Below are 57671 nucleotides of genomic sequence, written 5' to 3' on the forward strand. Positions count from 1 at the left end.
TCGCGTCGACCGCCGCGGTCGCGGCGTGGGGATCACTATTTGATTCGAACATACTTGCGACGTTACCCCTGCCCACCACGAGAAATCCATCGCAGCAAGAGCCCGGCATCGGCGACGATTAGGGTGCCTAAATATAAGGGCCGCAGCAGGATTCGCGCGGCGCGGGCGCTGCGAGACGGGGATCGTCGACGCTTAGCCCGACTAGCCGAAAGTGGCAGATGAGTAATTAGAAGAACTAACCGCCGAGGCTCCCCGGGCCGGACACAGATGTCAGGCCCGGGGAGCCACTGGCTAGGTCACCTAAGCGTCGACGGTTACGGGGCCGTGCTCCAAGTCTGTCGTTGCGGAGTGCCCATCGGCCGCTGTGGGCTTGCTCGGCCACCAGATGCGGTTGCCGATCATCGCCATAGCCGCCGGCACCAGCACGGTACGTACCAGGGTGACATCGATGAGCAGGCCGATGCCGACGGTGAAACCGATCTGCAGCAGGTTGATCACACGTCCGCTCATCAGCGCGAACATGGTGAGCGCGAACACAATTCCGGCGGTGGTGATGACACTTCCGGTGCTGCCGAAGCTGCGGAGGATACCGCGGATCATGCCGTCGGCGGACTCGTCGCGGATACGTGCGGCGAACAGCATGCTGTAGTCCGCGCCGACGGCGATGAGCGCCATGAAGGACACCGGGAACACCGACCAGTCCACGTCGACGCCGATGAGGTGCTGCCACACCAGCACACTGACTCCGGCGGCGGCGGCGAATGACAGGGTCACCACTGCGACCATGAACACCGGCGCGAGAATGCTGCGCAACAGCACGATCAACACCAGCAGCACACCCAGGATCGCGACGATGCCGTACAAGGCGAAGTCGTGCCACACCTGGTCTCGCATGTCGGCCGACAACGTAGCCAGACCGGTGCTGGCGAAACGCGCTGTCTGCAAAGAGGTTCCGGAGGCGGCCTGGGTCGCGGCCGGGGCCAGTGACCGCGATACGTCCAGCGCCTGGGCGCTGTACGGGTTGATCTTCCAGACCACCAGCATGCGCGCCGTCTTGCCGTCGGGCGAGAACAACAGCTCCTGCGCGGCGCGGAAAGCTGGGTCGGAAAAGCCTTGGGGCGGCAGGTAGAAACCGGACGCCGGGCCGTCGGCGGTGTGGGTGCTCAAGGTCGACAGATAGTCCGTCGCCTGGCCGAGGCCGTCGGTGAGCCTGCCGGACATGTCGACAACCCGGTCCACGCCGCCCTTGACCTGATCGAGCCCGACGGCCAGACGGGTCATCCCGGCGCTGAGTTGATCGGCGCCGCGCACCAGCTCGGTCAGCTGGGTACGGGCCTGCGCCGGCGAACCGCCGGGCAGGTTCGCGACCATTTTTTGCAACGTGGCCAACGCATCTCGGATCGCCGGCTCCGCGGCACGAACCTTGTCGGCCGTGACTTGCGGGATCGCGGTGAGGCGCTGGGCCTGCAACAGTGCTCGGCTGACTGCGCCGCCCGAGATCGAGTCGAGGTCCGCGATGTCCGCGCGGGCTCGGCTGCACACCGGGTTCAGCAGACAGTCCGGACCGGGCTGCGGCGAAAGTGCCGAGCCGAGTGCCGAACTCACCAGCCGGCCGGCTTCGGCGACCTGAACGTTGCCGTCGATGGCCTGCAACGCCGCATCGAGCAATCCGGTGGAGGAACTCAGATCGGCCAGGGCCGACCGGACGTCCACGGTGCCGTCGGTCAGGGTGGAGAGCCCCGCGCCGGCGGCCTGATACCCGTCGAGCACCTGGTGGGCCAGACCCGTCACTTGCCTGATGCCCGAAACCAATTGGGGAATCTGGGTCACCGCGGAGGCGGCACCGTCGCGCAGCTGGGCCGCGCCGGAGTCCAGCCGGTGCATGTCGGGGACAGCCTTGGTGACCTGGTCCTTGGCGTCACCGAGGCGGTTGGCGATGATCCCGGCCTGGTAGCCGATGGTGGTCTGCGACAACTGTTTTCCGGCCGGACGCGTCATCGAGCGGACGTACGCGATCTCGGGCATCGCGGCGAGGCGTCCCGCGACCCGGTCGAGCACGGCCAGATCGTCGGTGTTGCGCATGTCGTGGTCGGCCGAGACGATCAGGTATTCCGGCGCCGCTTCATTGACACCCCAGTGCGCATAGGTCTTCTGGTAGCCGATGGCGCTCTCGGTGTCGTCGAGCTGCATGGCGTTCTCGTTGAAGTTCACCCGGAATGTGGTCAGAACCGTTGCGGCACCGAGCAACAGCACCAGCGATGCGGCCACCAGCACTCCGGACCGGCGGATCATGGTCGATCCGATGCGGCGCCACCGCCGGTCGTTGAGCGGCCGGGGTTCGGCCAGGCCACGCCTGCCGAGGATCGACAGCAGGGCGTAGGGCAGTGACATCGAGACGGCCAGGCCGACGACGATCGCGATGGCGATCGGTGGACCGGCGGCCTTGAACATGCCCAGCTCGGTGAACCCCATCGCGGTGGCGGCCGCTGCGATGGTCAACATCGACGCAATCAGGATGCCCGAAACCCGCTGTCCGGCTTGAGCTATCGCATCGCCGACGGGCACCTGGCTGCGCCGCGCTTCGTGATAGCCGGCCAGGATGAAGATGGCGTAGTCGGTGGCCGCGCCGAGCAGCATCGCGGTCATCAGCGAGATGGTGAAGTTCGAAACTGTGAGGATTCCGCTCATGCCGAGCAACGACACGATGGGGCGGGCCACGCCGAGCGCGATGCCGATGGTCAACAACGGGACCATTGCCGTGGCCAGCGACCGATAGACCATCAGCAGCACCAGCGTGATCAGCAGGACGGATACCACGGTGATGATCAGCAGCGAAAAGTCCATGGCGCTGAACAGATCCGCCAGCGTGGGCGACGGCCCGGTGAGATACACCCCGACCCCGGGCGGTTTGGGCAGCGCCTGGAGATGATCGCGGATCTCGATGGTGTTCTTGTGCGCCTTCGTCGACCCCACATCACCGGTGCCGGCGAGCACCAGGTTGATCGCCTTGTGATCAGGGCTGAGCGCGATATCGCGCAACTGTGGATTGTCGTAGGTGTCGAGCACGTAGGCGACGTTGGTCTTGTCCCGCTGCAGGGTGGTGACGATATCCCGGTACAGGGCCTCGTCGGCGGCGTTGATGCCGCGCTCGTCGACCAGCACCACGCTGCCCACCGCGGACGAGCGGGGGACGCCGAAGGCGTCGGACATCTCACGCAACGTCTGGGCTGCCTTGATATTTGCCGGCATGAACGGCGCAGAGCGCGCTGCGACGGTCTGCTCGAGCTGCGGGATGGCGACGTTCAGGATTCCGGCCAGCGCTACCCAGAAGCCGATGACGATCCATGCCCATTTGGCGCAGAAACGGCTGGTGGCGGCGAAAAACCTGCTGTTGTGTCCCACCCGGACCCCCTCGATTCCAGACCAAAACTAAACCGTTCGGTCTACTATTGGAGGCAGACGCTAGTAGACCGACTGGTGTACCGACAATGCTGAAGGACAGGGAGTTACGTCACATGAGTGCCCGCGATCGGCTCGTCGTCACAGCCATCGATCTGATTCGGCGCCAAGGCGTCGCGGCAACGGGGCTCAGCCAGCTGCTCGAACGCAGTGGCGCCGCGCGGCGGTCGCTCTACTTGAATTTCCCCGGTGGCAAGGCTGAACTCGTGGCCGACGCGACCGTGACGGCGGGGAAGACGCTGGCGGACGGCATCGACCGACTGATCGGAGAACGAGGTCCGGTAGGGGCGGTCCGGGCCTTCGTCGAGATGTGGATTGCGAACCTGGCCAGTGGCGACTTCGAGGTCGGCTGTCCGATCGTCGCTGCGGCACTCGGCCGCAGCGAAGCGCCGGCGGCCGCCGACGCCGCTGGCGAGGTCTTCCTGGACTGGGAGCGTCGAATTGCCGCGGGGCTCGAAGCCGCAGGGTTGTCAGCCGACGACGCTGCGCGCCAGGCGACGCTGACGGTCGCCGCGGTGGAAGGGGCCATTGTCATGGCGCAGGCGACCCGCTCCGATCTGCCGCTGCGCCGCGTCGAGCAAGCACTCGTCGAGTCGGTTACGCAGCACCTGAGTTAGGCGGACTGCGCGGGTGGCACGTCGGTGGCGGTGCCGGAAAGGCATTTGGCGATGAAACGGGCCATGCATGCGTACGCCCGGCGACTCTCCGGCAGCCCGGGAAATATCGCAGGGAACGCGTGGACCTGACTGGGCCACGCCATGACTTCACAAGCCCGCCCGGCTTGGTGCAGTTTGTCCTGCATCCGCTCGGCGTCGCACAGCAATGACTCGGTCTCGGAGACGACGATCAGCGACGGCGGCATCGAATCCATCGGGCCGGAAATCGGCTCCAACTGGTCGAGATTGCCGGTGGGGCAGATGCGCTCGGTGATAACCGGCAGTCCGGCGGCGATCCCGAAGACGTCGGTCTCTGCGGTCGAATGCGCAGCGCGCGCAACGTTGTCCAGTTCCAGCAAAGGGGAAATGCCGACCACCCCTGCGGGACTCGGGAGCCCGTGCTTCGGGGCCTGCTGGGCGGTGGCGAACGCCAGGAATCCGCCGGCCGAGTCGCCGGCGACGATGACCTTGGCCGGGTCGACGCCCTGGCTCAGCAAGTGGCGGTAAGCGCTCACGCAGTCCTCGATGGTCGTCTCGAGATCGACCTCGGGGTACTGCCGATACTCGATGTGTACCAACGGCAATCGCGTGACGCGAGAGAGGGCGGCGACGGCGCGGAGGTGAGTATTCAGGTCTCCGAGGACGAATCCGCCGCCGTGGAAGTACAGGATGACCCCGTCTTCGATCGGTGCCCCGAGGCCGGACGGCGAAACCCACTCGACAGGCAGGCCATTCCAGGTTTCGGTCACCATTCGGAAGCCGCGCGGCGGTCGCCGCCGCTGCAGGCTGGCGAGCCGGTTGACGTTGTGTCCCACTCGTACGATCCGGCGAGACGTGGCCTCGAACTCCGCCGTGGTGAGGGCGCGAATCAGGATGCGCGCCAACAGCAATGATGCGAAGAAGTGAATGATGCGCGCGCGCAGGCTGGCAGGCTCGGCGGCATAGACAATCGGGAGCGACGGCATCTACTTCTTCAATTCCACCAGCACGGGCGCATGATCGCTGGGCTGCTTACCTTTTCGCTCCTCGCGGACGATTTCACCGTGGGTGACCCGGGTCGCGAATTCCGGTGACCCCAGGACGAAGTCGATGCGCATGCCCTGCTTCTTGGGGAACCGCAGCTGCGTGTAGTCCCAGTAGGTGTAGACGCCCGGGCCCGGGGTGAACGGCCGCACCACGTCGACGAATCCGGCGTCGTTCATGGCGCGGAACGCCGCGCGCTCCGGCTCGGAGACGTGCGTGGAATTCTCGAACACCGCCATGTCCCACACGTCCTCGTCGGTGGGCGCGATATTCCAGTCGCCCATCAGGGCCAGGGGCAGCGCCGGGTCGTCGGCCAGCCAGCCGGTGGCGGTATCCCGCAACGCGGCAAGCCATTTCAGCTTGTAGGGCATGTGCGGATCAGCCAGCGTCCGGCCGTTCGGGATGTACAGGCTCCACACCCGGACCCCACCGCAGGTGGCTCCGATGGCGCGGGCCTCATCGGCGTCCTGCCATTGCGGTTGGCCGGCGAAACCGATCTGGACGTCCTCGAGCCCCACGCGGGACGCGATCGCGACGCCATTCCATTGGCTGTGCCCGACGTGCGCGACGTCGTATCCCAGCGCCGCGAACGGCATGGTCGGGAACTGATCGTCCTTGCACTTGGTTTCCTGCATGGCGAGCACGTCGACGTCCGCGCGGGACAGCCAGTCCGTGACCCGGTCGACCCGGGTGCGGATGGAGTTGACGTTCCAGGTGGCGATACGCATGACGCTCCGATCAGACAGGTTCGGGGACTTTCAGTTCCCGGCGCAGGGCGGTGAAGTCGGTGATGGTCTTGGTGGCGACATTGGCGACCGGACGGGCGTTGCGGCCGGTGGCCTCGGACTTGGACACCATCACCACGCCGTCGATGTACGGCTGAATGGTGGTGGCGTTCTGCACCGTTGCGACGATCACCAGCTGGAAGCCGAATTTGCGGAACGCCTGCAGTGCCTGTGAGGCGAACTGCGGGTCGGACTTTGAGAACGCCTCGTCGAGCATCAGTTGCGCGAAAACCGGCTTGTTGTCCCCGCTTTCGGGATTGGCCAGGTTGAAGCTGAGCGCACCGGCCAGACAGAAGGCCATCAGCTTCTCCTGCTCGCCACCGGAGTTGTCGCCCGCGTTGCTGTGGGTGCGGATCAGTTCGTCGTTCGCGACGTCCCATTCGGCGCAGTCGAACGTGAACCGGTTGCGCACGTCGAGTGCGTCCCGGGTCCAGGCCCGGTCCTCCGGACTGTTGCCGGCCAACCGGTTTCGCAGTCGCAGGATGTCGGCGTACTGATCCAGGATGGCCTTTTTGTCGCCCAGTCCCACCTCGGCGATGCGTCGCGAGATGGCCTTGACGATGTCGGTCAGCTCGGACACGGCGACCATGCTGCGTGGGTTGGCGCGCAGCGTCAGCCGGGTGCCGCGGTTGAATTCCACCGCGCCCAGGCCGGTGTTGACCCGATCGATCTGCTCGCTGATCCGCCGGGTTTCCTGTTCGGCGACGCGGTGCAGGGTCAGGATCGCGTCGGGCGCCTGTTCGGTGATGAGCCGCATCATGCGGTCGTAGGCGTCGGGCAGCTCGCGCTCGTCGATGTGACGGCAGACCGCGACATAGTCGTAGATTCGCTCATCGAAGTCGTCCGAGTCGTTCGGGATGGCGTCCGGGAACGACGTGTCGAACGTCGCGACGATGCGGGACAGCTCCTCGTAGGAGCGCCGCCGGCTCTCGGTGAGCTGGTCGCGTTCGCGGCGGATGGCCGCGAACAGGGCTTCGCGGTGGGGCTCGGGGTTGAGCAGCTCCAGCGGCACCGGAACGTCAGCGGCGTAGCGGCGCAACAGATCTGTGGCCTGCTCCGACACGTTGGCGGGCGACAGCCGGTCCTGCAGGTCCATGAGCTTGGTCCGACGGGCGTCCAGGTCGTCGCGCCGGGTCTGGATGGCGCCGCGCCGCGTCATGAGGGTCTGGATGTCGACCCAGCACTCCTCGGCGCGAGCCGACAACGCCTCGATGTCGGGGTGTTCGGCCAGCAGCAGCTCGTACTGCTCGCGGAGCCGGTCGGCGTGGCCCTCGGCGGTGTCGGTGTCGATCTGGCTCCACTGCGGGAACTGCTCGTAGACGGCCTTGCATGCTGCCGCCCGGTCGCGCCACCGTTGCCGCTGCGCCGCGATCTCATCCGCGGCGCGCCGGGCCGTGTTGAAGGCCTCCTCGGCCTCGGTGAGCTCGGCGTGCAGCGCCTCCAGCTTGGCGCCGATGTCGCCCTGATAGATGTATTCGGACGGCTTGATCGGGCGCCTGTCGTCCTTGATGGCCAACCGGTCGGAGTCCTTGTACAGACCCGTATCGGTGACGGCGCGGCGGAACCGCACGAACACATCAGGGGTGTCCACGCAGATGTGGTCGCCGGCCGCGGCGATCACGTCGGCGGCCTCGGCAGCACAGGGATGCTTGGGCTTGACCAGGAACAGCTTGCCTGCCAACGTGTTCGGCTCGGCCTCGCGGCCGGACGAACCGGCCCGGACGTGGTGCAGCGCCAGCCGGCCGCGCATGTTGGTCTCGTTGACGAACCGCAGCACCTTGGCGTAGTGCTGATCGGGCACCAGCAACCGCAGGCCCACCGAGCGCAGCACCTTCTCCACCGCGAGGCGCCACCGGGTGTGCTCGGGCTGCAGGTCGAAAAGCTCAGCGACATAGGGCAGTTCGGCGGGATCGATACCGACGCCCGCGCAGATGTGGTCACGCATCGTCACCGCGGATTCGGGCAGTGCCGATCCGACGTGCTCGACGCGCTTGAGCTCCTTGGCCGCGTTGTCGCGCAGGATCCGCGCGGACTTCTGCGCGTACTCCGCGTCGGTGGAGGCGTCACGACCCCACTCCAGCTTGCCCAGCATCTCGGTGGCCTGCCGGGTGAGCTCCTCCCGCAGGTTCCAGAATTCGTCGGCGGTGTCGGGTACTTCCACGCCCAGCGCCGTGACCATCTCCTCGTATCCCGCGCGCCGGCGGGCCACCTCGTCGGCCTGCGCCTCGGCGGAGTTGACCTGTGCCTGCAACGGGCCGACATTCGCCGACGCACCGCTGATCTGGGCGTTGAGCGAATCACCCTCGGCCTTGGCCAGATTCAGCTGCCGGGTCAGGTCGGCATTCTCGTTCTCCAGCTGATCGATGGTCGCATCGAGCGTCTCGATCTCGGCAGGGCAGTGCCGCAGCCGGACGTGATCGGTGTAGGCCCGCACCATCGGAAGGTCGACCAGATCGATGATCCCGAGGTCGGTCGACTCGGAGGCGTACCGCACCTGGATGGCCTCGATGTCACCGAGGATCTTGCGCTTGCGCTGGGCCACCGCGAGCAGTTCGCGGGCCTCGACCAGAGGATCGATCTGCTTGAGCGCCTCGGGCAGCCGGGCCAGGCTGTCCGGCTCGTCGAGCATGAATTCGCGAACGAACTGCTCCAGTCCACCAACACTTTTCAGTGACTTGGCCTTGCCCAGTAGCTGCTGCGCGGCGTCCGACGCGCGAATACCGATCGAGGCATACAGCTGCGCCAGGTACTGCGACTCGACCTTGGTCGTGAAGCGCCACCCGTTGTCCTTGAAGACGCCGGTATCGAACCGGCCGGCGGCCCAGCGGTTGCAGACGTCCTCGATGTCCAGATCGCCGTCGCCGATGACGAACCGGCTCGACGAATCCGAACGTGATTCTCCGGTCAGCCATTTGAGCACCAGGCCCGTGATGGTGCGTCCGGTGTTGCTGGTGTAGGTGACGGCGACGGCGGACCAGGTGGTGCCGTCGCCGCGCAGGTACATGACCTGACTGGTACCGGCGTCGCTGCGCTGGCCCCACGCGCCCCGGACGTACTTGTCGACGGTGCGGCGGCCGGCACTCGAGCCCGCTGCGGTGTTGTCGCCGGAGGCATTGAAGTTGCGCCGGTTGAACGGCAGGAAGCCCAGCGAAATCGCATCCAGCAGTGACGATTTGCCACTGCCGGACGCGCCGGCGATCAACGATCCACCGGCGCTGAACGGAACGGAATGGTAACCGTCGAAGACACCCCAGTTGATGATCTGGAGGCGGGAGAGGTGGAACTGTTCAGCCATCAGTGTCGGCCCCTCCGTTGGTGAGTTGTTCGAACTGTTGCTGCAACTCGGTGATCACAGAGGCCGTCATCACGGCGGTGATGACCGGGCTCACGGTGTAGCTGTCCTCGTCGTCGCGGCTGCGGCGCAGGATGTCGAGACCGGTCAGGCGGGCGATGGCCGCGTCGACGCGGGCGGTGAAAGTCACCGCGTCGCGGTCGGTTTCGTTGAGTACGCCGGTGAACATGCCGTGCATCTCGTCGCGCGTGATCAGGAAACTCTGGTCGCCGCCGGCGCGCATCATCTGCGCCAGGTGCAGCGCCAGAATCGAGTCGTAGGTGCCCAGCGGTTCACGGCGGAGCAACTTGATGCCCTTGGCCGACTCATAGCGGGCCTGCTCGATGAAGGCGATGTCGACGCTTTCGGAGATGCGCAGCTGCAGATCGAGTTCGGACAGTCGCACTGATAGTTCGTTGCGGTACTCCAGGATCCAGCTGTAGATATCGCGGTCGGATTCGCTGCTGATATAGCGGCGGGTCAGCAGGTGCTGCAGTGCCCAGCAGGCGCGGTCCGGCATGGCGCTGACGTCGCCGTCGAACCGCGGACGACGCTGTCCAGCCACCCGGCTGGCGCCGTCGACCTCAGGGAGCGAGGCGAAATCGATAGGTGAGTCAGTCATGAAGGGCTCCTGCCACAGCAACAGGCTCGGTGAACATCAGATACGGCACCTCGATTTCGCGGTCCCGACCGTCGAGCGACCGGAACCGCACCGACATTGTGTTGCCACTCGTATGGCCTCCGGGCGTCGCGGGTTGTTTGAGCGCCCAGGACCACAACACGATGACGTGGCCCAGATACGCCGAATCGAGCAGCTCCACGGCCTCGGCCAGGGACACCGGGCGGCGCGCGACCGCGGCGTTGAGCATCTCGGACATCGCCGGTGCATCGACCTGGGTGGTCAGCGCGGCGAAGCTGGAGAGGTCGATGTCGCCCTGTGCAGCGGCGGCCGGCTTGGGTGCCGACAGGTCGCCGATCTTGAAGCTCAGCGCGCCGATCGAGCTGATCGCGTGCCGGGCCAAGGGGACTTCGATGTCCAGCCGGGAGTCGGTCAGGGACGACTTCAGCAGCGTGCGGGCCGCGCCGATGGCCTCGTTGAGCTGGCGGGCGACGCCACGGCTGGACTCCATGGTGCCGAACGCGGTGAACCGCTTCACCCGTTGCGCGCACCGCTGCTGGATGCGTTCGACCTCGTCGATCTGGTGGCCGATCAACTCGAAGAACCCGGCCATCACCTTGCGCAGCGCCGGGTCCAGCTCGGGGAGCGCCGACGCGACGGTGGCGATATCGGTCTCGAATTCGGCGCGCTGGTCGGGGTCGTTGATCATCCGCAGGAACGCCCGGTGCGAATCGCGGCCAGCCGAGTCCCACGCGGCCTGGTAGTCGGCGTACATCTGGCGCTGTCGGTCGCGGTACTCGATGTTGGTGTCGATCGGATCGTCCAGCGCCTGCGTGGCCTGCTCGATCATGGTGCCGTAGAGGCCGATGTCGGTGATCAACCGTTCCATCTGCAGCGCGATGGCGCGGGCCTCGTCGTACATGTCGGTGACGTCGGGCTCGGGGCGCAGTCCGGCTTCCAACTCGTCGAGCTCGCGGTGCAGCGCGGCGATCTCGGCTTCGATGCCGGCGCGGATACGGTCGGGGTCGTTTCCGGCGCGGGTGGCGATCTGGCGCATACGGGATGCGATACCGGCGATCGAGCCGCCGGTGGCGATGCTGTCGCCGCGGCGCATACCGCGGACGAAGTCGAGTGCGCGTCGAGCGTCCTGTGTCAGGTAGCAGACGTTGCGTTCGGCGCCGGCCCGCGTCTCCGCCACTCGATGCACCCAGCCCTGGCTGGCCCACGACTTGATCAGCGCGAGGCCGGACTGACCGAGCTGGTCGTCGGCCTCGCCGAGGGCTGCCAGATCGCGTTCCAGCCGCACCACCAGATCGGTCTCGGCGACCATTCCGTCACTGAGGTGACGCTCCATCAGCGTGGCGTACATCCCGAGGTTGTTGGTGGCCAGCAGCCGGACTGCGCGCGAGCCCTGAACGTCACGGTTGAGTTCGAGCAACTCGGCGGCCGACAGCGCCGCATTCTCTTGCACCCGCAACCCCTGACCAGCCTGACTCTTCGGTGCATTCCACCGCCGGTCCAAGATACTTGGCGAAGTGTCGGTCGGCGTCGGCGGTCGTACCCCGCGCAGACCCGAAAGGTGATTGCGGTTATTGCCGGGGACGTCCCGACCAAGACATCGTCTCAGTATGTGGACGCTGGTTGGCGGCCGTACCGCCCGCTGTGACGCGCGAGGGCAGCAACCGCTCCCAGGTCCCGATCGCGCCGATTGCTGATTTGCTCCGATAGGGAATTGGGGTGTCCCGATGGAGTTCACCAGGCGCGGCCGATGCGTGTGAGACCTCAGTCACGATCCTTGTGAATTGTGTGCTGAGTCACGGCGTGAAAACGCGCCTGAGCATTACTAATCGCCATATATCAAGTTGGCTGGCACCCGTCCCTGGGGGCTTGCTGAGCGGTTGCCCGGCCGCGCCAAATGGGTTTGCCGACTGGCCATTTGCCCGGAAGGTTAGCGGACCTATGAACGTAGGTTTACCGGCTAATACGCAAACCAGCTTTGCGTGGGCTGTGGGGCTCGTGCCGTCGCTATCGATTCGTGACGAGTTCGTCAAAAGCTCTGGATTAACTGAGTTACTCGTCGGTAAATTACCGGCCAGTAAGCACACACATTGAGGAGTCTGTTCATGCACGATGCGGTTCGTCGCCATACCAAGGCGGGTATCTGTGCAGCGACAGCGGCGGCCATTGTGGCCAGCCCGCTGTTGCCGTCAGTGCCCGCCGCCGCACATCTTCCGGCGTTGCCATCGGTCAGTAGCGCCGCTGTGCGGCTGACTGCGGCGTATAACCCGCTGCAGCCCTGGTTGGACGTGTTCAACACGGCCTCGGCGAATGTGCAGAAGATCGGCGGCAGCTTCGGCGCGGCGCCGGCCGTCCTGCTCCAACAAATCCTGGCCAACCAGGTAAGCCATCTTGGTGCGATCCTGCAGAACCCGGGCAGCATCGGGACGGTGCTCGGTCAGGTGGTGAACAACGTGCAGTCCGTAGTCCAAGCCGCCACGCTGCTGAACACTGATTACAACACCGGTCAGGCCTTCGGATCGCTCGATGGCTGGCACTACATGGCGCTCAATATCATGCCGAAGTTGCTCCCGACGGAGAACGACCCGCGTGCGACGCAGGTGATCACCCAGGTCCTCAACGTTCTGGCCTCGCCGCTCAGTGGTGTCCTGATCGGGTTGGCGGGTCCGGCGATCAGTCCGGTAGTGGCGCTGGTCAACAGTCTCACCGCGGCCGGAGCGGCGCTGTCCACCGGTGACGCAATGGCCGCACTGCAGCACCTGATCAACATCCCGGCGAATGTGGTCGGCGGTTTCCTCAACGGCGCCAACCTCAACCTCGGCGCGCTGGTGCCACTGATCAACGGCTCCGGACTCCTGACCCACGAGACGACCCTGCACGATCTGAGCATTCAGTTCGGCGGGCTGCTGACTGCCGGCGTCACCGGGGTGGACCCCGTCACCGGTGCCGCCAACAACATCGGCGGTTCGATCCTCAACTCGCTCGGTCAGGTCGTCACCACCGGCGTCATGGGTTTCCCTCTCGACCTGCCGATCGACGGCCAAGGTGTCGGGCCGATCGGTGCGCTGGTGAACCTGGGTCAATTGCTGGCGAAGGCCATCGGCTGGAGCGGTACCGGTAATCCGCTGAACCCGCCTGCTGCGACGCCGGCTGCCGCGACCCAGGTGTCGGTGACCAAGGCTGCCGCAGACAATTCGATCACCTCGATCCCGCAGCCGGCACTGGCGGTGACGCCGGTGAAGGCCACTGCTCCGGCCACCCCGGCGACGCCGGCGACCCCTGCCAGCTCGGAGACACCGGCTACTCCCGCGACGCCTGCCGCGCCGGCCTCCCCGGCAACCCCGACGAAGGCCGACAACCAGAAATCGGACACCACAACGTCGGACGCCACCAAGTCGGACACCACGAAGTCGGACGCCACCAAGTCGGAGACGACGAAGTCCGACACGACCAAGTCCGACACGACCAAGTCCGACACGACCAAGCCTGACACCACCAAGTCGGGCGCCACCAAGTCGGACATGAAGACGTCCGAGACCAAGTCCGAGTCGACGAAGCCGAGCAAGCAGAAGTCGGAGAAGCCCAAGCCCGCTGCTCCGGCGAAATCCGCTGCAAGCCAGGGTGGTTCGGCCCATGGTGCCGACTCGAGCACCTCGGGTGGTTCGAGCAAGTAGTCAGCCGTCGGTGGGTCGCCTCCTCGGGGCGGCCCACCGACTTCCGGCGGCAACACGCGCCGTTGATCACCGAGGACCTTGTCCCACCCAGAAAGGGAGTCTCTTCATGCATGTTGCGGTCCGTCGCCACACCAAGGCGGGTATCTGCGCAGCGGCCACGGCGGCCGTCGTCGCCGCCCCGCTGCTGCAGTCAGCGCCTGTTGCCGCGCATCTTCCCGCGTTGCCGTCGGTCAGCAGCGCCGCTGTGCAGCTGACTGCGGCGTACAACCCGCTGCAGCCCTGGCTCGACGCGTTCAACACCGCGTCGCAGAATGCGCAGCAAATCGGTGCGGCCGTCTCCGCGGCGCCGGCAGTGCTGCTGCAGCAGTTCCTGGCGAATCAGATCAGCCACGTTGGTGCCATCCTGCAGAACCCCGGCAACATCGGCGAGGTGCTCGGCCAGATCGGGCACAACGTGCAGTCGGCGATCACTGCTGCCACGTTGCTGGGCATCGATCCCGGGAACAGCTCACAGCCCGTCGATTCGAACGACGGTTTCCACTTCATCCTCCTGCAGATGATTCCGAAGATGCTTCCGACTGCCTCGGACCCAACCGCCAACCGCGTGGTGCAGGAAGTGTTCAACTTCCTGGCGTCGCCGCTCAGTGGAGTTCTGATCGGGCTGGCAGGACCCGCGATCAGCCCGGTGGTGGCACTGGCAAACAGCCTCACCAGCATCGGCGCTTCGTTGTCGCACGGCGACGCGGCGAAAGCTCTGCAGACCGCCATCAACATCCCGGCGGCCATGGTCAACGGCTTCCTCAATGGCGCCAATCTCAACCTCGACGTGGTGGGGCAGCTGATCGATAAGACGATCCCGCTCAACGACAATGCCGTCATCAAGGCGCTCAACATCCAGTTCGGGGGCTTGCTCACCGCCGGTTCGACCGGGTGGGACCAGAAGGGCCTCGGCGGTTCGATTTTGAACTCGCTCGGGCAGACCGTCTATGCCGACATCATCGGGACGGACCTGCAGGTCGACGGTCTGGGCATTGGGCCCATCGGCGCCATGGTGTCGCTGGGCCGCATCCTGGCCAAGGCCATCGGCTGGAGTGGCACCGGTAATCCGCTGAACCCGCCCGCTGCGACTCCGGCTGCTGCCGCCCAGGTGTCGGTGACCAAGGCGGCCACGGACAACTCGATCACCTCGATCCCGCAGTCGGCACTGGCTGTGACGCCGGTGAAGGCCACTGCTCCGGCCACCCCGGCGACGCCGGCCACCCCGGCGACCCCCGCCACGCCGGCCAGCTCGGAGACGCCGGCCACCCCGGCTACTCCCGCAACGCCTGCCACGCCGGAGACCCCGACGAAGGCCGACAACCAGAAGCCGGACACCACGAAGCCGGACACCACGAAGGCCGACACGACCAAGTCGGACACGACCAAGTCGGACACGACCAAGTCGGACGCCACCAAGTCGGACACGAAGACGTCCGAGACCAAGGCTGACACGACCAAGTCCGAGTCGACGAAGCCGAGCAAGCAGAAGTCGGAGAAGCCCAAGCCCGTGAAGCCCGCTGCTGCGGCGAAATCCACTGCAAGCCAAGGTGGTTCGGACCACAGCAGCGCTGACTAGCGCTAGCCACCAGCTCGCCGAGGCTACGGTTTCTCGCGCGCCGACGATGTCGCGCGAGAAACCGTAGCCTCGGCGTTACAGCAGTACGTACCTGGCCCGGTGGTGCAGCCGGAACCCCATCGACTCGGCCAGTGCCAGGGCCGCCGCATTGTCGTCGGGCACCCGAACGTAGGCATGCGTCGCACCGCGGGACGACGCCCATGCCAGCATCTGCCCGCACACCTTCCGGCCCAGCCCGCGTCGACGTTCCGACTCGAGGACTGCGACGTCCGACAATCCGGCCCACACCCTGCCGTCGGGCGCCGTGGTCACGGCGACGCGCGCTACGGCCGCATCGGCCACCGTGGCGAATGCCACTTCTCCGTCTACGACGGCGCTGAGCGCCCCGACGTGCGCGTCCTGGCCATAGATCGCCAGCCACCGCTCATCGGGGCGTGGTGGCATCGCGACATCCGAACCACCCGACAATTCGACGGTCAGCACCCGGTTCGGCTCGACACCTTCTGCCCGGACGGGCAGCAGCCGCTCCGGTAGTGCCACCCACGGCTGCAGCCCGCGGGCGCCATACCAGTTGGCGATCGCCGGCAGGGCTGTCAGGTCCGATGAAAAGAGCAGCGGTACAGCCGAATTGGTTCGTTTGGTCGAACCTCCGGCGCGCAGCAGCCAGCCGTCGACCCACCGGTGCTCGGTGCCCGGCCAGGCCAGCGCGGCGGCGTGCTCGACCGCGCGAATCTCCGAATTGCGCACCGGGGCGTGCGACAGCTCGCGCACCGACATCACGTCGGCGGGCCGGACCTCGACGCGCTCACCGGATTTGGTGCGCACCACCACGAGTGGGGTGAGCGCCTCGATGTGACCGACGACGTCGGTGAAGGCCTCTGTTTCGGAGTCCGCAAGCTGGTAACGGAGCGAGACGCGGCTACCGACGCGCCCGCCGGCGGGCATCAGTGCCCGAACGGGTCGTCGACCTCACCCGGCATCCAGCTCAGCCCGGGCACCCCCCACTTGTTCGACTTGACCATCCGCTTGGCGGCCCGTGCGTTGCGGCCGATCAGGCAGTCGAGGTACAGGAAGCCGTCGAGGTGTCCGGTCTCGTGCTGCAGCATGCGGGCGAACAGGCCGGTGCCCTCCAACTCGACGGGTTTGCCGTCGGCATCCAGGCCGGTGACCTTGGCCCACGTGGCGCGCCCCGTCGGGAACGACTCGCCGGGGACCGACAGGCAGCCCTCGTCGTCATAGTCGGGGTCGGGCATGGTCTCGGGGATTTCCGAGGTCTCCAGTACCGGATTGATCACGACGCCGCGGCGGCGCGCGGTCTGGCCGCGGTCGTCGGCACAGTCGTAGACGAACAGCCGCAGCCCGACACCGATCTGGTTGGCGGCCAGGCCCACGCCGTTGGCCTTGTCCATCGTCTCGTACATGTCATCGATGAGCTCGGCGAGATCGGAAGGGAGGGATCCGTCGGTGCCGACGGCCACCGGAGTGGTCGCGGTGTGCAGAACAGGGTCACCGACGATGCAGATTGGACGTACAGCCATGACGAGCAATCTTAGTGATCCGACTCGCGGGTAACGATCACGGCTCAATACCGTTCGCCGTGGTTGAATGTTGCCGAATCACTTGGTGTGTCCCAGATCCGTTGTGACGCACGAAACACAGCGGGCATGTACCGAGATCAGAGAAAGGGTCCAGGGGCGAAATGGACGGCGCTATTGCGCGTACTGAGCGATCCGGGGACGACTCTGAGCTCGCCGACGGGTTGACCCGCCGCGAACACGACATTCTTGGTTTCGAACGTCAGTGGTGGAAGTTCGCGGGTTCCAAAGAGGACGCCATCAAGGAACTGTTCTCGATGTCGGCCACCAGGTACTACCAGGTGCTCAATGCGCTGGTCGACCGACCTGAGGCGCTCGCGGCAGACCCCATGCTGGTCAAGCGGCTGCGTAGGCAGCGGGCCAGCCGGCAGAAGGCCAAGGCCGCGCGTCGTCTCGGTTTCGAAATCACCTAGCTTTTCTGCCCTGAGGGTTCGCCTCGATAAGGTGGGGAGCAATGAATCAGCGAGAGTCTTCCGGACTACCCCTGCGCGCCATGGTCATGGTGCTGCTGTTCCTCGGTGTCGTGTTCCTGCTCGTGGCGTTCCAGTCGCTGAGTTCGGACAGCAGCTCCGAGTCGAGCTCGTCGAGCAGCTCCACCAGCGCCACGTCCGCCACGGCCAGCACGACGTCGACGGCGCCGGCGCCCGCCAAGGCCGACGTCAAGGTCTTCAATATCTCCGAGGTTGCCGGCGCGGCGAAGACCGTTGCTGACAAGCTGCACGACCAGCAGTGGAACGTGACCGAGACCGACAACCTCACCGTGGACGCGCCGCCGCCGGCTACGACCGTGTATTTCGGTGATGCGGCAGGGGAGAAGGAAGCCGCCGAAGCGGTCGGCAAAATCCTCGATGCGCCGGTCGAACCGCGCATCCCCGCGCTGAATGACAAGGGACCGGGCGTGATCGTTCTGGTGACCGGGTAGCCGGACGACGATCAAGCGGCGAGGTACGAGCCGCGTTGAGGAGTTCGGCAAGAGGGCGGTAGCCTCTCGAACATGCCGATCTCAGCCCCGATTCGCTTCCTCGCCGCCGCTGCGGTCATCGCCCCCGTCGTGGCCGCATGTGCTCCTCCCGGACAGGTTGCCACCTCCCAGCCCGGCACCACGCCGGCCATCTGGACCGGTGTCGAGCACGCGCCGCAGGGGCACGGTGAAAAGGCCGCCCCGCAGGCCGCTCCGATCGGCGAGAAGCTGGTCGCCGAGCTGAAGACCCCTGAGGGCGCGACGGTCGCGACCGCCGAGTTCCTGTTCAACGGCGGCTTTGCCACCCTGACGGTGAAGACGACCGAGGGCGGCGTGCTGGCTCCCGGCTTCCACGGCCTGCACATCCACTCGACCGGCAAGTGCGAGGGCGACTTCCAGTCCGCCGGTGGCCACTTCCAGGTGCCCGGCCACACCGCGCACCCGATGAGCGGTGACCTGGCTTCGCTGCAGGTACGGGGCGACGGCCAAGGGCAGCTGGTGACCACCACCGACGCCTTCACTGCCGAGCAGCTGCTCGCGGGCAACAAGACCGCGCTGATCATCCACGAGAAGGCCGACAACTTCGGCAACATCCCGGCCGACCGGTACCAGCAGATCCAGGGCGCCGCCCCGGGTGCGGACGAGGCCTCGTTGAACACCGGTGACTCCGGTAAGCGCGTGGCCTGCGGTGTCATCTCTGCCGGGTAGGGCGGACAGCCACACCCCACCGCGGATCGACTTCGCGGGGTCGCCACGACCGACCCTCGGCGTCGAATGGGAATTCGCCCTCGTCGATGCCCGCACGCGCGACCTCAGCAATGAGGCCGCCGCGGTCATCGCCGAGATCGGCGAAACACCGCACGTACACAAGGAGTTGCTGCGAAACACCGTTGAGGTGGTCAGCGGCGTGTGCGACAACGTCGGTGAGGCCATGGACGACCTGCGGGCCACACTCAGTCCGGTACGCCGGATCGTGCGGGAGCGCGGCATGGAACTGTTCTGCGCCGGGACACACCCGTTTGCGGAATGGGAGAGTCAGCAGCTCACCGAGGGCCAGCGCTACGCCGAGCTGATCAAGCGCACGCAGTGGTGGGGACGGCAGATGCTGATCTGGGGCGTGCACGTGCACGTCGGGATCTCGTCGGCGCACAAGGTGATGCCGATCATCACGTCGCTGCTCAACCACTACCCGCATCTGCTGGCGCTGTCGGCGTCGTCGCCCTACTGGGACGGCGAGGACACCGGTTACGCCAGCAACCGGGCCATGATGTTCCAGCAGCTGCCGACGGCGGGCCTGCCGTTCCACTTCCAGAAGTGGTCGCACTTCGAGCGCTTCGTCTACGACCAGCGCAAGACCGGCATCATCGACCACATGAACGAAATCCGTTGGGATATCCGGCCGTCGCCGCATCTTGGCACGATCGAGGTCCGGATTTTCGACGGCGTGTCCAACATCGCAGAGCTCGGTGCGCTGGTCGCGCTGACGCACTGCCTGATCGTCGATCTGGACCGCAGGCTGGACGCCGGCGAGCAGCTGCCGACCATGCCGCCCTGGCATGTGCAGGAAAACAAGTGGCGCGCAGCGCGTTACGGGCTGGACGCCGAGATCATCCTGGATGCCGACAGCAACGAGCGACTGGTCACCGATGATCTGGAAGAACTGCTGAATCGGTTGGAACCCGTTGCGGCATCGCTGAATTGCGCTGACGAGCTGGCGCGCGTCGAGGACATCTACACGCTGGGCGGGTCGTATCAGCGTCAGCGCCGGGTTGCCGAGGAGACCGACGGAGACCTGCTGGAAGTCGTCGATGCGTTGGTGGCGGAGCTGGAGTTGTAGCCGTGACCATCACCCCGATGTTCCCGCTGGAATCCACGCTGCTGCCCGGTGACCAATTACCGCTGCGCATCTTCGAGCCGCGGTACGGCGAACTGGTGCGGGACTGTATGGCCGCCGGGGACCAGGTGTTCGGCGTGGTGCTGATCTCGGCCGGCCGCGAGGTCGGCGGGGGTGAGGCCCGGTGCTCGGTCGGGGCGCTGGCGCGCATCGACCGGTGCCAGCCACAGGGGGCCGGGCAGTACATGCTGAACTGCAGCGTGACGGACCGCATCCGAATCGTGCAGTGGCACAACGATGATCCGTATCCGCGGGCCGAGATCGAGGCGTGGCCCGACGAGCCCGGGCCGGTGGTACCCGAATCGTCGATCGTGGCGGTCGAGGACCGGATCATCGCGCTGTTCCAGCGCATCGCGTCGGTACAGGGCGCGCGCCTGCGCGATCGCGACTCGATCCTGGCCAGGACCGTCAAACCTGCTGTGGGACAACGGCTGTACGCGCTGGCTTCACTGCTGCCGATCGGCCAGGCCGACAAGTATTCGGTGCTGGCCGCCCCGAATGCCGCGGCCCGGCTGGAGGCGCTGGACGAAGCGGTCGAGAGCATCACGGCCATGGTGGAGTTCCAGCTGTCGGAGGACTAGCGGTTCGGCCATTCCGCGCAGCGAGGGGAGCGCGGCACCGCTTATCCTGGACACAGTTTCTTGTGTTAGGGGGAGGGCTGATGACGGGTTGGCAGGGGAGCGGTTATAACGGTCCCAATCCAGGCGGGGGCGCCGGTAGGTCGTCCGACGAAGAAGAGACGGCGATTCACCAGACCAGGCCTCCGGCTGCGCCGGGCTGGCCGCAGCAGTCGCCGCAGACGCCGCCGCCTTTGAGTCAGCCGCCGGCGGGCCAGACCCAGACACCTGCATGGGGCCAACCGGCCACCCCGCAGACCGGGGGCTGGGGCCAGCCGCCGAGCGCTCCGGGCACGGCCCCGATGGGTTGGCCGGGGGCACCGGGCGGCTACGGCGCGCAGCCGTTCGTCACGCCGCCGAAAAAGAGCAAGGTGCCGCTGATCATCGCGGCCGTCGTGGTGGTGCTCGTCGTCCTGGGCGGCGGCATCTACTACGTGTACGACTCGTTCGGCTCGGGCGACAGCAGCGGCTCGAGTTCGGCCAGCGAGGTCGTCAAGGGTTACCTGGAAGCGCTGTCGAATGGCGACGCCGACACGGCACTGTCGTTCAGCGGTGACCAGCCGGCCTCGAAGGAGTTCCTCTCCAGCGACGTGCTGAAGAAGCAGATCGCCGAATGGCCGATCAGCGACATCCGCATCCTGAACGAAGACAAGACCATGGCGTCGATCGGGCGCGCCGACGTGCATGTGGCGGCCAAGTTCGGCGACAAGAACTCCGATGCCACGATCAATGTGAAGAAGGACGGCGACAAGTGGCAGCTGGCCCACGCCGCCATCAAGCTCGATCTGTCGTCGCTCAGCAGCTCCGACAACGCCGCGCGTAAGACAATGACGGTGTTCGGCAAGGAGATCAGCGAGGAGTCAGCGATCTACGTCTTCCCGGGCTTCCTGGAACTCGGCAGCACCAGTCCTTACGTGTCGGTCACCAACAGCAAGCCGTTGCTGCTCGACGCCATCGAAGGATATTCGGCCAGCTCTTACCTGCAGCCGAAGTTCGCGCTCAATGACGACGGCACCAAGACCATCGCCAAGCTGCTCAGCGCGGCGTACGGCAGCTGCTCGGCGTCGCGCTCTCTGGTGCCGCCGTCACCCTGCCCGGTGAAGATCAGCGACGGAGAACTGGTCGACGGCACCGTCACGTGGGGTCAGCCCGACATGAGCGCCGTCAAGATCGGCGATCTGGACGAATACCGCATGGAAGTACGCATTTCCGGCGAGGTGCACTACGACGTGAGCGGACAGGGGCGCAGCGGTGGGACCAAGCGGGGTACGTTGACCTCCTACGTCACCGGGACCACCGCCGACGTCAGCGGCCAACAGGTGAAGATCAAGTTCAGCTGAGCTCGGCGTCGACGAACACGCTGCCGATGTCCGGCGGTTCGCCCGAGAACTCGGGCCGGTAACGCGCAGTGATTTGGGCGGGCGTCTCAATCCTGGCGTGCCAACCGTGGCGGGTCAGGCACTCGGCGACATCCTCTCGTGGTTCTATGTAGAACAGCTCGGAGACATCGGTCATCGGCTGACCGGCCTTGGCGGCTTCCTCGCGGATCGCATCCATCCGGGCTTTGCGGATGCGCTGGTTCTCGTCGCTGAAATAGTCCGCGCCGAAACCTTCCACCGCGACCCGACTGCCCGGCGCGCTGAGCTCGTGCAGTCGCTCGAACAACAGGTCCTGTGCTTCCGCCGGTAGATACGGCAGCAGACCTTCGGCCAGCCACGCGGTCGGCTGGGTGGCGTCAAAGCCCGCCTGTCGCAAGACTTCCGGCCAGTTCCGGCGGAGGTCGATCGGGACGGCGACGTGCCGGGCGACCGGCTGGGCGCCGTGGGCGGCCAGCGTCTCCTCCTTGAACGCCAACACCTTCGGCTGATCGATCTCGAAAACCACGGTGCCGGCGGGCCAGGCCAGGCGCCAGGCGCGCGCATCCAGCCCCGCGGCCAGGATCACCACCTGACGAATGCCCGCGGCGCCGGCCGATGCGAAGAACTCGTCGAACCACTTGGTGCGGGCTGCGGCATACGCCCACACCATGCGAATCCGCTCGGCCTGCGCCGAACCGGCATCACCGCCGGAAAACGGTGACGACCAGCCGGACGCGGTGGCGGCGTCGATGAACAGCTGCGCGTAGGGGTCGTCGAATAGGGGGTGCTCCGAAGCGGATTCGGCGGCCCGGGCCATGGCCACGCCAAGGGCGGTGGCGCCCACACTCTCCGTGATGTCCCAGGAGTCGTCGTCAGTTCGCGCCATGGTCGTCCAATTCGTCGCGGATCAAGAGGTCGTCGCGGAAACTCTGCTCACGATAGGCCAGCTGGCCCACCCGATTCGCCACAACCGGAGCCGTGATCAGAGTGAACATTCCGGCCAGGATCAGCATGCCGACGTCGGCGTGGCCGCGCAGCCGCAGCCCGGCGCCGGTAAGCACCAACAGCAGCCCCAGCACCTGCGGCTTGCTGGCGGCTTGCAGCCGCGACAACGTGTCGGGGAAACGCACCACACCGATGGCTGCAGTCAGTGCGAGCGCCGAACCACCGAGCACCAAAGCGCCTGAGACAGCGTCGAAGAAATTCATCGTGGCGGCTCTGTTCCGGTTTCGGTATCGGTGTCGCGGACGCGGAACCGGGCCACACTGACGGAGCCGACGAAGGTGATCAGCGCCAGCGCCGTCAAGCTGTAGGTCGCCGTGGTGTCGAGGCTGTAGGCCGCCCAGGTACCGATGCCGCACATGGTGACGGCGACGAAGGTGTCCAGTGCGACCAGGCGGTCCAGGGTGCCGGGACCGGCCAGCAGCCGGAACACCGTGATGGCCGCGGCCGCGACGAGCATCACGGCAGCGATGGTCCAGAGGGTGTTCATGCGGGGTCCGCTTCCAAAGGCTGCCAATGGGATTCACGTTCGAACGAGGCGATCATCAAGCGCTCCACTTCGGCGATCTGCCGGTGGAACTGCTGTACCGCGCGCTCGGATCCGACGTCCAGGACGTGGACGTAGATCATCCGGCGCGCCTGGTCGATCTCGAGCACGATCGAACCGGGGATGAGGTTGATGACGTTGACCGCCACGGCCAGCACCAGATCCGACTTGAGGGCGAGCCGGGCCCGCAACACCGCGGTCAGCGGTGGGGGTCCCGGTCTGATCGCCAGCCAGGCCAGCTGCACCGAGGACAGCACCAGGTAATAGGTGACCTTGAGCGTCAGATGCGCGAGCGAGAGCGGGTGCAGCCGGCCCGCGACGGGCACCTGCGGCAGCGGCAACAGCACAGTGATCAGCAGAGCCACGGCGAGACCGCCGACGATGTTGGGGGCGGAGATGTTGCCCCACAACAGGACCCACACGGCCGTCAGCCAGACCAGGATGCCGATACGCGGTAACCACTGCCTCATGGCGTCAACACCGCCGAGATGTACTGGCCGCGGTCTGTCACCTGGTCGGCGGCCCGCTCCGCGAACCCGAAGATGGGTCCGGCGAACACCGTGAGGGCGAGGCCAACCCCGATGAGAACCGCGGTCGGGGCCAGCATGCTGACGGGCATCCGGCCGACGTCCGGCCGGTCGTCGACGGCCACGTCTGCGACCGGTGCCAAGAGGCCGGCTGGGGCCGCCGCGGAGAGCATGCCCTCGGGGGCGTCGGCGCGGGCCCGCCAGAACGCGAGCGTCCACACCCGCGCCATCACATACAGCGTCAGCAGGCTGGTGATCACCGAGCCGGCGACCAGCGCCCAAGCCAGGACCGATGCGCTCGTCGCGCCCGCCTGTAGCAACGCCACCTTGCCGATGAAGCCCGAGAACGGCGGAATGCCACCGAGATTCAGTGCCGGGATGATGAATACGAACGCCAGCAGCGGGCTGGCCGCGGCGAGCCCGCCGAGGCGTTGCAGCGTCGATGCGCCGGCCTGCCGCTCGATCAGCCCGACCACCAGGAACAGCGTGGTCTGCACGACGATGTGGTGGGCGACGTAGTAGATGGCGCCGGCCATGCCGATGCGGTTGGACACCGCGATGCCGAACACCAGGTAACCGATATGGCTGACCAGTGTGAACGACAACAGCCGCTTGATGTCACTCTGGGCCATGGCGCCGAAGATGCCGATCAACATGGTCAACAACGCCGCGACCATGAGTACGCCGTCCAGCGAGCCGCCGGGAAACAGCAGGGTGTGGGCCCGGATGATCGCGTACACGCCGACTTTGGTGAGCAGGCCGGCGAACACCGCGGTGACCGGTGCGGGGGCCGTGGGGTAGGAGTCGGGCAGCCATGCCGAGAGCGGGAACACCGCCGCCTTGATGCCGAATGCCACCAGCAGCACCGCGAACAGCGCCGCACGTGTGCCGGGCGTGATGCCGTCGAGCCGGTTCGCCAGCTCGGCCAGGTTCAGGGTGCCGGTGGCCGCGTAGATCAGCGCGATGCCGATCAGGAAGATCACCGACGACACCATGGAGACCATGACGTAGCCGATGCCGGCCCGCACCCTTTCCTCGCTGGCGCCGACAGTCAGCAGCACGAAGCTGGCGGCCAATAGCACTTCGAAGCCGACGAACAGGTTGAACAGATCGCCGGCGAGGAACGCGATACAGACGCCCGCCGACAGCACCAGATAGGTCGGCAGGAAGATCGACACCGGCTGCTCGTCACCGCCGTCGCGGATACCCTGCCCGATGGCGTACCAGACCACCGCCAGCAGCACGATCGCGGACACCACCAGCATGAGGGCCGAAAGCCGGTCCACGACAAGGACGATTCCGAGGGGTCCCATACCGGGCTCGGTCTGGCCCCAGCCGCCGACGTGGACCGCGACGGTGCCGCTGTGGTCCACGACGTAGACCAGCGCCGCGCAGACCGCCGTCGTCGCGGCGAGCGCCACGAGTGCCACGAGCTGCTGCAGCCGCGGCCGACGCCCCGCGAACAACGTCGCGGCGGCGCCGAGAATCGGGATGAGGACGGGCAGCGGTGCCAGCACCGCGCCGGTCGTCACGTCTGGTCCGTTTCGGTTGGCAGCGCGTCGAGTTCGGCGGGTGCGTCGGCATCGGCGACGACGGACGGTGCGGCGCGGTCCTCCTCGACCGCGGGGGCGTCGGTGGTCGACAATTGCGCCACGCGGCTGTCCTCGGGATCGTTGGCCACCTCTTCGACCGTGGTCAGGCGGTAGGCCCGATAGTTCAGCGCCAGCACGAACGCGGCGACGCCCATGGTGATGACGATGGAGGTCAGGACCATGCCCTGGGCCAGCGGATCGGCGGTCCCGGTCTGGCCGTGACTGGTGCGGCCACGTACCGGCGGATTGCCGGAGTCGCCGCCCATGACCAGGATCAGCAGGTTCACCGCGTTGCCGATCAGCAACAGGCCCAGCAGCATTCGGGTCAGGTTGCGCTCCAGCAGCAGGTACACGCCGGTGCCCGTGAGGCCGCCGATGAGCACGAGGGGTACGAGATAGGTCGTCATCGGGTGGCCGCCTCACGGGGTGCGTACAACTCTTCGTCGACCTTGGCGCCCAGGCTGCGCAGGATGTCCAGCACCAGGCCCACGACGATGAGGTACACGCCGAGGTCGAAGAACAGCGCCGTCACCACCTTCACCGAACCCAGCAGGGGCAGCGTGAATTTCACGACTGCGCTGGACAGCACCGGAGCGCCCAGCAGCAGCGAGGCCATAGCCGTCCCGGCGGACAGGGTGAGCCCGGCGCCCAGAATCTTCCCGGCGTCCAGCGGCAGCGTCTCGCCCAGTTCGTAGCGGCCGCCGGCCAGATACCGCAGCACCAACGCCAGGCCGGCGGTCAGGCCGCCGGCGAAACCGCCGCCCGGAGTGTTGTGCCCGGCGAAGAAGAAGTACACCGACAGCACCATGATGAGCGGGAAGATCATGCGCGTCGCGACCTCGAGCACCAGCGAGCGGTGCCGTGGATCGCGCAGGTCGCTGCCCCGTAGCCAGGTGATGTCGGGCGTCGGCCGGTGGTCCTTGGGCACCCGGGGCGCCGAGCCGAAACGCCTGTGCCGGAACACCATTGACGCCACGCCGGTCGCGGCGACCAATAGCACCGAGATTTCGCCGAGGGTGTCCCAGGCCCGGATGTCCACCAGCAACACGTTGACGGTATTGGCGCCGTGCCCGCGGTAGTAGGCCGCGTCGGGCAGTAGTTCGGCCAGCGGCCGGGTGCGCCGGGCCGCCATCGCATAGACGGCCAGAGCGGTGACCGACGAGCCGACGGCGATGGCCAGCAGGGCGCGAGGGAGCCGGTGCCGCTTCATGTAGGTCGCGTCGGATTCGGCGGGCAGGGTGCGCAGCACCAGCAGGAAGACCACCAAAGTCAGCGTCTCGACCAGGAATTGGGTGAGGGCCAGGTCCGGCGCCCCGTAGAAAACGTAGAGCGTGCCGCAGCCGTAGCCGGTGACACCGACGACCAGCACCGCGGCCAGCCGGTTGCGCATCACCGTCGCGCTGATGGCCGCCGCCAGCACGACCAGGCCCACGACCACCTGGAGCGGCGAATTCCACCACCGCAGTTCGGGCTGGTCGCGCTCGCCCAGCAGCAGCACCGCGATGGGCAGCACGGCGAGGGTGGACAAGATCATGGACTGCGTCGTCGGAATCGATCCGCGCTGGGTGAATGCCGTCAGCCGCACGGCGAACCGGTCCGCGCCGCGGATCGCCGCGTCGTACATTCGGTCGGCGTTGCCGAGCGGCAGATAGGGCAGCCGGAAACGTTCGAGCCGGTGCCGCAGGCCGAATGCCGCCGCGCCGGAAGCGAGGACCACGGCCGACAACACCAGTGGCAGGTTGACGCCGTGCCACAGGGCCAGGTGGTAGCCGGTGCTGCCCGGCATGGTCACGGTGTAGTCCGCGATGGCATGGTCCAGCGCGTTCGGCAGCAGCCCGAACCCGAGACCCGCGGCGGCCAGGACGCCCGGCGGGAGCAGGAAACCGAGGCTGGGACGGTGCATCTCGGCGACGCGAACGGTCGGCTCTTCCTTGCCCTTTCGCGCGAATGCTCCGTACAGGAACCGCAGGCTGTAGATCGTCGTGAAAACCGAACCGAAAGCCACGGTCGCCAGCACAAAGGGGGCGGATGCGCCCAACGTCGGGCTGTGCCACAAGGTTTCGAAGTCCGCTTCCTTCGCGACGAAGCCGAAGAACGGTGGCAGACCGGCCATGCTGGCCGCAGCAGCGACGGCGATGCTCAACAGCACGGGGCTGCGGTGGCCGAGCCAGGCCAGTTTCCGGATGTCGCGGGTGCCGGTCGCGTGGTCGATGATCCCGACCACCATGAACAGCGCGGCCTTGAACATGGCATGCGCGCACAGCATGGCCAGGCCGGCCAGCATCAGGTCGCCGCCGCCGGCGCCGACCAGCACGGTGATCAGCCCGAGCTGGCTCACCGTGCCGAAGGCCAGGATCAGCTTGAGGTCGTACTCGCGGACGGCGCGCCAACCGGCCAGCACCAGCGTCGCCAGCCCCAGCGCCACGACCGTCGGCCGCCACGGCTGGTGATCGGCGAAGCCGGGTGTCATGCGGGCGATCAGATACACCCCGGCTTTCACCATGGCCGCGGCGTGGAGGTAGGCGCTGACCGGTGTCGGCGCCGCCATGGCGCCCGGCAACCAGAAGTGCATGGGCACGATGGCCGATTTGGACAGTGCGCCGATCAGCACCAGTACCACCGCCACCGATGAGGTGGTGCCGGTCGGCGCATCGGCGACGAGGTCGGACAGCCGATAGGTGCCGGCGAGCGTGCCCAGCATGATGATGCCGGTCAGCATGGCCAGCCCGCCGAAAGTGGTGACCAGCAGCGCCTGGGTCGCGGCGCGCCGGCTGGCGGCGCGCTCGGCGTAGTGGCCGACCAGCAGGAACGACAGGACGGTCGTCAGCTCCCAGAACAGGTACAGCAGGAGCGTGTTGTCACTGCAGACCAGTCCGAACATGGCGCCGGAGAACGCGACCAGTTCGGCGGCGAAGCTGGGCAGCCGGTTCTCGGTATGGCCATCGGCGTGGTCGAAATAATTCGCGCAGTACAGCAGCACCAGGGTGCCGACGCCCAGGACCAGCACCGACATGATCGCCGCCAGTGAATCCAGTCGCAGCGTGATGTCCATGGACAGCTGGGGCACCCAGTCGATGTGCAGGGTCTGCGCGCCCGTGCCGGGCCAGTTCAGGGCCAACCAGATCAATGAGCCGGCGGGTGCCAGCGCAAGTGGATAGAACGCCCGCCGTCCCCAGTGTCGTACCAACAACGGAGCGAGCACGGTGGCGATCGCGTGCACGTACAGAACGGTGAGCATGGGCCTCCGGCAGGTGTCGGGGACGGTCCGTTGGGGCGAGCGTAGCGACGGGGGAGGGTTCGGCCAGCTTACGGGGCCGCTGTGACTGCCGTGGTCTGGCGGTTCTCGCAGGCCACAGGCCCGCTACCGGGCGCCCACCGCACCGACTCCTACACTTTCCACTTATGGTGACGAACGCGACGGGGCGCCGATGAACCTGCCGGGAATCGGATCGGTGTCGTTGTCGGGCTTCGCCCACCCCTGGTTGTTGTTGACCGCGCTGCTGCCCATCGCCCTGGTGGCGGTGTATCTGGCTGCGCAGCGCAACCGCGCCAGCCGGCTGCGCAGCTATGCCGGCGACCAACCTCGGACCGATGTCGTACCGCTGCAGCCGTCGCGCTGGCGGCACATACCCATGGTGTTCTCGGTGGCCGCGCTGCTGTCCCTGACCGTCGCGCTGGCCGCGCCCACCCACGAGATCAAGACCCCGCGCAACCGCGCGGTGATCATGCTCGTGATGGATGTCTCCCGTTCCATGCAGGCGGACGACGTCTCGCCGAGCCGGCTGGCGGCGGCGAAGGACGCGGCCAAGGAGTTCTCGAAGAAGCTGACCCCCGGCGTGAACCTGGGCCTGGTCACGTTCTCCGGTAACACCAACCTCCTGGTGTCGCCGACACCCGACCACCAGGCGACCATCACCGCCTTGGACCACCTGACCGTCGACGACGGCACCGCGACCGGCGACGGCATCTTCGCGGCCCTGCGGGCCATTTCGACACTGGCCGACGTGCTGGGTGGCAGTGGTAACACCGACAAGCCCCCGAAACGCATCGTGTTGCTGTCCGACGGCGCGGAGAACCGGCCGGGCAACCCGGACAGCCCGCACGGCGCGTACACCGCGGCGCGGACCGCGAAGGAGTCGGACACCCCGATCTCCACGATCGCGTTCGGGACCAAGGGCGGCAAGATCAAGATCGACGATCAGAGCGTCAACGTTCCGGTCAACGACACCACGATGAAGCGGGTCGCCGAACTGTCCGGCGGGCAGATGTACACGGCGGCGAAGATCGAGGACCTGAACAAGAGCTACGACGCCATCCAGCAGCAGATCGGTTACGAGATCATTCGCGGACCCGGTGGCACCGCGTGGCTGCGGCTGGGTGTGTTCGCGCTGACCTGTGCGGTGATCTCGGCGCTGTTCATCAACCGGCGACTGCCGACATAGGGTTGAATACGACTCGTGGACAACGAAATTCGAGTCGTCAGTGCCAGCCGTGACATCGCCGCCCCAGCAGCGCGGATCTTCGAACTGATCGCCGACCCCGCCCAGCAGCCGCGCTGGGACGGCAACAACAACCTGGCCGAGGCGGCTGCCGGGCAACGCGTCCACGCGGTGGGCGACGTGTTCGTCATGGGGCTTCGGCAGGGCGTCAACCGGGAGAACCACGTCGTCGAGTTCGACGAGGGCCGGCTTATCGCGTGGAAGCCGTCCGAGCCAGGACTGCCGCAGCCGGGGCACCTGTGGCGCTGGGAGCTCGAGCCCATCGACAACGAGCGCACCCGTGTCACCCACACCTACGACTGGACGGCGTTGGCCGACGAGAAGCGGCTGAACCGGGCCAGGCAGACCTCCGCCGACTGGCTGCAGGCATCACTGGCCCGGCTCGCCGCGCTCGCCGAAGCGCAGTGACCACAGCTTGGGGGTGAGGCCCCGTCGTTTGCTGGCACAGTGCGATGTCCCGCTATCGGGCTAGATATCCCAGAAATGGAAATCGCATGTCGGTATGCTGTGAGAAGCGAATCGAGATTACGATCGCGATGCCCGTTTCTTCGTGGCTACGGCCGTCGGGGCGAACGGAATGGACTAAGGAGAACCGGTATGACCACCGTTCGGCACTCGACCCGTAAGAAGATGGTGGCCGGCCTCGCCGTGACCGCCGGCCTCGCCATGGGCCTGCTCTCGTCGTGTGGCGAGAAGGCCAAGGAAGAGCCGACCACCACGACCTCGACCACCACCACGACGTCGGCACCCGCCTCGTCGTCGCCGGTCACCCCGAGCGAGAAGGGCGGCCCGACCAAGGGTGGCAACTCGTTCTCCCCGACGGTGAAGGCTCCGGGTCCGCAGACGGCGTTGCCGGGCAACGTCATCACCGCCCCGCACTAGAAGCGGGAGCCCCATTCCAGTAGGTCGCCGATGCGCCGTACGGCGCATCGGCGCGGTACTGGTAGCAGTCGGGCTGACGACGCTGGTGTCCGCCGGCCCAGCTGCTGAGCGGGGTGGCCATCTGGCCCTGTCCGGTCCACTGGCGCATCTGCTCTCGGCTTCCGTTGATCTGGGCCCGTCGGCGGCGGCGCACGTCGAACTGACTGCGGCGCTGTCCCATGCCGTCCGGCCCGATGGGTTGATTCAATGGGCAAGAGCCGCCGGGCTTTCCGTGCAGTGGCGCCCGGGCGAGAACTGGGCGACCGTCGAAGGCGCGGCCCGTGCGATGGCGGCAGCGCTACGCCTCGACGTCCGTGACTACCGCGGGCGCCGGGGGCAGACTTTCTACGCCGCTACGAGTCAACCCGAATTACCGCCGTCGCTGGTGGCCGAGTTGAGTGGTTTCGGCAGGCTCCTCGGCTATACGCCGTTCCGGGAGTCACGTCCGTGGATCATGCCGCGCGACGTCCCCGCCGGCGGATTGTCGGCTCAAGATCTACGCCGGTCCTACAACGTGTTTCCGCTGACCGATCAGGGCTACACCGGCAAGGGACGCACCATCGTCGTCTTCGGCTTCGACGGCTTCGAGCAATCCGATCTCGACAAATTCGCCGAACTGAACCAGTTGCCGCGCTTCACGCCCATCGTGGTGGGAGACATGCCATCGGAGCGCACGGGCGAAACCACGATGGATCTCCAGATGGCCCACGCCATTGCGCCCGATGCCCGAACCGTCTATGTGAACGCCCGGCCGACCGTGTCGGGCGACGGCGCCTACCGCAAGATCGGCGAGATGATGGCAGACGTCGACCGGCGGTTCCCCGGCGCCGAGTGGAGCCTGTCGATCGGATGGGGCTGCGACAAGATGCTGACCGCTGCCGATCTGGCGCCGGTGCGTTCGGCGCTGGCCCGGGCGCACCGCAGCGGCACCACCGCCTTCGACGCCAGTGGTGACCTGGCCGGCCTGGAATGCAAAGGGGGGCAGGACTGGTCGGCACCGCCGAGCATCGACGACATCGGACTGGATTCGGTGGCTTCGGTGCCGGAGATGACGGCCGTCGGGGGCACCACGCTGTCCACCGATGAACGCGGCCAGTGGCTCGGTGAGCAGGCCTGGTTCGACGTGCCCCTCACCCACGGCAGCGGCGGCGGAGTGTCCGCGTTGTTCGACCGTCCGGGATGGCAACGGGGCGTGCCGTCGGACCGCGGCCGCAACAAGCGACTTATCCCGGATGTCTCCGCGGTCGCGGACTTCTTCACCGGGGCACGCATGGTCTTCCACGGCGAAACGGTTCTGGCCGGCGGCACCTCGATGTCCGCGCCGATCTGGGCGGGGATGGCCGCCGTGATCGACCAATACCTGCTGGGCAACGGTGGGCGACTGCTCGGCGATCTGAATCCGCTGCTGTACCGGGTGCAGCGGGCCGGCCGGCTGCCGGCGTTCCACGATGTCACCGTAGGCGGCAACGCGGTGGCGATGGCCGGCCCCGGCTTCGATTCGGTGACCGGTCTGGGCACACCCGATGTCGACAAGCTGGCGCGCAGTCTGCTGGTAGCCCAGGGGACAACCGGATGAGCGGCATCGGGGTGGTGAGTGCGCTGTTCCCGCGGCTTCCGGAGAGCGGCCGCCGGCCGTTCCAGGTCGGGCTCGCCCTTCTGGTGGCCTGGTTGGCCGGGGCTGCGGCGCTGCGGCTCCCAGGTCTGTTCATCTCGACTGTGGCCGTGGGGTTTCCGCTGCTGTTCGCGCTCTACGTCCGGCAGCTGGGCTACCGCCGGCCGGAGCTCATCCGGTTGTACGTCAGCGCGGCACTGGGTGCCGGATTCGGCGTCGCGTTCGCCTTCGGGTCCGGCATGGCGGTGTCGCACGCCTATGGGGTGCCACTTGAAAGTGGTGTCGCCGCAGTGCATCTGCGGACCGTTGAGGCCGGCCTCTCGGCGGTGGAGGCGCTGTTGGTGATAGCGCCTGCGCTGCTCGTCCGAATGTTCGGCCCGGGCGATCGCAAGGCGTTGTACGGCTATGCGATCGGCGCGGCAGGCGCCCTCGGCCTGACAGCCGCGACGGTCACCGTCCGGATGTTCGCACAGCTGGAATCCGGATTGGTCGACCGTGACCAGCCGTTGGCCGATCTGCTGATCGAGGCCGGGATTCGCGGACTCACCATGCCCATCACCGCAGCCGCCTCGGCCGGAATGCTCGGCGCCGCACTGTGGTTCCGGCCTCGTGGCCGCCGGGTCTGGTGGCTTGTGGTGCTGATCGCCGTCGTTCCCGTGCTGGCGCACATGTGGCTCGGTGACGAGGACTCGGCGGGCATCTCGCAGTGGGCGAAGGTGGCCTGGCACCTCGGGTTCGCCGTGCTGGCAGTGCTGCTGCTGCGGTTCGTTCTGCAGTTGACGTTGCGGCACGAAGATTCCGGGGATGACGCAACACGGGCGGTGCGCGTGCTGTCCGTGCCGCGCCTGGTCGCGACCTGGGCCGCGGTTGTCACCGTGCTGGCCCTCGGCTTGGTCGGCCTGTCCGCTGCGAGCACCACGCCGGTGGCCCGGTACGAGTGCCCGCCCAACTGCGGTCACCCGCTGATGGGCAAGCCGGTGGCGATCAATCCCACCTTCACCGCTGCCGATGGTGCGTTCACCGTCTCGTATCCTGCTGAAGGAACGGCTTATTCGGTGACCACCGATGACACCGGGGTGACGGCGCAATACACCGGGGGCGGCGGTGGCGTCATGCGGCTGTGGGGTGGGCCGGCACGGGGGCGCGACGCCAAGGACGTCACGATGACGCTGCTCATGGACGCCTACCCCGACTCGCGGGTGGCCTACGAGGTGCCCAACACCTTGGTGGGTTATCACCCGGGCTACGGCGTGGCGGCCGACGACTGGCCGGACGGCCAGAACGTCGTCGCCTCCCGGACCCGCATTCTGGTGATGGTGGCCGTGAAGGACGATCTGGCCCTCATCGCCGCGGCGGCCGGGCCGTTCCACGAATTCGGCGCCCACTCCGGTCCGCCGACCGGGGCCAGCCTGGAACTCGCCGCGGATATGGGCAAGTACGTCAACAGCTTTCGGTGGCGGGGCGACCCGCCGCGCTGACCGCTGCTACGCAAGCAATTTCTGCCAGACGGCACGGACGTGATTCGCCATGTCGATGGACGGATCGGACATCCACTGGAACTGGATGCCGTCGGTCGCCGAAATCAGCGCCGATGCGGCGAAGTCCGGATCGACGTGCGCAGCGATGCCGCCTGTGGCTTGCCGCTGTGCCACGTAGTCGGCGATGAGGCTACGCATGCGCGCGTAGCGCTCCTTCAGATACGCTGCAGCGGGATGCGATGGGTCGACTGCCGCGGCCGCGACCAGCGAAAGGTAGAGGGTCGCCAACCCGGGTGTGGCGACCTTGGCCGCCATGGCCTGTGCGAGCAGCTCGCCCGGGTCGACATCGACATCCGAATTCCGGTACCACTCTTCGAATTTGGCGTCGCCGTCGCGCTGAATCCCGGTCAGGAGGGCGTCGCGGGTCGGGAAGTAGTGCATCAGGCCGGCCAGGCTGATGCCGGCTTCCTTGGCGACCACGCGCATCGAGGCGCCGGCTTCGCCGTCGCGTTCGAGCACGGCCAGTCCGGCAGCGAGGATCTCTGCGCGCTTGGCCTCGCCCTTGGCGTACCGCCCCTCAGTTGCCATGCTCCGACCCTATCGCCCGTCGGCGAACTCCCGAAGAGACTGAACCTGAGCGGGATCCAGCGACGGCCGCACCGTCTGCCGGGCCTTGGCGACGTCGGCCGCGGTCACGTCGGCGGCGTCGATGAACCGGCGCATCGCGGTCAATGCCGCCTCTCGCAGCAGTGCGACGCAATCGGCGGCGCTGTAGCCGTCGAGCTCACCGGCCAGCTCGCCGAGGTCGACGTCGGGTGCCAGTGGGATGGATTTTCCTGCGGTACGCAGGATTTCGTGACGCGCGTCGGCGTCGGGCGGCTCGACGAACACCAGCTTCTCGAGCCGGCCGGGCCGCAGCAGCGCGGGGTCGATGAGGTCCGGCCGGTTGGTGGCGCCCACCACCACGACGTCCCGCAACGGATTGATGCCGTCGAGCTCGGTGAGCAGCGCGGCCACCACGCGGTCGGTGACGCCGGAATCGAAGCTCTGGCCGCGCCGGGGCGCCAATGCGTCCATCTCGTCGAGGAACATCAGCGACGGCGCGGAATCGCGTGCGCGCTGGAACAATTCGCGCACGGCACGCTCGGATGAACCCACCCACTTGTCCATCAGCTCCGCGCCCTTGACGGCGTGCACCGACAACCGGCCGGAGCTGGCCAGGGCCCGCACCAGGAACGTCTTGCCGCAGCCGGGCGGTCCGTACAGCAGCACGCCGCGCGGCGGCTCCACACCGAGCCGCTCGAAGGTGTCCGGGTGCTGCAGCGGCCACAGGACCGCTTCGGTCAGCGCTTGTTTGGTGGCCACCATGTCGCCGACGTCGTCGAGGGTCACCGACCCGACCGCGACCTCCTCGGTCGCCGACCGGGACAGCGGCCGGATCACCGACAGCGCGCCGGCCAGATCGTCCTGCCTCAATGCCGGCTCCACACCGTCGGCGCTGGCTCGGGCCGCAGCCCGCAGCGCGGCCTCGCGTACCAGTGCGGAGAGGTCGGCGACCACGAATCCCGGTGTGCGCTCGGCGATCTCGTCGAGGTTCAGCTCCTTCGCCGGGACCGATCGCAGCAACACTTCCAGTAGCGCCTTGCGGGTCGCCGCATCCGGCAGGGTCAGCCCCAACTCGCGGTCGCAGAGATCAGGCGCACGCAACCGGGCATCCACGCCGTCGGGCACGGCGGACGTCGCGATGAACGCCACACCCCGGCTGGCGACGGCCTTGCGCAGCTCGGCCAGGATCATCGTGGCCACCGGCTCGGCGACCGCGGGCAGCAGGGCGTCGATGTCGGTGACGAGCAGCACGCCGCCGCTTTGGTCGGGTAAGCGCACAGACCGGACAGCATCCGTGACGGCGGCCAGCCGGTCCTCGGCCCGCAGTGCCCCGACCTCCGGCCCGGCGAGTTCGACCAGACGGCGGGAGGCGCACACCGCCCGCACCATGGCGGCCTTGCCGACGCCTGCGGGTCCCGACACCAGGACACCCAGATTGGCGGTGGCGCCTAGGGTTTCGAGTAGTTCGGGTTGGTCGAGAGCCAGCTTCAGCCACTCGGTCAGTCGCGTCACCTGGGCGTCCATGCCCTTGAGATCGTCGATCGAAAGAGCTTGGGCGGCAGCGGCTTCCGGTGGAGAGATCACCGGCTGCGCGGCCGCGGTGACGACGCTCGCGTCGCCCCACGTGACCACCGAATTCGGCTGCACACTCACCGGCCCGGCCGGATCCACGGCCGTCACGGTGAGCAGCTCCGAAGTCCAGGTGATACCGACCTGGGTGGCCAGCGCCGAGGTGGCCGCCGACGTCGAGGTACCCGGGCCGAGGTCGCGCGGCAGCAGCGAGACGGTGTCGCCGACCGTCATCACCTTGCCCAGCAATGCCATTCGCAGCGTCGCGGTCGGTATCGATCCACTGGCCAGCCGGGAGCCGCTGACGGTCACCGAACGGGCGCCGTACACCGTCGCAGGTGACACCAGCACTGGCGAGTCGGCCCGGACCCCGGCATTGGAAAGCGTCACGTCGTCGAGCAGAACGGTGCCCGGGGGAGTGCCGGCGGCGGCGATGCCGACCACCGCACAGGTGGTCCGGGTACCGGTCAGTGACACCGCGTCCCACTCGCGAATGCCCAGGGCGGCAATCGCTTCGGGGTGCAGCATGACCACGCCGCGACGGGCGTCGAGGGCCGAGGTGTTCAGGCGGGCGGTGAGCTGAAGCTGCGCACCGGACGGATCGGATGCAGCCTGCACGGCCGGTGGCTGACTGCTCCTCGCGTCCGCAGGCGTCATCGCCGCGGTCCGGGCCTACGCAACCGCAGCCGGGCCGTGGAGCGGCGCTGGCCGCGGTCGGTACGCCGCGGTTGGGCCCGGCGGATGGCCCGGCGCGCCTGCCGCTGTTCCTTGGGCTTGTCATCCCACACCTCAGGGTGCTCACGCAGCCACGCCTTGGTCCGGATGGCGAACGGGATGTGCAGTACGTACGCCACGATGATCGCCAGGATCACGATGTAGCCGTACATCACCGAGGCGGCCACCAGGATCGCGAGCAGCGCCAGCAGCGGCAACGCCATGTTCGGCGGGATGGCGAAGGTGTGCACCTTGCGCATCGGGACGGTGCTGACCACCAGCAGTGAGACGCCGATCAGCCAGACGCAGATGAACACCTGACCCGAGTGCGAATCCCACCACGGGCCGGGAAACTGCATCTTGGCCGCCAGCGGGCCGATGGCGCCGATCGCGCCGGCCGGGGCCGGCATGCCGGTGAAGAACTCCTTCTCGAACGCGGGACCCTCCACGTCGAGCATGGCGTTGAAGCGCGCCAGCCGCAGCACGATGCACACCGCGTACAGCAGCACCACGATCCAGGCCAGCGGCGAGGTGTTGTGCTGCAGCAGCGTGGCGTACACGATGAACGCCGGCGCCACACCGAAGTTCACCGCGTCGGCCAGCGAGTCGATCTCGGCGCCCATCTTGGACGTGGCGTTCAGCATGCGGGCCGTGCGGCCGTCGAGCGCGTCGAGGATCGCCGCACCCGCCAGCAGCGCCATGGACTCGGTGGGGCGGTGGTCGAGAGCGAACTTGACCGCCGTCAGGCCCAGGCAGATGGCGGCGACGGTCAGGGCACTGGGGACCAGCTTCCGCAGGCTCACCTGCGGAGTCTTGATCCGGGGTTTCATTCCGGCGACCCGGTGGTCGGCGTGGGCAGCTCTGCCAGCACGGTCTCGCCGCCGATGGCACGCTGCCCGATCTCGACGCCGATCACCGAGCCCTTGGGCAGGTAGGTGTCCAGCCGCGAGCCGAACCGGATCAGGCCGTAGGTCTCGCCCAGTGCCAGGTGCGCACCCGGGTGGGTGTTGCACACGATGCGGCGGGCCAGGAGACCGGCCAGCTGCACCGCGACGACGTCGTGGCCGTCGGCGGTGCGCAGCCAGATGCTGTTGCGCTCGTTGTCCTCGCTGGCCTCGGCCTTGTCGGCGGACAGGAACCGGCCCGGCCTGTGCTTGACCGTGATCACCTCGCCGGCCACCGGTGCCCGCTGTACGTGCGCATCGAACAGGGACAGGAAGATGCTGATCCGCGGCAGCGGCTCGTCCGACAGGTTCAGCTCGGCGGGCGGGACGGCCTCGTCGATCAACGTCACCTGCCCGTCGGCCGGAGCGACGACGACGCCGGGTCGGCTCGGAGGCGTCCGCGGCGGATGCCGGAAGAACCCGGCACACGCGACGGCCGCGGTCAAGCCGGCCGCCCGGACCCAGCGTTTGCGGCGGCCTATCAGGGCGACACCGAGAGCGCCGCCGATGAACGGCAGCCCGGCCGGGTGAATCGGGGGAACGGTGGAACGGACCAGGTCGACGAAACGGGACAGTTCGGACTCTGGAGTGTCAGCTGGGGGGCGCGCAGGTCTGGCCATCGGGACTCGATTCTACGGTTTGCGGGGCTCTAACTGAGATCCCAGACGGGCACGGGTGATCCGGCTGGCAATTCGACCACGTCTTCGCCGATGTCCAGCAGGCAGTTTGCCGTTGCCAGCCACCGGAGGTGGTGCGAGGCCGGCGGGCCGTAGCTGCTGACCTGCTCGTTCGTGCCGAGCACGCCGCGGCGAAACTGGCGTTTCCCGGCGGGAGAGGTCAGCGTCTCGGTGAGGGTTGCCGACCGGCGCGGCCGCTGTGACGGCAAGCCCATCGCCGCGCGCAGCGGCGGCCGGATGAACACCTCGAACGACACCAGCGCCGAGACCGGGTTGCCCGGCAAGGTAACGATGGGCGTGCCGGCGACGGTCCCGGCGCCTTGGGGCATTCCCGGCTGCATGGCGACCTTCACGAACTCGACATCACCGGAAAGGGCGTCTTTGACCACCTCATAGGCACCGGCACTGACGCCGCCGGTGGTGACGATCAGGTCGACGTCCTTGGCGTGACCGGACAACGTCTGCCGAAACAACGCGACGTCATCGGACGTCGCCGGTGCGGTGGTGACGTCGGCTCCGGCCTCGCGCAGCGCCGCGGCCAGCATCACGGCGTTGGACTCGTAGATCTGGCCCGGCTGCAGCGGCGTGCCCGGTGTGACCAGTTCCGTTCCGGTGGACAGGACCAGAACCCGCTGCCGCGGAATCACTTTCAGCTCGGCGAAGCCGAGTGCGGCGGCCAGGCCCAGCGCCGCGGGGGATAGCACCTCGCCGGCGGACAGCACCGTCATCCCGGCGGTCACGTCCTCGCCGGCACGCCGGATGTGGCGGCCCTCGACAGCGGCGGCGAAGATCGAGACAGTGTCCGTCGCCGCATCGGTTGATTCCACGGGCACCACGGCTGTGGCACCGGCCGACAGCATGGCGCCGGTCATGATCCGGTGCGCGGTGCCGGGCGCCAAGGTGAGCAGATCCGTGCGGCCGGCCGGAATATCTTCGGCAACAGGCAGTTTCACCGGGTTCTCGGCCGACGCGCCGGCAACGTCGGCAGCGAGGACGGCATAGCCGTCCATGGCCGAGTTGTCGAAACCGGGCAGCGACAGAGGGGCCACCAAATCTTCGGCAAGGGCCAGTCCCAGCGCGTCGGCCAGCGGTACGGTGACGGCCGGCCGGGCGCTGATCAACCCGGCGACGACCCGCTGATGTTCTTCGACAGTCCGCATGATGCTAGATCGGGAACGTGACGCCGGTCAGTTCTTCGGAGACGGCCCACAACCGCCGCTGGATGCCGGCGTCGTGCGACTGGGCGCTCGACTGGACCAGCACCGGGTGGCCGACCAGTTGCCGGAAACCCGACGGGCCGTAGTACTCGCCACCGCGCGCGTCGGGGTCGACGGCAGCCCGCAACGTGGCCAGGGCGCCGACCTCGGGGCTGTTGGCGACCAGTCCGCTGATCTGGTGGAAGCCCGGGAGCCCCGAACCGGGGATGTGGCGCATCAATTCGGTGTTGGAGATGCCCGGATGGGCCGCGACCGAGATGGTTTCGGCGTTGGTGGCCACGAGCCGGCGCTGCAGCTCGTAGGCGAACATGAGGTTGGCGAGCTTCGACTGGCCGTAGGCGGCGACGCGGTTGTAGCGGCGCCGCTCCCACTGCAGGTCGGTGAAGTCGATCTTCCCGAGGATGCGGTGGGCGATGCTGCCGAGTGTCACCACCCGCGAGCCCGCGACGGGCAGCAGGTTCTCGATCAGCAGGCCGGTCAGCGCGAAGGCGCCCAGGTGGTTGGTGCCGAACTGCAATTCGAAGCCGTCGGCGGTGGTCTGCTTCGGCGGGTACATGACACCGGCGTTGTTGATCAGCAGATCGATCCGCGGGTAGGCCGCGCGCAGGTCGTCGGCGGCGGCGCGGACCGAGGTCAGTGACCCTAGGTCCAGCTTCTGCACGGTGACATCGGCGTTCGGGGTGCTCGCCCGGAGCCGGGCGGCCGCGTCGTCACCCTTGGCGGTGTCGCGCACGGCCATCACCACGCGCGCGCCCTTGCCCGCCAGCACGCGCGCCGTCTCGTAGCCCAGCCCGGTGTTGGAGCCGGTGACGATCGCCACCCGCCCCGTCTGGTCCGGCACATCGCCCGCAGTCCAGTTAGCCGTCATGCGCGATGACACTACCGAGCGGACTGCCTGAGTTGCGCAGGAGCGGCGGGCGTTTACTGTCGGCAGCATGGCAATCGGCGGGGTTCTCTTCGACATCGATGGTGTCCTGGTGACCTCGTGGCGGCCGATCGCCGGTGCGGCCGAGACGCTGCGGGCGCTGGAAGAGCGCCAGATCGCCCGGTCCTTTCTCACCAACACCACCACCCGCACCCGCCAGCAGATCGCCGAATTGCTCTGTGCCGCAGGGATCGACGTCGCCGCCGACGAAGTGGTCACGGCCGCTGTGCTGACCGCGGACTACGTGCGTGACCGCTACCCGGGCGCCCGATGTTTTCTGGTGAACAACGGCCAGATCGGTGCGGACATGCCCGGCGTCGATCTGGTTTACGCCTCCGATTTCACTGGCCCGCAGCAGCCCGACACACCCGACGTGGTGCTGCTCGGTGGCGCCGGGCCCGAATACACGCATCTGACCCTCAGCTGGGTCTACGACTGGATGGCCCGCGGTGTCCCGGTGGTGGCCATGCACCGCAGCAACGCGTGGACCACCGCCGACGGGTTGCGGGTGGACACCGGGCTCTATCTGGCCGGCCTCGAACAGACCACCGGGTATCAGGGCACCGCCGTCGGCAAGCCCGCGCCCGCCGGGTTCCTGGCTGCGGCCGCCCGTCTCGGCGTCGAGCCCGAAGAGATGTACATGGTCGGCGACGACCTCAACAACGACGTGCTGGCGGCGCAGGTCGTCGGCATGGCCGGCGTGCTGGTGCGCACCGGCAAGTTCCGGCAGGACACGCTGGACCGGTGGGCCGCAGACGAATTCGCGATGCAGCCGAACTACGTGGTGGATTCGGTGGCTGATCTGCCGGAGCTGCTCGGGCTCTAGGCCGTACGACGATCAAGCGGCGAGGTACGAGCCGCGTTGTGGGGGTACCTCTCGCTTGTGGGGGCGAGTGCGGCGAGTGGATTGAGCCGTCAGGCCGTCAGCTCACGTTGCATGTTGCGGATCGCGGAGATGCGGTCCTGCAGCTGCTCGCGCGTCGCGGCGGCCACCGGCGGGCCGGGATGGCGGCGTCGCAGCTCGTTGTGGATCCAGCCGTGCGGCCGTCCGGTGCGGTGGTGGAAAGCGGCCACCAGCAGGTTCAGTTCCTTGCGCAGCTCGCGCAACTGACCGTGCGTGGTCATCGGTGGCGGCGGTGCACCCGTGGCCGCGGCCTTGGCGCTGCGCTTCTGCAGCTGTTCGTCCTGGCGCTTGCTCAGCAGATCACGCATCTGGTTGGGGTCCAGCAGACCCGGGATGCCGAGGTAGTCGGCCTCCTCGTCACTGCCGGCCTCGGTCGCGGTGCCGAACGACGAGCCGTCGAAGATCACCTGGTCCAGCTCGGCGTCCGACCCGAGCATCTCGAAGCCGTTCTCCAGCTCCGACTTCTCGTCTTCCTTCTTCTGCGCCTGCTCGAGGAGGTCGTCGTCGAGCCCGTCGGACACGCGATGCGGCTTGCCCAGCACGTGGTTGCGTTCACGTTCCAGCTCGCTGGCCAACTCCAGCAGGTTCGGCACCGACGGTAGGAAGATGCTGGCCGTCTCGCCCTTGCGCCGCAGCCGCACGAACCGGCCGATGGCCTGCGCGAAGAACAGTGGGGTCGACGCACTGGTGGCGTACACGCCAACCGCGAGCCGCGGCACGTCGACGCCTTCGGACACCATGCGGACCGCGACCAGCCAGCGGCTGGTGCCCTCGGAGAACTGCGAGATGCGAGCCGACGCCGTCGGGTCATCCGACAGGATGACGGTCGCTTCCTCACCCGTGATGGTGTGCAGCAGCTTCGCGTACGCGCGGGCCGTGGTCTGGTCGGTGGCGATGATCATGCCGCCGGCATCCGGGATGTGCTGGCGGAGCTGGCCCAGGCGCTTGTTGGCCGCTGCGATGACCGCGGGCATCCATTCGCCCTCGGGGTTCAGGGCGGTGCGCCAGGCCCGGGCGGTCTGTTCGGCGGTGAGCGGTTCACCCAGTCGGGCCGCGTGCTCCTCGCCGGCGCTGTCGCGCCAGCGGGCCTCACCCGAGTACGCCATGAACACCACCGGGCGGACGACGCCGTCGGCGAGCGCGTCGGAGTAGCCGTAGGTGTGGTCGGCGACCGACTGCTGGTGGCCGCTGCCATCGGGTTCGTAGTTGACGAACGGGATGGGGCTGTCGTCCGACCGGAACGGCGTCCCTGTCAGACACAGGCGGCGCGTCGCGTCGTCGTAGGCCTCGCGAATGGCCTCGCCCCAGCTCTTCGCGTCGCCGCCGTGGTGGACCTCGTCGAAGATCACCAGCGTCTTGTGGTTCTCCGTGCGTACGCGGTGCCTGGTCGGATGGCTGGCGACCTGGGCGTAGGTGACGACGATGCCGTGGTAGTCCGACGACGTCTGCCCGGTCGAGTTGCTGAACTTGGGGTCCAGGGCCATGCCGACGCGCGCCGCGGCTTCTGCCCACTGGGTTTTGAGGTGCTCGGTCGGGACGACGACCACGACCTGGTCGACGGTGCGCTCCGTCAGCAACTCACCGGCGATCCGCAGGGCGAACGTGGTCTTGCCTGCACCCGGCGTCGCGACAGCCAAAAAATCCCGTGGCTTGGCGGTCAGATACCGCACCAAAGCCCGACGCTGCCAGCCCCGCAAAGCCTGGGTGCTGGGCGCTGCGTATGCCCGCACCCGAAGACTCCTCCTTGGTTGAAAGGGCAGTTTAGGGCAACGGGTTCGGGCTGCGCACTTTCGTCGGCGTGTCCTGGGAAGAGTCGGCTCGTCCTACTCGACGAAGAAGTTGTCGTGCTTGATGAACCACTCGCGGCGTTCGTCATCGGTCATGTCGGCGAGCTGGCCGAACCCCTCGAAATACGCCTCTCGCGGAGCACCCGGAGCGAACAGCATCAGGATCGACGCCGGCTCGTCGGCCTCGTTGCGGAATCCGTGGATGCCGCCGGGCGGAACGTACAGGAAGTCGTTGGCGCCGGCCCGCACCCAGTCGGTGCCGTCGTAGAGCGTCATGGTGCCGGAGAGCACGAAGAACGCCTCGGACATCGCGCGGTGGAAATGCGGCCCCGGTCCGCCGCCGTGCGGCGCGATGTCGACGCGATACAGGCCGTAGTCGCCGGCGGTCTTCGTCTGGTTCGCGAGGTAGAGGTACTGGATCAAGCCGTGCGAGTCGTAGTCGGGCGGCTCGTCTCCGCGCCGTAGTGTGGCGCTGACCTCCGGTTGATCAGCGGTGTAGCGGGCCGGGGGGTACGGCGGAACTACCAACGACATGGTCGGCTCCTGGGTGGACGACGAGCAGGGGACACGGCTTCTCGCCAATCACGATAGGGCGGCCGCCCGGTCCGGTGCTCGCGGCAAACTCACAGCTTCTGGACACTCGTTGTTCAGAGTCTGGGCCTACCGTCCGGCCTGTGATAACCAGACGGGCTTTCCTGGCTGCTGGTGCCGCCGCTGCCGGTTCGCTGGCGTTGGCATCGCGGGCGTCCGCCGCCCTGGATCCGGCGGCTGTCGCCGGTCAATATGCGCGCCGGGTGCCGACCCAGTGGGGGATGGCGCTGCCCGGGATCGTCACCTCCTTTCCGGCGAGCGGGCGCCAGATCGCCCTGACGTTCGACGCCTGCCGGGGCGGTGTCGACGAGGCCCTGCTCGACACGCTGCAGCGCAACAACGTGCCGGCCGTGTTGTTCCTGAACTCCCGCTGGATCGACCAGCACCCCGACCGGGCGGCGCAACTGGCGGCGAACCCGCTCTTCGAGATCGGCAACCACGGCACCCGCCACGTGCCGCTGTCGGTGACCGGCCGTGCTGCCTACGGGATCGCCGGCACGCGGTCGGCCGCCGAGGTCGTCGACGAGGTGTGGGGCAACCAGATCAAACTCACGACATTGACCGGCAAGGCGCCCACCTGGTTCCGTCCCGGCACCGCCCACTACGACGACGTGGCCGTGCAGATCGTGCATGACCTCGGGTTGCAGCCGCTCGGCTTCGCTGTCAACGGAGATAGTGGCGCCACGCTGCCTGCCGCGCGGGTGCGCGCGAATGTGGTTGGTGCACAAGCCGGTTCCGTCGTGATATCCCATATGAACCGCCCCGGGTCGGGGACCGCGGGCGGGTATGCGGCGGCGATCACCGACATGAAGGCAGCCGGTTGGGAGTTCGTGCGGCCCGCCTAGCATCGGTGCGGTGGAGAAGTTTGACGAAGACGTGCGGACTGCGCGGCTTCTGGGCGCCCAGGACAAGGCGGCGGAATTGTTCGTCGCCATCGAAGAGCGGGGGCTGATCCGGCCCGGCGCCGGCGAGCGTCAGGTGTCCGACGAGATTCGAGAGCTGGCGGCCGAGCTCCTCGGCGTCACCCGGCACTGGCACAAACGGATCGTGCGCGGCGGCGAGAACACCCTCGCGACGGCCCGCGACAATCCGCCAGACCGTGTCATCGCCGACGATGACATCGTGTTCGTCGACCTGGGGCCCCTCTTCGAGGAGTGGGAAGCAGATTTCGGCCGGACGTTCGTGCTCGGTGACGACCCTCGAAAGTTGGCCTTACGCAACGACTTACCGAAAGTGTGGGAAGCGGCTCGGGCCCACTTCGAGGCGACCGCGGACATCACCGGTGCGCAACTGTTCGAGCACGTCGTCGAGTTGAGTCGAACCGCCGGTTGGGAATTCGGCGGTGCCATCGCCGGACACCTGGTCGGCGAGTTTCCGCACGAGAAAATCCGCGGCCACGAGATCGACTCCTATGTGGCACCTGGCTCGGACCTGCCGATGCGTCGGGTGGATACCCAAGGGCGGCAGTGCCATTGGATTCTGGAAGTGCACCTGATCGCCCCGGGTCGGCAGTTCGGCGGGTTCCAGGAAGAGTTGTTGGACCTGCGGAGGTGATCACGGTGTGGCGCCGATGGCCGGCGCCACACCGTGATCGCTATACCTGGATTCCGCTGCTGCCGGCAGGATTCCCGGAGCCTCCGGTGCCGCTGCCGCCGGCAGCGCCAGGGGCGCCGTCGGCACCGTCGTGGGTGCCGTGACCGCCATTGGCACCGCCCGTACCGCCCGCACCGCCGGCGCCGCCGGCCGGACCGTTGCCACCGGCGCCGGTCGTCGAACCGGTTCCGCCCGCACCACCGTTGCCGCTGGTGCCGCCGACGCCGCCGGCACCACCATTGCCGCCGTTGCCCCACTGGGTCAGGTTGTCGTTGTAACCGTCGCCGCCGGCACCGCCGGAACCGCCAGCGCCGCCGACGCCGCCGTTACCGCCGGCACCGCCGACGTTGTTGCCCGATGTTCCGCCGCTGCCACCGGCACCCGCGAGACCACCGTGGCCACCCACACCGCCGGTGGCACCGGCGTTTCCGTTGATGAACGGAGTGCCGTGCGCGCCGGTCTGGCCCGCCCCGCCGATGCCGCCGTTCCCGCCGGTGCCGCCCGTCCCGCCGGCACCGTCGATGCCGTGCGCTGCAGTGCCACCGGCTCCGCCGCTACCGGCGGCACCACCTGCGCCGCCGGTACCCCCGAAGCCGCCACCGCCGCTGATTCCGGCCGCATTGTTGGAACCGAAGGCCGGGAGCCCGCCGATGCCGCCGGACCCACCGGTCCCGCCGGCGCCGCCGGCCCCGCCCTTGCCGCCGTCACCCGACGTGGTTCCGCCGGCACCGCCGATACCGCCGTTGCCGCCCGCACCGGCGCTGCTACCGGACAAGCCCGTAGCGCCCAGCAAGGGCCCGATGGTTCCGTCGGCGCCATTGCCACCGGTACCGCCGGCACCGCCGGCACCACCGTTGCCGGTCACGCCGCCCGAGCCGCCGGCGCCACCGTCCCCGCCGCGGCCCGCGGTGTCGAGGATGGTGATGGCGTCAAAACCGTTGCCGCCCTTGCCGCCGGCGCCGCCGACACCACCGACGCCGCTGAGGGCCTGGCTGACGCCGCTGCCGTTGAAGCCGCCCGCGCCGGCACTACCTGCCGTCCCGCCGGTACCGCCCTTGCCGCCATTGCTCTGGATCGACGAAATACCGTCCGAACCGGCACCACCGATGCCGCCGTTGCCGGCTGCGCCACCCTTGCCGCCGGCCCCGACGGTGCCGTGGGCGGCCGCGCCGCCCTTGCCGCCGACGCCGCCGTTACCGCCCGCACCCCCGGAACCGCCGGTGTTGCCACCGAGCACGCCCGAGCCGCCGCTGCCGCCGTTGCCTCCGGAGCCTCCGATACCGCCCGTGCCGCCGTTGCCGGAGTTGGTGCCGCCGGCGCCACCGCTGCCGCCCGCGCCGCCGTTGCCGCCGTTGGGGCCGTTCTGGCCAAGTGCGGCAAGGCCATTGGCGCCGTTGCCTCCGGTTCCGCCGATACCGCCGTTGCCGCCGTTGCCGTCGGTGCCACCGCTACCGCCGTTGCCGCCGGCGCCGCCGTTGCCTGCGATGCCGATCGCGGTGATGGTGTCGAAGCCGTTGCCACCCTTGCCGCCGTTGCCGCCGTTGCCGCCAGTTCCGGTGGCGGCCTGGTTGACGCCGCTGCCGTTGAAGCCGCCGGCGCCGGCGCTGCCGGCATTGCCGCCGTCACCACCCTTGCCGCCGTCGGGGATCAGTGACGAACTGCCGTCGGAGCCGTTGCCGCCGTCGCTGCCGTTGCCCGCATTGCCACCCTTGCCGCCGGCCCCGACGGTGCCGTGGGCGGCCGCGCCACCCTTGCCGCCGCCGCCGCCGTTACCGCCGTTACCACCGCTGCCGCCGCCGCCGAGGGCGCCGCCGCCGAGCACACCGGACCCGCCGCTGCCGCCGTTACCGCCGATACCGCCAACACCGCCGATACCGCCGTTGCCGGAGTTGGTGCCGCCGGCGCCACCGCTGCCACCGGCGCCGCCGTTGCCGCCGTTGGGGCCGTTCTGGCCGAGTGCGGCAAGGCCATCGGCGCCGTTACCACCGGTGCCACCGCCGCCGCCGTTGCCGCCGTTGCCGTCGGTGCCACCGCTACCGCCGTTGCCGCCGGCGCCGCCGTTGCCTGCGATGCCGATCGCGGTGATGGTGTCGAAACCGTTGCCGCCCTTGCCGCCGTTGCCACCATGGGCGCTGGCGTTGGCGGTCGCGGCCTGGTGGGCGCCGTTGCCGTCGAAGCCGCCGGCGCCCGCAGTGCCGGCATTGCCGCCGTCACCACCCTTGCCGCCGTCGGGGATCAGTGACGAACTGCCGTCGGAGCCGTTGGCCCCATTGCCGCCGGACCCCGCCGCGCCGCCCTGACCGCCGGCCCCGACGGTGCCGTGGGCGGCCGCGCCGCCCTTGCCGCCGCCGCCACCGATACCACCGTTGCCGCCGTTGCCGCCGCCGCCGAGGGCGCCGCCACCGAGGACACCGGACCCGCCGGAGCCACCGCTGCCGGCACTGCCGCCGGCGCCGCCCGTGCCGCCGTTACCGGAGTTGGTGCCGCCGGCGCCACCGATGCCGCCCGCGCCACCGTTGCCACCGTTGGGGCCGTTCTGGCCAAGTGCGGCAAGGCCATCGGCGCCGTTACCGCCGGTGCCGCCGGTGCCGCCGTTGCCGCCATTGCCGGCAGTGCCACCGGTGCCGCCGTTGCCGCCGGCGCCGCCGTTGCCTGCGATGCCGATCGCGGTGATGGTGTCGAAGCCGTTGCCACCCTTGCCGCCGTTGCCGCCGGCGGCGGTCGTATTGCCGGTCGCGGCCTGCGTCGTCCCGCTGCCGTCGAAGCCGCCGGCGCCCGCCGTGCCGGCATTGCCGCCGTTACCGCCCGTTCCGCCGTCAGGGATCAGTGACGAACTGCCGTCGGAGCCGTTGGCACCATTGCCACCGGCACCGGCAGCGCCACCCTGACCGCCGGCGCCGACACTGCCGATGAACCCGACCTTCTTGCCGCCATTGCCGCCGACACCGCCGACACCACCGTTGCCGCCGTTACCACCGCCGCCGAGGGCTCCGCCGCCGAGGACGCCCGAGCCACCCTTGCCGCCGCTACCGGCGTCGCCGCCGACGCCGCCGACGCCGCCGATGCCGAAGACGTAGCCGCCGTTGCCGCCGTTGCCGCCATTGGCGCCGCTTTGGCCGTTGGCACCGTTCTGGCCCAGTGCGGCAAGACCGTCGGCGCCGTTGGCACCGCTGCCGCCCTTACCGCCATTGCCGCCGTGGCCGATTCCCCCGGCGTTGCCACCGTTACCGCCGGCCGTCGGCGTGAAGATGCCGAAGCCCGAGTAGCCGTCGCCACCCGAGCCGCCGTTGCCGAAACCGCGGGCGTTGCCGCCGGTGCCGCCGTCGACTCCGGGAAGGCCGCTCGAGTAACCCTTACCGCCGTCACCCCACCACAGGCCGCCGTTGCCACCGTTGGGGTTGATCAGGTTGCCGTTGGAGCCGTTGCCGATCAGGTACTGGCCGGCGAGCAGGTTGATCCCGCTGTCGACGACAAAGCCGATGGGGCTGTTGATCCAGGCCTGCACGCCGAAGTGCACGTTCTGATAGATCCAGTTGGCGACCACCACGGTCGGGTCGACGAATGTGGGTAGCGCCAGCGGGCCGACGGCGGCCAGCGGGTTGACCGCAGCCAGTGGGGTGACCGGGTTGACCGCGGCCGTCGGCGTGACGGCGGGCAGCCGGTCAGCTGTGGCCGGCGGAGCGGCGGCCACCGAGGCCGGGTGGGCGGCGGAGTTCAGTTGCACTCGCTTGGCCGCTACGCCGTACTCGGTGTTGCGCCGCACCCAAGCCATCACAGCCCAGACACCGGGCATCTGGTTGGGGGCGGTCGGTGCGTCGGGGACCAGCGTGGTGCCCAGGCCGAGCGCCGACAGCATGCCGGTGATCGGGTTGAACGGCTTGCTCGTCGGGGCGGTCAGCACGGGGACGACCACTGGCGCCGACGGCGCGGACGGGGCCGACTGGCCGCTGGGCGCCGTCGAGGTTGCGGCTGCCTCGCTGCCGGTCGCCGTACCCGGTTGCGTCGCGCTGTGCCCGGCAGTCGAGCCGCCGGTGACCGCGCCGGTGGGAGTCTTTTTGGGGCTGACGGCTGCGGTGGAACTCGCCTTATCCGCTGCGTTGGGCTTCTGGGCGGCCGTTGGCCGGGTGCCGCGCGAACCGCGAGTGGTCGGAGTGCCGGTGGCAGTGTCGCCGGTGGCGGAACCCGGGCCGTCGGCGTTGGTGCCGCCATGCTTGGGCTTGCCACCACGGGCGATGTCGTTCAGGGCTTTCCTGGCGTCGTCCGCGTACTGGCGCATGCGGTCCTGCGCCTGCTGGCGTGGGGTTCGCGGGGTGTCGGTCGTGCTGCCGGAGTTCTGCGTTTCGCCGGACGTGGGCTTGGCCGGAGGCTTGGTCTTGTCCTGGGACTTGGCTTTGCCGTCAGTGGCCTTGGACGTACCGGTGCTGCCGGATTTGGCGCCGCTGTCGCTGGTCGAGCTCTCGGTGTTGACGAGCCTGATGTCCGCGGTCACCGACCGCATCGTCGGCGAGTCCGGACCCAACAGCAGCATCACGCCCGCACTGGCGAACGCCGCACTCGTCAATCCCGCCGCCGCGAGCGGCCCAGCCGCACTCCACCAAGTATTGGTGCCCACTGCCCTGTGCTTTGCCACGATCCTCCTCGCCCCGTGAGGCGCCGGAACCAGGCACCCCCGTCAATAAACGTCGGGGACACTAACAGCATTAGTCGTGCGCTGAGTACTTTTCTGGGAAGTTGCTTTGTGGCGAGGTCTCTGGCTTGGTAACTGGTCGGGATCAGGGAAAACTCCCCGATGTGCCCGTCACCTGCATAGGAGCCGGTCAGTGCGGATCGTGAGTGACGGAGTGAACGGTGGCTGCCGTGCCCGTGACCTGGTGTGGAGGTGGTCGGCTGGGTGACGTGGTGCAGAATTTAGAACACGTTCATTTTCGCCTTATTGCGATGGTGGCAATGTTTGCCAGTCCTGGGCGGAGTACCGCGTTCGCAGCGGCCCTGTCGGTTGTGCAAGCCCCTTGTCGCACAACCAACAGGGCATCGCCCGGTTATACCGGGAACGTCACTCCGGTCAGTTCTTCGGAGACCGCCCAAAGTCGCTGTTGCAACGCGGTGTCGTGCGACTGGTCGCTCGAGCCCACGACCTTCGGGTGGCCGGTCTGCTGGAACAGTCCGTCCGGCCCGTAGTACTGGCCGCCGTATGCGGCCGGGTCGGTCGCGGCGCGCAGGGTGGGTAGGGCGCCCATGGCGGCACTCTGGAACAGCCGCTCGACGATGGGTGTCACGATGGCGGGCGGCAACGCCACGTGCCGCGCCAATTCGGTGCTCGAGCCGCCCGGGTGCGCGGCGAGGGCGACGGTCTCCGCGCCGGTCAGCCGGCGCTGCAGTTCGTAGGTGAAGAGCAGGTTGGCGAGCTTGGACTGGCCGTAGGCCGCGACCCGGTTGTAGCGGCGTTCCCATTGCAGATCATCGAAGTGGATGGCGGCGCGAATCCGGTGGCCCAGGCTGCTGACCGTGACGACGCGGGAGCCGGGCACCGTCAGCAGCTGGTCCAGCAGCAGGCCGGTGAACGCGAAGTGTCCGAGGTGGTTGGTGCCGAACTGCATCTCGAAGCCGTCGACGGTGGTCTGCTTCGGCGTCCACATGACGCCGGCGTTGTTGATCAGCAGGTCGACGGCCGGGTATTCCGACTTCAGCTGTTCGGCGGCTTCCCGGACCGACTGCAGTGAGGTGAGGTCGAGTTCCTGAAGGGCGACGTCGGCGTCGGGTGTCGCCTGCCGGATCCGGTCGACGGCGTCCTTACCTTTGTCGAGGTTGCGGACCGCGAGCACGACGTGTGCGTTCTTCGCGGCGAGCGCCGCGGCGGTCTCATAGCCGAGCCCGGTGTTGGCACCGGTGATGACGGCGGTGCGCCCGGTCTGGTCGGGGATGCTGGCGGTTGTCCACTTGGTCATGACGGTTCCTCGGTAGCCTGGCCTCATCCGGGGCGAGCGCCCCGGATGTTCACATATCCGGAACGGTGGCCCCGTTTAATTTGTTCCCGGGAGCACGATGATCTGCAAACCGAAGCGGCCGCTGCGCGCCGACGCGGCCCGGAACCGGGCTCGTGTGCTGGAGGTCGCCTATCAGACGTTCGCCGACGAGGGGCTCTCGGTGCCCATCGACGAGATCGCCCGACGGGCCGGCGTCGGCGCCGGCACCGTCTACCGTCATTTCCCGACCAAAGACGATCTCTATCGTGCGGTGATCGAGGACCGGTTGCAGTCGGTCACCGATGCCGGCCGGGCGTGTTTGGCGTCGGACGCCCCGGGTGACGCGCTGTTCGACTTCTTGCGGTCCCTGGTCCAGTGGGGGGAGACCGACCAGGGTCTGGTCGACGCGCTCGCCGGCCTGGGGATCGACGTCCACACCTTGGTGCCCGACGTCGAGGACGAATTCCTGGCCCTGCTCGGCGAGTTGTTGTCGGCGGCCCAGCGCGCCGGCGCCGTGCGCTCGGACGTCTCGGTGCCCGAGATCAAGACGCTGCTGGTCGCGGCGCAGGCCGCGCAGCGCTACAACCCCGACGCCGCCGACCGGGTGGTCGAGCTGATGATGGATGGTCTGCGACCGCGTCGGGAGTAGCGTCGGCCGCATGAAGTTCGGAATCGCCACCTTCGTCGACGACGACACCATCGACCCGGTGACATTGGCGCGGGCGATCGAGGACCGGGGCTTCGCGTCGCTCATCGTCGCCGAGCACAGTCACATCCCGGCGAGCCGGGAATCGGCGTATCCGAACGGCGGTGACCTGCCGCCCTGGTACTACAACACCCTCGACCCCTTCGTCACGCTCGCCGCTGCCGCCGCGGTGACGTCCACGATCGAATTGTTCACCGGCGTCGCCCTGCTGATCCAGCGCGACCCGATCCACACCGCCAAGGAGGCGGCGAGCATCGATCTCATCTCGGGCGGTCGGTTCACCTTCGGCGTCGGCGCCGGCTGGAACCTCGAGGAGATGCGCGACCACGGCACCGATCCGAAGACGCGGGGCGCCCGGTTGGACGAGAGCATCGAGGCCATCAAGGAGCTGTGGACGGAGGAACCCGCCGAATATCACGGGAAGTTCGTCAACTTCGATTCGTCGTATTGCCGCCCCAAGCCGGTGCAAAAACCCCACCCGCCGATCTATATCGGCGGGAATTCGGATGCCACCGTCAAACGGGTCGTTCGGCACGGCGCCGGCTGGATCTCCAACCCGCTGCCCCGGGACGTGCTGGCCAAACGCATCGGGCAGATGCGCGAGGCCGCCGGCCACGACGTTCCGCTGGCCATGTTCGGCGCACCGATGAAGGCCGACTACTGGCAGGCCGCCGAAGGCCTCGGTTACGGGCAGCTCGGATTGTTCCTGCCCTCGGTGGGTAGGGACGAGTCGCTGCGACTGCTCGATGAATACGTGACGCAGGTGGCGCACTACCGGTCGGGGTCCTGACTCAGCGGCTACCCGCCATTGCCCGGGTGCTTGCGCGGATGGCGAACAACCTTGCACTCGCCCTACCTGAGTGCTAAAAAGACGTTGGCACTCTCGATAGGTGAGTGCTAGGTCGGGACAGTGAGGCCGGGGCCGCATCTGCGAGCACAGCCCAGGCCGTCCGTCGCGGGCGCTGCGCCTGACCAAAGACGTGCAATTCCCAACCGGAGGAATTACTTCGCAATGGCCAAGACAATTGCGTATGACGAAGAGGCCCGTCGCGGCCTCGAGCGTGGGCTCAACGCCCTCGCCGACGCGGTAAAGGTGACGCTGGGCCCCAAGGGTCGCAACGTCGTCCTGGAGAAGAAGTGGGGCGCCCCCACGATCACCAACGATGGTGTGTCCATCGCCAAGGAGATCGAGCTGGAGGACCCGTACGAGAAGATCGGCGCTGAGCTGGTCAAGGAAGTCGCCAAGAAGACCGACGACGTCGCCGGCGACGGCACCACCACCGCCACCGTCCTGGCTCAGGCACTGGTTCGCGAAGGTCTGCGCAACGTCGCGGCCGGCGCCAACCCGCTCGGCCTGAAGCGCGGCATCGAGAAGGCCGTGGAAGCAGTCACGGCCAGTCTCCTCAAGTCCGCCAAGGAGATCGACACCAAGGAGCAGATCGCTGCCACCGCCGGTATCTCGGCCGGTGACCAGTCCATCGGTGACCTGATCGCCGAGGCCATGGACAAGGTCGGCAACGAGGGTGTCATCACCGTCGAGGAGTCCAACACCTTCGGCCTGCAGCTGGAGCTCACCGAGGGCATGCGCTTCGACAAGGGCTACATCTCGGGCTACTTCGTGACCGACGCCGAGCGTCAGGAAGCGGTCCTCGAGGACCCGTACATCCTGCTCGTCTCGTCGAAGATCTCGACCGTCAAGGACCTGCTGCCGCTGCTGGAGAAGGTCATCCAGTCGGGCAAGCCGCTGCTGATCATCGCCGAGGACGTCGAGGGCGAAGCCCTGTCGACCCTGGTGGTCAACAAGATCCGCGGCACCTTCAAGTCCATCGCCGTCAAGGCCCCGGGCTTCGGTGACCGCCGCAAGGCGATGCTGCAGGACATGGCGATCCTCACCGGTGGCCAGGTCATCAGCGAAGAGGTCGGCCTCTCGCTCGACACCGCCGACATCACGCTGCTGGGCACCGCCCGCAAGGTCGTCGTCACCAAGGACGAGACCACCATCGTCGAGGGCGCCGGTGACTCCGATGCCATCGCCGGCCGGGTGGCCCAGATCCGCAGCGAGATCGAGAACAGCGACTCCGACTACGACCGCGAGAAGCTGCAGGAGCGCCTGGCCAAGCTGGCCGGTGGCGTCGCGGTCATCAAGGCCGGAGCTGCCACCGAGGTGGAGCTCAAGGAGCGCAAGCACCGCATCGAGGACGCCGTTCGCAACGCGAAGGCCGCCGTCGAAGAGGGCATCGTCGCCGGTGGTGGCGTGGCTCTGCTGCAGTCGGCTCCGGCGCTCGACGAGCTCAAGCTCGAGGGTGACGAGGCCACCGGTGCCAACATCGTGCGTGTCGCGCTGTCGGCTCCGCTGAAGCAGATCGCCTTCAACGGTGGTCTGGAGCCGGGCGTCGTCGCCGAGAAGGTGTCGAACCTGCCCGCCGGTCACGGCCTGAACGCCGCGACCAACGTGTACGAGGACCTGCTGGCCGCCGGCGTTGCCGACCCGGTCAAGGTCACCCGCTCGGCGCTGCAGAACGCGGCGTCCATCGCGGCGCTGTTCCTCACCACCGAGGCCGTCGTCGCCGACAAGCCGGAGAAGGCCGCGGCTCCCGCCGGCGACCCGACCGGTGGCATGGGCGGTATGGACTTCTAAGTCCAGTTCTATTACGGGAAAGCCCCGGCTCGCTCGGCGAGTCGGGGCTTTTTCATGTCACTGCTCGATGGGCACACAATCGTGCAGGCAGCCACTCGCCGCCGCCGGGGTGTCCGGCCGGGCCTGCCGGTGCAGGATCGCGCGGCTCGGAAAGACCTGCAGCCGGGTGTCTTTCACTTCGGCGCGACCGTCGATCAGCAGCGTGTAACCGTCGGCTTCGCGCGGCGGGTAGACGAGGGTGACGTCGCTGTGATGCTTGAGATTTTCGCTGGTGCGGTTTCCGATGGCGGCGATGTCGAAGACCCCGTCGGCAAGAGTGGGCTGGACGGTGACGACGTGTGCGCGGTGGTCGTCGGTCACCGTCACGAGATAGGCGAAGGTGAAGTCGTCCAAGGCGCCGGACAGCTGATCGAGATCAACGTGTGCGCTCATTCCGTCAGGATAGGCGCCGGCGTCGGTGCTGGTAATCGGCGACAGAGGGCCACCTGAAGTAGTGATACCGTCGGGTCGCCGGTGTAAGTCGGCACGGGGATGAGGGGGATGTTCAATTGGTGACGGTTCTTGACGGTGGATTCACCTCGTGACGCAGCCGCCGCAGTCGCCTTTCGGCGGTCCCAATCCGGTTGACGGGCCGGCGCCGCAGCATCCCGGTTACGGGCAACCGCCGCCCCCGCCGCAATGGGGCGGTCCGGCGCCGATGGGAGCGCCGCCGCAGACCCCGCCGCAAGGGGCTTGGCCGGCCGCGCCCCAGCAGCAGTTCCAACACTTTCCGCAGCCCGGATATGCGCCGGCGCCGAAGCCGCCCAAGAACAGGAAGGCGCTGTTCATCACCGGCGGAGCCACGCTTGCGGTGCTCTTGGTGGTGGCCGTCGTCGTGGCGATCGTGTCATTCTCCGGCGGCGGATCGAGCGGTCCCGGTGGTGGTGGCGCCAGTTCGGCAGAGGGCGCGGTCAAGGGCTACCTGGAAGCGCTGTCGAAGGGAGATGCGGGCGCCGCGTTGGCATTCGGCACCGATCAGCCGGCCTCAAAAGACTTCCTGACCGACGATGTGCTCAAGCAGCAGACGGCGAAGTGGCCCATCACCAACATCCGGATCCTGAGCGCCAACGAAACCGGCCCCATGGCGCAGGTGCACGTGTCCGTCAACTTCGGTGACCAGACCGCCGATCAGACGTTGCTGGTGAAAAAGGACGACAGCGGCTGGAAACTCCCCACTGCCAGCGTCAAGCTGAATCTGGGTGCGACCGGTGGCATCCAGATCAACAACCCGGTCACCGGTAAGCCGCTCCCGGCCGCGCCGCTCACGCTGTTCGGCAAGCCGGCGCCGAGCAATGCGGCGGTGTACGTCTTTCCGGGGTGGCTCGATCTGGGCTCGGCGAGCAAATACCTGACGGTGTCGACGGCGCGGCCGGTGCTGCTCGACGGCTTGGTCGCCTCCGGTGTCGGCCTGACTGTCGGTGCCCAGATGCAGCTCAGCGAGGCTGGTTCGGCGGCGGCGAAGCAGGCTGTGGCCACCGCGGTCGCCGAATGCGCCAAGTCCACGTCACTGGCGCCGCCGGGCTGCCCGAACGCCATGCCGAACCCGACGCTGGTCGACGGCACGGTGCACTGGGAACCGCCGGCCGACCTCAGTCAGGTCAACTACACGTTCACGGCATTCGATCTGTCGGTGCGCACCATGGGGACCTCGCAGTGGACCATCACCGCGACGAGCACCAGCGGCGCGACGGTGCAGGGCAAGCAGTTCGTCCCGCTGATGGGGCAGATCGACATGACACAGGAACCGTTGACAGTGAAGTGGTTTGGCCGATGAGCGCCCCGACGAACACGATGCAACAGCAGCCGACGCGGGATGAACTCGACCGCGCCCGTGCGGTGGTACACGCGGTGTCCGGAGCCTTCGCGGCCAAGGTGGTGGGCCAGACCGGACTGCAGCAGAGTCTGTTGATCGGAATGTTCACCGGCGGGCACGTGTTGCTGGAAAGCGTTCCGGGACTTGCCAAGACGACGGCTGCCCGGGCGGTGGCCGATGCGGTGCAGGCCAAATTCCGGCGCATCCAGTGCACCCCCGACCTGTTGCCGAGCGACATCATCGGGACCCAGATCTTCGACGCGTCCAAGGGCGTCTTCCACACCCAGCTGGGACCGGTGCACGCCAACATCGTGCTGCTGGACGAGATCAACCGGTCGAGTGCGAAAACCCAGAGCGCCATGCTGGAGGCGATGGAGGAACGCCAGACCAGCATCGCCGGCGACGTCTACAAGATTCCCGAGCCGTTCCTGGTGCTCGCGACGCAGAACCCGGTTGATCAGGAGGGCACCTATCCGCTGCCCGAAGCGCAGATGGACCGGTTCATGTTCAAGGAGATCCTGACCTATCCGAACCCTCGGGAAGAGGCGGAAATGGTCTTCCGGATCGACGCCGGTGTCTACGCCGACCACCGGACCGCTCCGGTGGCGTCGCTCGATGACATCCTCTACATCCGGGACGTGGTGCGACGGGTCTACCTCGACCCGGCGATCGTCAACTACATCACCCAGATCGTCGCGGTGACCCGGACGCCGCAGCAGTACCTTCCGGCGAATCTGGCTCGGCTCATCGAGTACGGCGCCAGTCCCCGCGCCACCATCGCCTTCTGCAAGGCGGCGCGGGCGTTGGCGCTGCTTTCCGGTCGCAATCACGTGCTGCCCGACGACGTGAAAGCGCTGGCGCACCGGGTGCTGCGGCACCGGCTGATTCTCGGCTTCGAGGCGGTGGCCCAGAACGTCACACCGGAAGTGTTGATAGACAACGTCATTCAGGCAGTCCGAACTCCTTAGCCGCGATGGGCGTACTACTGCAGGAGGTCAAGGCGCAGACCCTGGCCGGCAATCGACTCTCGGGTCCCAACGGGGTGTCCCGCGGGCTGCTGGAGGGCGAGCACCGCTCGATGTTCCAGGGACGCAGTCTGGAATTCGACGATCTGCGGCCCTATGTGCCGGGAGACGACGTTCGCGACATCGACTGGAAGGCGTCGGCGCGCTCGCCCGAGGTACTGGTCAAGCGATTCGTCT

49 protein-coding genes (1 of these 49 running past the window's edge) are annotated in these 57671 nt (G+C 67.9%); 23 read left to right on the forward strand and 26 right to left on the reverse strand.

Going from position 1 to position 57671, the window contains the following annotated elements:
- Positions 1-300: 300 nt before the first annotated feature.
- Complete coding sequence (locus AC3WTE_RS29615; RefSeq protein WP_492443023.1) at positions 301-3402, reverse strand: MMPL family transporter; 3102 nt, start codon at positions 3400-3402, stop codon at positions 301-303.
- A gap of 113 nt (positions 3403-3515) precedes the next feature.
- On the opposite strand from AC3WTE_RS29615, the gene AC3WTE_RS29620 reads away from it, so the two are divergent.
- Complete coding sequence (locus AC3WTE_RS29620) at positions 3516-4076, forward strand: TetR/AcrR family transcriptional regulator (protein WP_492443024.1); 561 nt, start codon at positions 3516-3518, stop codon at positions 4074-4076.
- Here AC3WTE_RS29620 and AC3WTE_RS29625 read toward each other — a convergent pair.
- From AC3WTE_RS29625 to AC3WTE_RS29645, 5 genes are read right to left on the reverse strand one after another with little or no spacing between them, the layout of a single operon-like run.
- The gene (locus tag AC3WTE_RS29625) at positions 4073-5080 is read right to left on the reverse strand and encodes an alpha/beta hydrolase (protein WP_492443025.1); all 1008 of its coding nucleotides are present in this window, start codon (positions 5078-5080) and stop codon (positions 4073-4075) included. The two genes, AC3WTE_RS29620 and AC3WTE_RS29625, sit on opposite strands and share 4 nt — an antisense overlap.
- Positions 5081-5866: an exodeoxyribonuclease III gene (locus AC3WTE_RS29630; protein ID WP_492443026.1), complete on the reverse strand. Its 786-nt coding sequence runs from the start codon at positions 5864-5866 to the stop codon at positions 5081-5083. It lies immediately after the preceding gene.
- Between the two features lie 10 nt (positions 5867-5876).
- Positions 5877-9218, reverse strand: coding sequence for an ATP-binding protein (locus AC3WTE_RS29635; protein ID WP_492443027.1), 3342 nt, complete (start codon positions 9216-9218; stop codon positions 5877-5879).
- Positions 9211-9876: a DUF4194 domain-containing protein gene (locus tag AC3WTE_RS29640; protein ID WP_492443028.1), complete on the reverse strand. Its 666-nt coding sequence runs from the start codon at positions 9874-9876 to the stop codon at positions 9211-9213. Before AC3WTE_RS29640 ends, AC3WTE_RS29635 begins: the two co-directional genes overlap by 8 nt.
- On the reverse strand, positions 9869-11344 hold the full coding sequence (locus AC3WTE_RS29645) for a DUF3375 domain-containing protein (RefSeq protein ID WP_492443029.1): 1476 nt from the start codon (positions 11342-11344) through the stop codon (positions 9869-9871). The genes AC3WTE_RS29640 and AC3WTE_RS29645 overlap by 8 nt, the downstream gene beginning before the upstream one ends.
- A gap of 652 nt (positions 11345-11996) precedes the next feature.
- Between AC3WTE_RS29645 and gjpA (AC3WTE_RS29650) the strand changes: the two genes are divergently transcribed.
- Both gjpA (AC3WTE_RS29650) and gjpA (AC3WTE_RS29655) read left to right on the forward strand, forming a co-directional pair.
- Positions 11997-13565 (forward strand): outer membrane porin GjpA, encoded by a 1569-nt coding sequence (gene gjpA, locus AC3WTE_RS29650; protein ID WP_492443030.1) that lies wholly within the window; start codon positions 11997-11999, stop codon positions 13563-13565.
- Positions 13566-13671: 106 nt separating this feature from the next.
- On the forward strand, positions 13672-15180 hold the full coding sequence (gjpA, locus tag AC3WTE_RS29655) for an outer membrane porin GjpA (protein WP_492443031.1): 1509 nt from the start codon (positions 13672-13674) through the stop codon (positions 15178-15180).
- Positions 15181-15255: 75 nt separating this feature from the next.
- Here gjpA (AC3WTE_RS29655) and AC3WTE_RS29660 read toward each other — a convergent pair whose 3' ends face one another.
- Positions 15256-16125, reverse strand: coding sequence for an N-acetylglutamate synthase, CG3035 family (locus AC3WTE_RS29660; protein ID WP_492443032.1), 870 nt, complete (start codon positions 16123-16125; stop codon positions 15256-15258).
- Positions 16125-16718 (reverse strand): peptide deformylase, encoded by a 594-nt coding sequence (locus tag AC3WTE_RS29665; RefSeq protein WP_492443033.1) that lies wholly within the window; start codon positions 16716-16718, stop codon positions 16125-16127. Before AC3WTE_RS29665 ends, AC3WTE_RS29660 begins: the two co-directional genes overlap by 1 nt.
- 161 nt (positions 16719-16879) lie before the next feature.
- Here AC3WTE_RS29665 and napA point away from each other — a divergent pair, with 161 nt between their 5' ends.
- From napA to AC3WTE_RS29695, 6 genes are all read left to right on the forward strand, one after another.
- Positions 16880-17188 carry a nucleoid-associated protein NapA gene (gene napA / locus AC3WTE_RS29670; protein ID WP_138232568.1) on the forward strand — a complete coding sequence of 103 codons (309 nt, stop codon included), beginning with the start codon at positions 16880-16882 and terminating at the stop codon, positions 17186-17188.
- Between the two features lie 41 nt (positions 17189-17229).
- Positions 17230-17697: a LytR C-terminal domain-containing protein gene (locus AC3WTE_RS29675; protein ID WP_492443034.1), complete on the forward strand. Its 468-nt coding sequence runs from the start codon at positions 17230-17232 to the stop codon at positions 17695-17697.
- A gap of 72 nt (positions 17698-17769) precedes the next feature.
- Entirely contained in the window at positions 17770-18444 is a 675-nt protein-coding gene (sodC, locus tag AC3WTE_RS29680) for a superoxide dismutase[Cu-Zn] (protein WP_492443035.1), read from the forward strand.
- Complete coding sequence (locus AC3WTE_RS29685) at positions 18425-19573, forward strand: glutamate--cysteine ligase (RefSeq protein WP_492443036.1); 1149 nt, start codon at positions 18425-18427, stop codon at positions 19571-19573. Before sodC ends, AC3WTE_RS29685 begins: the two co-directional genes overlap by 20 nt.
- 17 nt (positions 19574-19590) lie before the next feature.
- Positions 19591-20211: an LON peptidase substrate-binding domain-containing protein gene (locus AC3WTE_RS29690; protein WP_492443076.1), complete on the forward strand. Its 621-nt coding sequence runs from the start codon at positions 19591-19593 to the stop codon at positions 20209-20211.
- Between the two features lie 80 nt (positions 20212-20291).
- Positions 20292-21587, forward strand: a complete 1296-nt coding sequence (locus AC3WTE_RS29695) for a hypothetical protein (protein ID WP_492443037.1) — start codon at positions 20292-20294, stop codon at positions 21585-21587.
- Here AC3WTE_RS29695 and AC3WTE_RS29700 read toward each other — a convergent pair.
- Genes AC3WTE_RS29700 through AC3WTE_RS29730 form a run of 7 tightly spaced genes read right to left on the reverse strand, consistent with a single transcriptional unit; the run spans position 21580 to position 28511 of the window.
- Positions 21580-22491, reverse strand: coding sequence for a class I SAM-dependent methyltransferase (locus AC3WTE_RS29700; protein WP_492443038.1), 912 nt, complete (start codon positions 22489-22491; stop codon positions 21580-21582). The two genes, AC3WTE_RS29695 and AC3WTE_RS29700, sit on opposite strands and share 8 nt — an antisense overlap.
- Entirely contained in the window at positions 22478-22813 is a 336-nt protein-coding gene (gene mnhG, locus AC3WTE_RS29705) for a monovalent cation/H(+) antiporter subunit G (RefSeq protein WP_459366913.1), read from the reverse strand. The genes AC3WTE_RS29700 and mnhG overlap by 14 nt, the downstream gene beginning before the upstream one ends.
- The gene (locus tag AC3WTE_RS29710) at positions 22810-23097 is read right to left on the reverse strand and encodes a monovalent cation/H+ antiporter complex subunit F (RefSeq protein ID WP_492443039.1); all 288 of its coding nucleotides are present in this window, start codon (positions 23095-23097) and stop codon (positions 22810-22812) included. Before AC3WTE_RS29710 ends, mnhG begins: the two co-directional genes overlap by 4 nt.
- Positions 23094-23624 carry a Na+/H+ antiporter subunit E gene (locus AC3WTE_RS29715; protein WP_492443040.1) on the reverse strand — a complete coding sequence of 177 codons (531 nt, stop codon included), beginning with the start codon at positions 23622-23624 and terminating at the stop codon, positions 23094-23096. The genes AC3WTE_RS29710 and AC3WTE_RS29715 overlap by 4 nt, the downstream gene beginning before the upstream one ends.
- Complete coding sequence (locus AC3WTE_RS29720) at positions 23621-25213, reverse strand: Na+/H+ antiporter subunit D (protein WP_492443041.1); 1593 nt, start codon at positions 25211-25213, stop codon at positions 23621-23623. Before AC3WTE_RS29720 ends, AC3WTE_RS29715 begins: the two co-directional genes overlap by 4 nt.
- A complete protein-coding gene (locus AC3WTE_RS29725; RefSeq protein ID WP_492443042.1) occupies positions 25210-25680 on the reverse strand; it encodes a Na(+)/H(+) antiporter subunit C in 471 nt (156 codons plus the stop codon). The genes AC3WTE_RS29720 and AC3WTE_RS29725 overlap by 4 nt, the downstream gene beginning before the upstream one ends.
- Positions 25677-28511, reverse strand: coding sequence for a Na+/H+ antiporter subunit A (locus AC3WTE_RS29730; protein ID WP_492443043.1), 2835 nt, complete (start codon positions 28509-28511; stop codon positions 25677-25679). The genes AC3WTE_RS29725 and AC3WTE_RS29730 overlap by 4 nt, the downstream gene beginning before the upstream one ends.
- A gap of 190 nt (positions 28512-28701) precedes the next feature.
- Between AC3WTE_RS29730 and AC3WTE_RS29735 the strand changes: the two genes are divergently transcribed.
- The 5 genes from AC3WTE_RS29735 to AC3WTE_RS29755 all read left to right on the forward strand — a co-directional run bounded on the left by AC3WTE_RS29735 (position 28702) and on the right by AC3WTE_RS29755 (position 33783).
- Positions 28702-29715, forward strand: a complete 1014-nt coding sequence (locus AC3WTE_RS29735; protein WP_459366907.1) for a VWA domain-containing protein — start codon at positions 28702-28704, stop codon at positions 29713-29715.
- 15 nt (positions 29716-29730) lie between these two features.
- Positions 29731-30180, forward strand: a complete 450-nt coding sequence (locus AC3WTE_RS29740; protein WP_492443044.1) for an SRPBCC family protein — start codon at positions 29731-29733, stop codon at positions 30178-30180.
- Between the two features lie 189 nt (positions 30181-30369).
- Positions 30370-30654 (forward strand): hypothetical protein, encoded by a 285-nt coding sequence (locus tag AC3WTE_RS29745; RefSeq protein ID WP_267318719.1) that lies wholly within the window; start codon positions 30370-30372, stop codon positions 30652-30654.
- Between the two features lie 85 nt (positions 30655-30739).
- Positions 30740-32269 carry a S53 family peptidase gene (locus AC3WTE_RS29750; RefSeq protein WP_492443045.1) on the forward strand — a complete coding sequence of 510 codons (1530 nt, stop codon included), beginning with the start codon at positions 30740-30742 and terminating at the stop codon, positions 32267-32269.
- On the forward strand, positions 32266-33783 hold the full coding sequence (locus tag AC3WTE_RS29755; protein ID WP_492443046.1) for a zinc ribbon domain-containing protein: 1518 nt from the start codon (positions 32266-32268) through the stop codon (positions 33781-33783). Before AC3WTE_RS29750 ends, AC3WTE_RS29755 begins: the two co-directional genes overlap by 4 nt.
- A 6-nt stretch (positions 33784-33789) precedes the next feature.
- On the opposite strand, the gene AC3WTE_RS29760 is transcribed toward AC3WTE_RS29755, so the two are convergent.
- Genes AC3WTE_RS29760 through AC3WTE_RS29785 form a run of 6 tightly spaced genes read right to left on the reverse strand, consistent with a single transcriptional unit; the run spans position 33790 to position 40378 of the window.
- Positions 33790-34371 carry a TetR/AcrR family transcriptional regulator gene (locus tag AC3WTE_RS29760; protein ID WP_492443047.1) on the reverse strand — a complete coding sequence of 194 codons (582 nt, stop codon included), beginning with the start codon at positions 34369-34371 and terminating at the stop codon, positions 33790-33792.
- Between the two features lie 9 nt (positions 34372-34380).
- Positions 34381-36576: an AAA family ATPase gene (locus tag AC3WTE_RS29765; protein ID WP_492443048.1), complete on the reverse strand. Its 2196-nt coding sequence runs from the start codon at positions 36574-36576 to the stop codon at positions 34381-34383.
- Between the two features lie 35 nt (positions 36577-36611).
- Positions 36612-37502, reverse strand: a complete 891-nt coding sequence (locus AC3WTE_RS29770; protein WP_492443049.1) for a CDP-alcohol phosphatidyltransferase family protein — start codon at positions 37500-37502, stop codon at positions 36612-36614.
- On the reverse strand, positions 37499-38236 hold the full coding sequence (locus tag AC3WTE_RS29775; protein WP_492443050.1) for a phosphatidylserine decarboxylase: 738 nt from the start codon (positions 38234-38236) through the stop codon (positions 37499-37501). Before AC3WTE_RS29775 ends, AC3WTE_RS29770 begins: the two co-directional genes overlap by 4 nt.
- A 29-nt stretch (positions 38237-38265) precedes the next feature.
- The gene (moeA, locus tag AC3WTE_RS29780; RefSeq protein ID WP_492443051.1) at positions 38266-39453 is read right to left on the reverse strand and encodes a molybdopterin molybdotransferase MoeA; all 1188 of its coding nucleotides are present in this window, start codon (positions 39451-39453) and stop codon (positions 38266-38268) included.
- Positions 39454-39457: 4 nt separating this feature from the next.
- Positions 39458-40378, reverse strand: coding sequence for an SDR family NAD(P)-dependent oxidoreductase (locus AC3WTE_RS29785; protein WP_492443052.1), 921 nt, complete (start codon positions 40376-40378; stop codon positions 39458-39460).
- Positions 40379-40445: 67 nt separating this feature from the next.
- Between AC3WTE_RS29785 and AC3WTE_RS29790 the strand changes: the two genes are divergently transcribed.
- Complete coding sequence (locus AC3WTE_RS29790) at positions 40446-41261, forward strand: HAD-IIA family hydrolase (protein WP_492443053.1); 816 nt, start codon at positions 40446-40448, stop codon at positions 41259-41261.
- A gap of 89 nt (positions 41262-41350) precedes the next feature.
- Here AC3WTE_RS29790 and AC3WTE_RS29795 read toward each other — a convergent pair whose 3' ends face one another.
- Together AC3WTE_RS29795 and AC3WTE_RS29800 are read right to left on the reverse strand one after the other, a co-directional pair.
- Positions 41351-43069: a DEAD/DEAH box helicase gene (locus tag AC3WTE_RS29795; protein WP_492443054.1), complete on the reverse strand. Its 1719-nt coding sequence runs from the start codon at positions 43067-43069 to the stop codon at positions 41351-41353.
- Between the two features lie 93 nt (positions 43070-43162).
- Positions 43163-43660 (reverse strand): cupin domain-containing protein, encoded by a 498-nt coding sequence (locus tag AC3WTE_RS29800; RefSeq protein WP_492443055.1) that lies wholly within the window; start codon positions 43658-43660, stop codon positions 43163-43165.
- 140 nt (positions 43661-43800) lie between these two features.
- Between AC3WTE_RS29800 and AC3WTE_RS29805 the strand changes: the two genes are divergently transcribed.
- Together AC3WTE_RS29805 and AC3WTE_RS29810 are read left to right on the forward strand one after the other, a co-directional pair.
- Positions 43801-44562: a polysaccharide deacetylase family protein gene (locus AC3WTE_RS29805; protein ID WP_492443056.1), complete on the forward strand. Its 762-nt coding sequence runs from the start codon at positions 43801-43803 to the stop codon at positions 44560-44562.
- A 10-nt stretch (positions 44563-44572) separates the two neighbouring features.
- Positions 44573-45271, forward strand: coding sequence for a M24 family metallopeptidase (locus AC3WTE_RS29810; protein ID WP_492443057.1), 699 nt, complete (start codon positions 44573-44575; stop codon positions 45269-45271).
- A gap of 40 nt (positions 45272-45311) precedes the next feature.
- Here AC3WTE_RS29810 and AC3WTE_RS29815 read toward each other — a convergent pair whose 3' ends face one another.
- Together AC3WTE_RS29815 and AC3WTE_RS29820 are read right to left on the reverse strand one after the other, a co-directional pair.
- Positions 45312-49940, reverse strand: a complete 4629-nt coding sequence (locus AC3WTE_RS29815) for a PGRS repeat-containing protein (protein ID WP_492443058.1) — start codon at positions 49938-49940, stop codon at positions 45312-45314.
- A gap of 409 nt (positions 49941-50349) precedes the next feature.
- Complete coding sequence (locus tag AC3WTE_RS29820) at positions 50350-51255, reverse strand: SDR family NAD(P)-dependent oxidoreductase (RefSeq protein ID WP_492443059.1); 906 nt, start codon at positions 51253-51255, stop codon at positions 50350-50352.
- A gap of 100 nt (positions 51256-51355) precedes the next feature.
- On the opposite strand from AC3WTE_RS29820, the gene AC3WTE_RS29825 reads away from it, so the two are divergent.
- The 3 genes from AC3WTE_RS29825 to groL all read left to right on the forward strand — a co-directional run bounded on the left by AC3WTE_RS29825 (position 51356) and on the right by groL (position 54617).
- Positions 51356-51922 carry a TetR/AcrR family transcriptional regulator gene (locus AC3WTE_RS29825; RefSeq protein WP_492443077.1) on the forward strand — a complete coding sequence of 189 codons (567 nt, stop codon included), beginning with the start codon at positions 51356-51358 and terminating at the stop codon, positions 51920-51922.
- 10 nt (positions 51923-51932) lie between these two features.
- Positions 51933-52769 carry an LLM class F420-dependent oxidoreductase gene (locus AC3WTE_RS29830; RefSeq protein WP_492443060.1) on the forward strand — a complete coding sequence of 279 codons (837 nt, stop codon included), beginning with the start codon at positions 51933-51935 and terminating at the stop codon, positions 52767-52769.
- Positions 52770-52991: 222 nt separating this feature from the next.
- Entirely contained in the window at positions 52992-54617 is a 1626-nt protein-coding gene (groL, locus tag AC3WTE_RS29835) for a chaperonin GroEL (RefSeq protein ID WP_492443061.1), read from the forward strand.
- A gap of 57 nt (positions 54618-54674) precedes the next feature.
- On the opposite strand, the gene AC3WTE_RS29840 is transcribed toward groL, so the two are convergent.
- Positions 54675-55049 carry a pyridoxamine 5'-phosphate oxidase family protein gene (locus AC3WTE_RS29840; RefSeq protein ID WP_492443062.1) on the reverse strand — a complete coding sequence of 125 codons (375 nt, stop codon included), beginning with the start codon at positions 55047-55049 and terminating at the stop codon, positions 54675-54677.
- Between the two features lie 148 nt (positions 55050-55197).
- Between AC3WTE_RS29840 and AC3WTE_RS29845 the strand changes: the two genes are divergently transcribed.
- The 3 genes in view from AC3WTE_RS29845 to AC3WTE_RS29855 are tightly spaced (at most 5 nt apart) and all read left to right on the forward strand, a layout consistent with a single transcriptional unit that may run on beyond the window.
- A complete protein-coding gene (locus AC3WTE_RS29845) occupies positions 55198-56430 on the forward strand; it encodes a hypothetical protein (protein WP_492443063.1) in 1233 nt (410 codons plus the stop codon).
- Entirely contained in the window at positions 56427-57437 is a 1011-nt protein-coding gene (locus tag AC3WTE_RS29850) for an AAA family ATPase (RefSeq protein WP_459366886.1), read from the forward strand. Before AC3WTE_RS29845 ends, AC3WTE_RS29850 begins: the two co-directional genes overlap by 4 nt.
- A 5-nt stretch (positions 57438-57442) precedes the next feature.
- Positions 57443-57671: the 5' end (the start) of a DUF58 domain-containing protein gene (locus AC3WTE_RS29855; RefSeq protein WP_492443064.1), read on the forward strand. Its footprint extends 671 nt past the window's final position; only the first 229 of its 900 coding nucleotides appear in the window; it begins with the start codon at positions 57443-57445; the stop codon falls past the right edge of the window.

This window comes from Mycobacterium sp. FW102-FHT13B02, assembly GCF_058790275.1.

What these genes read in the sequence shown, in the direction of transcription:
- AC3WTE_RS29710 (WP_492443039.1), bottom strand. Translation starts at nt 23,097, where the DNA reads ATGAACACCCTCTGGACCATCGCTGCCGTGATGCTCGTCGCGGCCGCG.
- AC3WTE_RS29700 (WP_492443038.1), bottom strand. Translation starts at nt 22,491, where the DNA reads ATGGCGCGAACTGACGACGACTCCTGGGACATCACGGAGAGTGTGGGC.
- mnhG (WP_459366913.1), bottom strand. Translation starts at nt 22,813, where the DNA reads ATGAATTTCTTCGACGCTGTCTCAGGCGCTTTGGTGCTCGGTGGTTCG.
- gjpA (WP_492443030.1), top strand. Translation starts at nt 11,997, where the DNA reads ATGCACGATGCGGTTCGTCGCCATACCAAGGCGGGTATCTGTGCAGCG.
- AC3WTE_RS29830 (WP_492443060.1), top strand. Translation starts at nt 51,933, where the DNA reads ATGAAGTTCGGAATCGCCACCTTCGTCGACGACGACACCATCGACCCG.
- napA (WP_138232568.1), top strand. Translation starts at nt 16,880, where the DNA reads ATGGACGGCGCTATTGCGCGTACTGAGCGATCCGGGGACGACTCTGAG.
- AC3WTE_RS29715 (WP_492443040.1), bottom strand. Translation starts at nt 23,624, where the DNA reads ATGAGGCAGTGGTTACCGCGTATCGGCATCCTGGTCTGGCTGACGGCC.
- AC3WTE_RS29745 (WP_267318719.1), top strand. Translation starts at nt 30,370, where the DNA reads ATGACCACCGTTCGGCACTCGACCCGTAAGAAGATGGTGGCCGGCCTC.
- AC3WTE_RS29850 (WP_459366886.1), top strand. Translation starts at nt 56,427, where the DNA reads ATGAGCGCCCCGACGAACACGATGCAACAGCAGCCGACGCGGGATGAA.
- AC3WTE_RS29625 (WP_492443025.1), bottom strand. Translation starts at nt 5,080, where the DNA reads ATGCCGTCGCTCCCGATTGTCTATGCCGCCGAGCCTGCCAGCCTGCGC.
- AC3WTE_RS29755 (WP_492443046.1), top strand. Translation starts at nt 32,266, where the DNA reads ATGAGCGGCATCGGGGTGGTGAGTGCGCTGTTCCCGCGGCTTCCGGAG.
- AC3WTE_RS29735 (WP_459366907.1), top strand. Translation starts at nt 28,702, where the DNA reads ATGAACCTGCCGGGAATCGGATCGGTGTCGTTGTCGGGCTTCGCCCAC.
- AC3WTE_RS29675 (WP_492443034.1), top strand. Translation starts at nt 17,230, where the DNA reads ATGAATCAGCGAGAGTCTTCCGGACTACCCCTGCGCGCCATGGTCATG.
- AC3WTE_RS29695 (WP_492443037.1), top strand. Translation starts at nt 20,292, where the DNA reads ATGACGGGTTGGCAGGGGAGCGGTTATAACGGTCCCAATCCAGGCGGG.
- AC3WTE_RS29840 (WP_492443062.1), bottom strand. Translation starts at nt 55,049, where the DNA reads ATGAGCGCACACGTTGATCTCGATCAGCTGTCCGGCGCCTTGGACGAC.
- AC3WTE_RS29725 (WP_492443042.1), bottom strand. Translation starts at nt 25,680, where the DNA reads ATGACGACCTATCTCGTACCCCTCGTGCTCATCGGCGGCCTCACGGGC.
- AC3WTE_RS29620 (WP_492443024.1), top strand. Translation starts at nt 3,516, where the DNA reads ATGAGTGCCCGCGATCGGCTCGTCGTCACAGCCATCGATCTGATTCGG.
- AC3WTE_RS29665 (WP_492443033.1), bottom strand. Translation starts at nt 16,718, where the DNA reads ATGGCTGTACGTCCAATCTGCATCGTCGGTGACCCTGTTCTGCACACC.
- gjpA (WP_492443031.1), top strand. Translation starts at nt 13,672, where the DNA reads ATGCATGTTGCGGTCCGTCGCCACACCAAGGCGGGTATCTGCGCAGCG.
- AC3WTE_RS29730 (WP_492443043.1), bottom strand. Translation starts at nt 28,511, where the DNA reads ATGCTCACCGTTCTGTACGTGCACGCGATCGCCACCGTGCTCGCTCCG.
- groL (WP_492443061.1), top strand. Translation starts at nt 52,992, where the DNA reads ATGGCCAAGACAATTGCGTATGACGAAGAGGCCCGTCGCGGCCTCGAG.
- AC3WTE_RS29785 (WP_492443052.1), bottom strand. Translation starts at nt 40,378, where the DNA reads ATGACGGCTAACTGGACTGCGGGCGATGTGCCGGACCAGACGGGGCGG.
- AC3WTE_RS29640 (WP_492443028.1), bottom strand. Translation starts at nt 9,876, where the DNA reads ATGACTGACTCACCTATCGATTTCGCCTCGCTCCCTGAGGTCGACGGC.
- AC3WTE_RS29635 (WP_492443027.1), bottom strand. Translation starts at nt 9,218, where the DNA reads ATGGCTGAACAGTTCCACCTCTCCCGCCTCCAGATCATCAACTGGGGT.
- AC3WTE_RS29770 (WP_492443049.1), bottom strand. Translation starts at nt 37,502, where the DNA reads ATGAAACCCCGGATCAAGACTCCGCAGGTGAGCCTGCGGAAGCTGGTC.
- AC3WTE_RS29800 (WP_492443055.1), bottom strand. Translation starts at nt 43,660, where the DNA reads ATGTCGTTGGTAGTTCCGCCGTACCCCCCGGCCCGCTACACCGCTGAT.
- AC3WTE_RS29630 (WP_492443026.1), bottom strand. Translation starts at nt 5,866, where the DNA reads ATGCGTATCGCCACCTGGAACGTCAACTCCATCCGCACCCGGGTCGAC.
- AC3WTE_RS29790 (WP_492443053.1), top strand. Translation starts at nt 40,446, where the DNA reads ATGGCAATCGGCGGGGTTCTCTTCGACATCGATGGTGTCCTGGTGACC.
- sodC (WP_492443035.1), top strand. Translation starts at nt 17,770, where the DNA reads ATGCCGATCTCAGCCCCGATTCGCTTCCTCGCCGCCGCTGCGGTCATC.
- AC3WTE_RS29760 (WP_492443047.1), bottom strand. Translation starts at nt 34,371, where the DNA reads ATGGCAACTGAGGGGCGGTACGCCAAGGGCGAGGCCAAGCGCGCAGAG.
- AC3WTE_RS29690 (WP_492443076.1), top strand. Translation starts at nt 19,591, where the DNA reads ATGTTCCCGCTGGAATCCACGCTGCTGCCCGGTGACCAATTACCGCTG.
- AC3WTE_RS29775 (WP_492443050.1), bottom strand. Translation starts at nt 38,236, where the DNA reads ATGGCCAGACCTGCGCGCCCCCCAGCTGACACTCCAGAGTCCGAACTG.
- AC3WTE_RS29820 (WP_492443059.1), bottom strand. Translation starts at nt 51,255, where the DNA reads ATGACCAAGTGGACAACCGCCAGCATCCCCGACCAGACCGGGCGCACC.
- AC3WTE_RS29660 (WP_492443032.1), bottom strand. Translation starts at nt 16,125, where the DNA reads ATGCCCGCCGGCGGGCGCGTCGGTAGCCGCGTCTCGCTCCGTTACCAG.
- moeA (WP_492443051.1), bottom strand. Translation starts at nt 39,453, where the DNA reads ATGCGGACTGTCGAAGAACATCAGCGGGTCGTCGCCGGGTTGATCAGC.